This window comes from Streptomyces tagetis, from assembly GCF_018069565.1.
GTDB lineage: Bacteria > Actinomycetota > Actinomycetes > Streptomycetales > Streptomycetaceae > Streptomyces > Streptomyces tagetis.
Genome location: NZ_JAGPNL010000003.1, coordinates 740,047 through 781,243 on the forward strand (window position 1 = coordinate 740,047; position 41,197 = coordinate 781,243).

Below are 41,197 nucleotides of genomic sequence, written 5' to 3' on the forward strand. Positions count from 1 at the left end.
CGACCGGCTGCTGGGCCCCGACCGCATCCGCAAGGGTGACGCGGTCATCGCCATGGCCGCCTCCGGCCTTCACTCCAACGGGTACTCGCTCGTCCGCCACGTGCTGCTGAACGAGGGCGGGCTCTCCCTGGAGGCCCACCTCGACGGACTCGGCCGCACCCTCGGCGAGGAACTGCTGGAGCCCACCAAGATCTACTCGCTGGACTGCCTGGCGCTGCTGCGCACCACCGAGGTGCACGCCTTCAGCCACGTGACCGGCGGCGGACTCGCCGCCAACCTCGCCCGCGTCGTCCCCGAGGGACTGCACGCGGTCGTGGACCGCTCCACCTGGACCCCGGGCGCTGTCTTCGACCTGGTCAGGACGACCGGCCGGGTCGAGCGCCTGGAGCTGGAGAAGACCCTCAACATGGGCGTCGGCATGATCGCCGTGGTGCCCGAGGAGTCCACGGACGTGGCGCTGGCGACCCTCGCCGACCGCGGCGTGGATGCCTGGGTGGCCGGCGAGATCACCGACCGCGGCGACCACGCCACGGGTGCGGCGCTGGTCGGCGACCACGCCCCCTGAGGCGATGGTGATGCGGAGAGCACAGAACCCGGTCGGTGACGGGGGTCACCGACCGGGTGGGTGTTCTGTGCAAGGTCAAGCGCCGCGACGTTGCTTCGGGGACTGGCCGTCCTCGTCCGCGTCGTCGTCCTCATAGAGGTCGGCGTACCGTGCGTATACGTCCTCATGCTCATCGTCCTCGAACCGCTCGCCGTTCGGCGGTTGCGCATTCGACGTCGATGCGCCCAGCTCCTCGGCCAGGCGTGAGAGGTCAGTCCCACCGCTGTTGTACTTCAGCTGGCGGGCGACCTTCGTCTGCTTGGCCTTGGCCCGGCCGCGCCCCATGGCTCGACCCCCTCAACGACGGGGCTCGACGGCCCCAGAGTCTTGACACGCGTTCATGGTCCGGAACGGACTCTCCGTAGAGAGACCGGTCCGTAGGGCTTCCACGGTACCTGAGCCCACGCACATACGGTACGTCGCCCACAGGACGTGGCCACGCCCAAGACCGGCGAGGCGTGCTGTCCTCGCTGGTCAAGGGCGATTTTAACCACCTTTCGGCGGTCGACCCGCCGGAAGAAGTGAGAGTTCTCTCTAACTGCCCTCCGGCGGGTACCGCTCAAACCTTCGACGGTCGTCGCCGTGTGCGCCGGGGGTCAGCCCCGCGCACGCGCCTCCGCCATCCGCTGCTCGGCGATCCGGTCGGCCGCCGCGGCCGGCGGAATACCATCGCTCTTCGCACGTGCGAAGATTGCAAGCGTGGTGTCGAAGATCTTCGCCGCCTGCGCCTTGCACCGTTCGAAGTCGAAGCCGCGCAGCTCGTCGGCGACCTGGATCACGCCGCCGGCGTTCACCACGTAGTCGGGCGCGTAGAGGATGCCGCGGTCCGCGAGGTCCTTCTCGACGCCGGGGTGGGCGAGCTGGTTGTTGGCGGCGCCGCAGACCACCTTGGCCGTGAGCACCGGCACGGTGTCGTCGTTCAGCGCGCCGCCGAGCGCGCACGGCGCGTACACGTCCAGGCCCTCGGTGCGGATCAGCGTGTCGGTGTCCGCGACCGCGCGCACCGACGGGTGGCGCTCGGTGACGCGCCGGACCGCGTCCTCGCGCACGTCCGTGACGATGACGTTCGCGCCCTCGGCGAGCAGGTGCTCGACCAGGTGGTGGCCGACCTTGCCGACGCCCGCGACGCCGACGGTGCGGTCGCGCAGGGTCGGGTCGCCCCACTGGTGCTGGGCAGAGGCCCGGATGCCCTGGTAGACGCCGAAGGAGGTGAGCACGGAGGAGTCGCCCGCGCCGCCGTTCTCCGGGGAGCGGCCGGTGGTCCAGCGGCACTCGCGGGCCACGACGTCCATGTCGGCGACGAAGGTGCCGACGTCGCAGGCGGTGACGTACCGGCCGCCGAGCGAGGCGACGAAGCGGCCGTAGGCGAGCAGCAGCTCCTCGCTCTTGATCTGCTCCGGGTCGCCGATGATCACGGCCTTGCCGCCGCCGTGCTCCAGACCGGCCATGGCGTTCTTGTACGACATCCCGCGGGCGAGGTTCAGCGCGTCGGCGACGGCCTCCGCCTCGCTCGCGTACGGGTAGAAGCGCGTCCCGCCGAGGGCGGGGCCCAGGGCGGTGGAGTGGAGGGCGATGACGGCCTTCAGGCCGCTGGCGCGGTCCTGGCAGAGCACGACCTGCTCATGTCCGCCCTGGTCCGAGTGGAACAGGGTGTGCAGCACATCAGCGGGTGCGCCGGTTACGTCGGTCACGGTGGTGACTCCTGAGTAAAGAGCGGCGGGTGGAGACGGCCCCCATCCTGCCCCCACGCTTGTGGCAGCGGAGCGGGGCGGGAGCCTGGCATGAGGGTAGGCCCTGGTCCGGCCGGACCGCCCCACCGTGTGCGGGATCACCTCCGCACGGAGTACGGGCGCGCGAGGCGCGCGGCTCGGGGGCCGCGCGCCCGGCACGCCGGGCCCGCAGGTTTTCCCGCCGGTGCGCGGGGGAGGGAGCAGGGGTGCCCAAGGTGTCCTCGGTGATCGTCCCCTACGCGGCCTACCTGCGGGTCTACGAGCCGCTGGCCGCCTTCCGCGAGCCCGAGCGCGGCCACTGGACCCGCTACGCCCGCCGCGCCGACCTGCCCTCCTACCAGGACGAGCTGCGCCGCTCGCTGGCCGACCTGCTGCCCACCCCGCCGGTGCCGGTCCCGGTGCACGAGAGCGGAGACGCCTTCGTGACCGAGGTCGACGGGGTGGTCTGCGTCTGCCCCTGGCGCACCCGGCTGCGCGGCTGGCAGGCCCTGGGCGAGCTGGCCGAGGACTTCCCGGAGCCGGTCCTGGACGCCCTGCTGCCGCCGGTCGTCCGCCGCCAGAGCACGCAGGACTACGAGCGCTGGCGGGAGCGGAACCCGGACGCCCGGCCCTGGATTCGCACCGCCACCTGGCAGGTGCCGATCAACTGGTTCGTGCTCGTCTCGGACGAGGAGCGCGAGTACGACCGGGGCCGCGCCGGCCCCGGCGCGGCGCCCCCGCTGCTGCGCTACCGCACGCCGATGGTGCAGGCCAGGCGGCGGGTGGCCCGGGGGCTGCGGGCGCTGCGGCAGGCGATGGACGAGGGGCCGCTGATCGACGGCCTGGTGGACGTGGGGCGCTGGCTGGAGGAGTTCCACCCGCGCTCGCTGGTCGAGCTGGACTACGGGGGGCTGGTGCACACGCTGCCGGCCGGGGAACTGGAGGCGGACCACTCCGCGGCGGACGTGGCGGAGGGCATCGAGGCGCTGGGCCACGGGGACGGGGCCGCGGCGGGGGAGGCGTACGGCAGGCTGGTGGAGCGGTGGCGTTCGGTACGCGACCGGCGGTCGGCGAACTGACGTTTGCGGTGCCGCCCGATCCGGGGTTTCGTACGGGGCGTGGAGTGGACCACCGTCCGTGTTGACGCGGAGTCGACAAAGGACGTACGCCCCGTTCCGGGCGTATGTGTCAAGCGTGACGGATCGCACGTACACCACTCTTGCGCTGCTTCCCCCTCCTCATGCCAAAATAGGACAAGGAGCCCGGGGGAGGTTCTGTCCGTCCTGATGTGGTGCACTGTGGGCGGGTTCTCAGCTTTGCGTGCTTTGGGGGGTCTGGTGACTCCTGATCGCCATGTGACTGATCGTCACAGGGGCGTGACTGTCCGCTATGGCATGGTCCATCGGCTTCCGTCGGTGATGAACACCTGGGAGGGCAATTCCATCGGTTTGGCCGACGCGGCTGGACAGATGGTGTAGTTGTAGTGCCGAGGACAAGCCGTTCGTCCTATAACCGACTCGACTCGCGTCCGCCATTTCGGGCAACGCGGGTCAAGGTGCAGAATTTAGAGGAAAGAACCGAGAAGGTTCGGTTCTCCCGAGGAGGCCGCTCATGACCGCTCGCACCCCTGATGCCGAGCCGCTGCTGACCCCGGCTGAGGTCGCCACCATGTTCCGCGTCGACCCGAAGACGGTCACGCGCTGGGCGAAGGCCGGCAAGCTCACGTCGATCCGCACGCTCGGCGGGCATCGCCGCTACCGCGAAGCCGAGGTCCGCGCACTGCTCGCGGGCATTCCGCAGCAGCGCAGCGAAGCCTGAACAACCGAATAACCGGGCAAAACGGTGCGTCCCCCAACCTGCCGAGACGCCCGGAATCATAGCTCCAAGCGACGCGGGTCCTGCCCCAACAGGCCCCCCGCCCACATCGGCTGAACACGTCGGGTGACCGACAGGGTGCGTCGTCGATCGCGCTGGACCCCCACAGGGCCCGGCGCGATCTTTTTTGTGCCCGTCGGCGGCGTGCCCGATCGCGCGGGTGAGCGGCCTTGTCGGAGTCTGGGGAGGGGTGTCGGATCGGGTCGCCGGGGGCCGCTCCGGAGGGTCACGAAGTGCCCTGACGGGTGGTGCAATTGCACATATTAAATTGACCTCGCGCAAGCGGCCCGTGAGTCCCGGAGTTTGGAAAACTGCCCCCGTGACACCCGTCACACGATGTGGCGCTTGTTGACTCCGGCATATGTGCGCTATTGGCGGCCCAGGCCCTCAGCAGCCGTACGGCGCTGGGGTGTTGGGCGCGGGGAAGCTGACGTCACGCCAGGGACACGCCCCGTTCACCGGCGTCCGCCTGACGGGCCGTCGGCTTACCGCGCGGTGCGACGACCGCCAGGAGCGCGGGGGCGGCCGGGGCGGGCGAGTCCATCGCCAGCCGCAGTAACCGGTGGCAGACGGGGCAACGGCGCGTCACATGGCCGTACGACGACGCGGCCGACAGATGCGCGCGGAGCAGTGCCCGCGTCTCGTGCCTGACCGATGCCGCCATACGCCACCTCCGGGGGCCGCACGGGAACGGGCCCTGCCCATTGGAGTACCGAGCGAACATGACGCCGTCAAGGCCGCCAGAGGGGCCCTGAGGGGCGCTGGGGGCCGTGGTGGGGATGGGGAGGAAGGGCCACCGGACACGGGGACGTTGAGGCCGGTGAGGGGGCCGGCCCCCGCAGCCCGGTGCGGGTGGGCGCGCGGCGGGCCCGCGTGGAGAGGAGGCGCGTGACGGCGCGGAGTGAGGGCATACGAAAAGGCCCGCACCTCGTGGTGCGGGCCTTCTCCGATGCGGTCCTGACGGGATTTGAACCCGCGGCCTCCACCTTGACAGGGTGGCGAGCACTCCAAACTGCTCCACAGGACCAGATTTCGCGGCGCTTTTCGGCGTTGCGCTGCGAGAAGAGACTCTACAGGAGGGTGCGCCCCGGGGTCGAACTCACCCTCCGTACGGTCCTCGTCACGGTGCCAGCGCGTCGATCGCCTTCACGATCCGCTTGTCGGAGACCGGGTACGCCGTCCCCAGCGCGTGCGCGAAGTAGCTGACCCGCAGCTCCTCGATCATCCAGCGCACGTCCAGGACCTGCTGCGGGACCGGGCGCCCCGCCGGCATCTGCTCCAGCAGCCAGGCGTACTCGTCGCGCATCTCCCGGACCTTCTCCATCCGGGTCGAATCCCGCTGGACGTTGGCCGGCATCTGCTGGAGGCGGCGGTCGGCGGCGACCAGATAGCGCATCAGGTCCGGCAGCCGCCCGAGCCCCGCCTCCGTCACGAAGCCCGGCTTCACCAGCGCGTCGAGCTGGGCCCGTACGTCCTGGAGGTTGGGCAGGAGCGCGGGGCTGCGCACGGACTTGAGCCGGCGTTCGCACGCCTGCCAGGCGGCCAGCACCTGCTGGACCCGGTCCACCGCCTGCACGGTGGTGTCCACGATCTCCGCCCGGACCCGGTCGTACAGCTTCCGGTAGGACTCCTCGTCCCAGGCCGGACCGCCGAAGCCGGCGATCAGCCGGTCGGCCGCGGCCGTCGCGCAGTCCTCGAAGAGCGCCTGGATGGAACCGTGCGGATTGGCGGACAGCGCGAGCTTCTGCTGGTTGGTGAGCTTTTCGGATGCGAACTTCGCGGGGTTGACCGGAATGGTGCGCAGGATCAGCCGGCGCGTCCCCTTCCACATCGCCTGCGCCTGCTCGGCCTCCGTGTCGAAGAGGCGTACGGAGACGGTGTCGCCGTCGTCGACCAGCGCCGGGTAGGCCCGCACCGGCTGGCCGGCCCGGCGGGTCTCGAAGACGCGGCTCAGCGTGCCGATGGTCCAGTCGGTCAGCCCGGTGCGCTCCAGGGACTCCCCGCCCCGGCGTTCGGCCGTGGCCGCCGCGGCCTGGGAGATCGCCTTGCGGGCCTTCGGGCGGAGCCGGAGCCTGAGCGCCTCCAGGTCCTTGTCCTCGGCCAGCGTGCGGCGCCGCTCGTCGACGATCCGGAAGGTGATCTTGAGGTGGTCGGGGACCTTGGCCCAGTCGAAGTCGGTGGCCTCGAAGGGGACGCCCACCATGCGCCGCAGTTCGCGGGCCATGGTCGTCGTCAGCGGCTCCTGGAGCGGGACGGCCCGTTCCAGGAACGCCTTCGCGTGGTTCGGCGCCGGGACGTAGTGGCGGCGGACCGGCTTGGGCAGGGAGCGGATCAGCTCCGTGACGACCTCTTCGCGCAGGCCCGGGATCTGCCAGTCGAAGCCCTCGTCGGTGACCTGGTTGAGCACCTGGAGCGGGACGTGCACGGTGACGCCGTCGGCGTCCGCGCCCGGCTCGAACTGGTAGGTGACGCGGAACTTCAGCGGCCCCTGCCGCCAGGAGTCCGGGTAGTCGTCCTTGGTGACCGCGCCGGCCTTCTCGTTGACGAGCATCTCGCGCTCGAAGTCGAGGAAGTCGGGCCGCTCGTGGTGCTCGCGCTTCCACCAGGAGTCGAAGTGCGCGCCGGAGACGACGTGTTCGGGCACCCGCTGGTCGTAGAAGTCGAAGAGCGTCTCGTCGTCGACGACGATGTCCCGGCGCCGGGCGCGGTTCTCCAGCTCCGCCACCTCGCCGAGGAGCCGGCGGTTGTCGGCGAAGAACTTGTGGTGGGTGCGCCAGTCGCCCTCGACCAGGGCGTGCCGGATGAACAGGTCGCGGCTGACCTCGGCGTCGATCCGCCCGTAGTTCACCTTGCGCTGGGCGACGATCGGCACCCCGTACAGGGTGACCTTCTCGTACGCCATCACGGCCGCCTGGTCCTTCTCCCAGTGCGGTTCGCTGTAGGTGCGCTTGAGGAGGTGGCCGGCGAGCGGTTCGACCCACTCGGGCTCGATCTTGGCGTTGACCCGGGCCCAGAGGCGGGAGGTCTCGACGAGTTCGGCGGACATCACGAACCGCGGGGGCTTCTTGAAGAGCGCCGATCCGGGGAAGAGGGCGAACTTGGCGTTGCGGGCGCCCAGGTACTCGTTCTTGGCGCCGTCCTTCACGTCCTTCATGCCGACGTGGGAGAGGAGCCCGGCCAGCAGCGAGATGTGGACGCGGTCGCCGGGGGCGTCCTGGTCGTTGAGGTGGATGCCCATCTGCCGGGCGACCGTGCGCAGTTGCGTGTAGATGTCCTGCCACTCGCGGACCCGCAGGAAGTTGAGGTACTCCTGCTTGCACATCCGCCGGAAGGAGGAGGAGCCGCGCTCCTTCTGCTGTTCGCGCAGATAGCGCCAGAGGTTGAGGTAGGCGAGGAAGTCGCTGGTCTCGTCCTTGAAGCGGGCGTGCTGCTGGTCGGCCTGGGCCTGCTTCTCCGCCGGGCGCTCCCTCGGGTCCTGGATGGAGAGGGCCGCGGCTATGACCATGACCTCGCGGACGCAGCCGTTCTTGTCGGCCTCCAGCACCATGCGGGCCAGGCGCGGGTCGACGGGGAGCTGGGCGAGTTTGCGGCCGGTCTCCGTGAGCCGGTCGCGCGGGTCCTTCTGCGCCGGGTCGAGCGCGCCCAGCTCCTGGAGGAGCTGCACGCCGTCGCGGATGTTGCGGTGGTCCGGCGGGTCGATGAAGGGGAACTTCTCGATGTCGCCGAGGCCGGCTGCGGTCATCTGGAGGATGACGGAGGCCAGGTTGGTGCGGAGGATCTCCGCGTCGGTGAACTCGGGCCGGGCGAGGAAGTCGTCCTCGCTGTAGAGGCGGATGCAGATGCCGTCGCTGGTGCGTCCGCAGCGGCCCTTGCGCTGGTTGGCGCTGGCCTGCGAGACCGGCTCGATCGGCAGCCGCTGGACCTTGGTGCGGTGGCTGTAGCGGGAGATCCGCGCGAAGCCGGGGTCGATGACGTACTTGATGCCCGGCACGGTCAGCGAGGTCTCGGCGACGTTGGTGGCGAGCACGATCCGGCGCCCGGAGTGCCGCTGGAAGACGCGGTGCTGCTCGGCGTGGGAGAGCCGGGCGTACAGCGGGAGGATCTCGGTGCGCTGCCAGTCGGCGCCCGATCCGCGGGGCTGCTTCCGCTTCTCCAGGGCGTCGGCGGTGTCCCGGATCTCCCGCTCGCCGGAGAGGAAGACGAGGATGTCGCCCGGTCCCTCGCCCATCAGCTCGTCGACGGCCTCGGTGATCGCGGTGATCTGGTCCCGGTCCGCGTCCTCGCCGTCCTCCTCCAGCAGCGGGCGGTAGCGCACCTCCACGGGGTACGTCCGGCCGCTCACCTCGATGATCGGGGCGTCGCCGAAGTGCCGGGAGAAGCGCTCGGGGTCGATGGTGGCCGAGGTGATGACGACCTTGAGGTCGGGCCGCTTCGGCAGGAGCTGCGCGAGGTAGCCCAGCAGGAAGTCGATGTTGAGGGACCGCTCGTGCGCCTCGTCGATGATGATCGTGTCGTACGCGCGCAGCTCGCGGTCGGTCTGGATCTCGGCGAGCAGGATGCCGTCCGTCATCAGCTTGATGAAGGTGGCCTCGGGGTCGACCTGATCGGTGAACCGGACCTTCCAGCCGACGGTCTCGCCGAGCGGCGTGTCCAGCTCCTCGGCGACCCGCTCGGCGACGGTGCGCGCCGCGATCCGCCGCGGCTGGGTGTGGCCGATCATGCCGCGCAGCCCGCGGCCCAGCTCGACGCAGATCTTGGGGATCTGGGTGGTCTTCCCGGACCCGGTCTCACCGGCGACGATGACGACCTGGTGGTCGCGGATGGCCGCCGCGATGGCGTCCTTCCTCTGGCTGACGGGAAGCTGCTCGGGGTAGCTGACGGCGGGGATGCGGGCCCGTCGCTCGCCGATGCGCTGCTCGGCCTTGACGACCTGCGCCTCGATCTCGGCGAGGACGGAGGCGCGGGCCTCCGGCTTACGGATCTTCCGCGCACCTTCGAGCCGGCGGCCGAGCCGGTGCGCGTCGCGCAGGGACAGCTCGGTCAGCCGGGAGGCGAGGGCGCCGAGGGCGGGGGCGGGGTGCGTAGACATACGGAATCCAGGATCTCATCCCCCGGAAATTCCTGGCGAGCGCTTTTACCCCGGGCCGGGGGCCGGGGTACCGGGAGCGCGACCGACCCGGACCTGCGGCGGAACATGGGCAACGACAAGGCCCCGATCCGAGGATCGGGGCCTTTGCTGTGGCTGGGGCCGGGGTCGAACCGGCGACCTTCCGCTTTTCAGGCGGACGCTCGTACCAACTGAGCTACCCAGCCGCGAGGTTTCACGTGAAACCTCAGCGGTCCTGACGGGATTTGAACCCGCGGCCTCCACCTTGACAGGGTGGCGAGCACTCCAAACTGCTCCACAGGACCAAGTGGACGGGGTGCGAAGCTGCGACGCAAGTCTCGCACACCGTACTGCGTGCCCCCAACGGGATTCGAACCCGTGCTACCGCCTTGAAAGGGCGGCGTCCTAGGCCGCTAGACGATGAGGGCTATCGGCCCGCCTGGGCGCTTCTCAGCGCGTCGGGGACGTGAGAAGCATAGGGGATGGCGGGACCTATCGCCAAAACGGTTTACGGGGCATTCGGCGTCGGCGTGCCGGGCGTGGCGGAGCCTTCGCTCCCCGACGGGCTCGGCCCGGTCGGGGACGGTGTCGCGCCGGGCTGGTTCTCCTTCGGCAGATGCCGGCTGACCTCGGCCGTCGTCAGTCCCAGACCGCCGAGCTTGATCTCGTCCCACGCCTGGAGACGCCGGGTGTCCCGGTCGAAATAGAGGATCGACGCCTGGATCGGATCGGGGTGCTCGCCCTCCACCGCCCGCAGTCCGCTGCCGCCCGTGGAACCCTCGACGCGGAGCCGGGTGCCGAACTTCATGACCTCCATGCTCGGGCGGTGGAGATGGCCCGACAGCACCAGCGGAACATCGCCGTCCACCACCCGGGCCGCCGACGGCTCGTGCACCACGGCCACGTCCACCGGGGTGCCGGCGGTCTGCTGGTCGCGCAGGGCGGAGGCCAGCCGGGCGCCGGCCAGCTCCTGGGACGCCTCCGCGCCGGGCTTGGCCGCCCGGTCGGGGGTGAACTGGGGGTCGCCGATGCCGGCGAAGCGCAGCCCGGCGATGGTCAGGGCCCGGCCGTCGTCCAGGACGTGCGCGTTCCTCAGGCCCTTCAGGTACTCCTGGGTGACCATCGAGTCGTGGTTGCCGCGCACCCAGACATAGGGGGCGCCCAGATCCTTGACCGGGTCCAGGAAGCCGTTCTCCGCCGCCGTGCCGTGGTCCATCGTGTCGCCGGAGTCGACGATCACGTTCACGTCGTACTGCTCCACCAGCGAGGCGATGATCTTCCAGCTCGCCGGGTTGAGGTGGATGTCGGAGACGTGCAGCACCCGCAGCGTGCTCGGGTCGGGCCGGTAGGCGGGGAGCGTGGAGGTGACGTCGTAGAGCTTGGTCACGTTGGTCACCAGGCGGGCCAGCTCCTGCTGGTACACGTCGAACTCGGTCACGATGCTCCGCGCGTCGCCCACCAGGGAGGGCGCGGAGGAGAGCAGTCCGGAGAACTTCGGCTCCAGGACGGAGTCCGGGTTCCAGGTCGCGTACGCGGTGCCGCCGGAGGCCACCAGCAGCGTCAGCGCCAGACCGCCGGCGGCCAGGGCGCGGCGGGGCCGCCGGTAGACCACCAGGCCGAGCGCCGTGGCGCCGGTGACCACGGCGACGCAGGAGCGGACCGCCAGGTCGAGGGTGCCGCGCCCGACGTCCCGCGCCACCTCGTCCTGGAGCCCGGAGAACCGCTCGGGACGGTCCACCAGCGCCTGGGCGCGGGCCGGGTCGAGCTGGTCCACGTTGACGTCGAGGCGGACCGGGGCGACGTGGCTGTCCAACTGGAGGGCGCCCAGCGGCGACACGTTGATCTTCGTGCCGCCGGCCAGCGAGGGGCGCAGGGTCATCGTCGTGTTCATCGGGCCGACCGGGACGCGCACGTTGCCCACCACCAGCAGGCCCAGCCAGGCGCCGAGCAGGACGACGGTGATCATGCCGAGGGCACGGGTCAGCGGGCGGGAACGGGGCGTGAGGCCCACCGCCGTGGACGCCGGCCGGGTTCGGCGGCGGAGCGAGAGGGTGCGCGGGGCGCGGCGGATGCGGTTCATCACCTCGGCCATGACGTGCGGGAATGCGGCGGGGACGCGGGACATTGGGGCCGTATGCCCCTGCCCCGGGGCGGATATGCGAGGTCGGGTCGTGACGGCAGTGTCATACCGATGTGTCGTATCCGACAATGGGTCTGTGCTGGAGATGACGCGCGAGGAGTTCGAGGAACTGGTCGCCGAGGCGCTGGACCGGGTCCCCCCGGAGCTGACACGGCTCATGGACAACGTGGCGGTCTTCGTCGAGGACGAGCCGCCCGCCGACGACCCGGACCTGCTCGGACTCTACGAGGGGACACCGCTGACCGAACGCGGCGAGTGGTACGCGGGGGTGCTCCCGGACCGGATCACCATCTACCGGGGGCCGACGCTGCGCTTCTGCGAGACCCGCGAGGACGTCGTCGCGGAGACGGAGGTGACGGTGGTGCACGAGATCGCGCACCACTTCGGCATCGACGACGCGCGGCTGCACGACCTCGGGTACGGGTGACGCCGCCGGCCCTCCGGACGGCTCCGGGTGACGGTCTCCGCCCTGGGACGCGTGTCCTCTTGTGGGTGACGGGAGTTGGGCACGGCGACTCCTTGACCTCCGGAGGTGGCCGCCCGTGCGCCCCTTGTACGTACCCGCCCGTCTGACCGCCACCCTCCTGGCCGTCGCCGCTGCCGCCGGCTGCGTCAACGTCGGCGACGACGAGTCCGGCCGGAGCGCGCGGCCGTCGCAATCCGCCGGCGAGCGGGCCGGCGACGCGCCCGGCGCGGGCCCGGCGCTCCCGGGCGGTCCGGCCGGGTACGGCCAGGCCGGGGGCGGTGACGGGCACGGCCGCGGCAAGGACGCCGGGGGCGGCGACGGAAAGGCCGGCAAGGACGGGGACGGCAAGGACGGGGCCGAGGGCGCGGACCGCTCGGGCGCGCCGACCGCCGGCCCCTCCGGTTCGGCCCCGTCCAAGGGCGGCCCCGGCGAACCGGCCCCCACCCGTACGACGCTCCCGGAGCCCCCGCCCGAGCCGGAGCCGTCGGCCACGCCCGAACCGCCCGACCCGCCGGCGCCGGAGCCGACACCCGAGCCGTCCTCGTCCGCGCACGAACCGCCGGGCACCCAGCTCGCCCAGCGCGAGCCGGCACCGCGGGCGGGGGTGCCGGTGTAGGGCTGCCTACGCGGGGGCGGGGCCCTGGCGTAGGCGTGGGTCACTGGCGTGGGCGCGGGGCCTCGTCGTGGGCGCGGGGCCGTGGCGGAAACGGGCCGGACCACCCGCTCGGCCCATGTGACCACTCGGTTTGCCTAAGGGGGTGGTAGGTGCGTATGGTGGTAGATCGTTTGATCCCATTTGCCCGGCGCCACCACAGAGCGCGCCGTGTGGCGCGTACTCTCCCTTGCCGTGGCGGACCGCATCGAGGCGGTCGTATTGCGAATCGCGATTCACGGAGTTGACGGGCGCGTGCCGACGAGACTCCGGAAGGTTTCGCATTCGCATGTCCATCACCAGTACTGATCACGTCGTCGTGCCCGAGAACGCCGAGGGCGTTTCCGTGGCCACCGACGTCACCGACGTCACCGAGGCCGACCTCCCCGAGGCCGGCCTCACCGACGCCGCTCCCGAGGCCACCGAGGCCGACGCGGCCGACGAGGCCGCCGAGGACTCCGGCGAACCCGAGCTGACCTTCGCCGAGCTGGGCCTGCCCGAGGGCGTCGTGCGCAAGCTCGCGCAGAACGGCGTGACCACCCCCTTCCCGATCCAGGCCGCGACCATCCCGGACGCCCTGGTCGGCAAGGACATCCTCGGCCGTGGCCGCACCGGCTCCGGCAAGACCCTCTCCTTCGGTCTGCCGACCCTGGCCACGCTGGCCGGCGGCCGCACCGAGAAGCACAAGCCGCGCGCCGTCATCCTGACGCCCACCCGCGAGCTGGCCATGCAGGTCGCCGACGCGCTCCAGCCCTACGGCGACGTGGTCGGCCTGCGCATGAAGGTCGTCTGCGGCGGCACCTCCATGGGCAACCAGATCTACGCCCTGGAGAAGGGCGTCGACATCCTGGTCGCCACCCCGGGCCGCCTGCGCGACATCATCAACCGCGGCGCCTGCTCCCTGGAGAACGTGGAGATCGCGGTCCTCGACGAGGCCGACCAGATGTCCGACCTGGGCTTCCTGCCCGAGGTCACCGAACTGCTCGACCAGGTGCCGGCGGGCGGCCAGCGGATGCTGTTCTCCGCGACCATGGAGAACGAGATCAAGACCCTGGTCGACCGGTACCTCACCGACCCGGTCAGCCACGAGGTCGACGCGGCGCAGGGCGCGGTGACGACCATGTCGCACCACATCCTGGTCGTGAAGCCCAAGGACAAGGCGCCGGTCACCGCGGCCATCGCCTCCCGCAAGGGCCGCACCATCGTCTTCGTCCGCACCCAGCTCGGCGCCGACCGCGTGGCCGACCAGCTCCGCGAGGCCGGCGCGAAGGCCGAGGCGCTGCACGGCGGCATGACCCAGGGCGCCCGTACGCGCACGCTGGCCGACTTCAAGGACGGTTACGTCAACGTCCTGGTCGCCACCGACGTCGCCGCCCGCGGCATCCACGTCGACGGCATCGACCTGGTCCTCAACGTCGACCCGGCCGGCGACCACAAGGACTACCTGCACCGTGCCGGGCGCACGGCGCGCGCCGGCCGTACCGGCACCGTGGTGTCGCTCTCCCTGCCGCACCAGCGGCGCCAGATCTTCCGGCTGATGGAGGACGCGGGCGTCGACGCCACGCGCCACATCATCCAGGGCGGCGCGGCCTTCGACCCGGAGGTCGCCGAGATCACCGGCGCCCGGTCGATGACCGAGGTCCAGGCCGAGTCCGCGGGCAACGCGGCCCAGCAGGCCGAGCGGGAGGTCGCCCAGCTCACCAAGGAGCTGGAGCGGGCCCAGCGGCGTGCGACCGAGCTGCGCGAGGAGGCGGACCGGCTGGTGGCCCGCGTCGCGCGCGAGCGCGGCGAGGACGTGGAGACGGTGACCGCCGAGGTGGCGGCGGCCGTGGCCGAGCCGGAGATCACCCTGCCGGAACAGGCGGGCGAGCGGGACGAGTTCCGCCGTGACGACCGTGCCGACCGGGGTGACCGTGGCGGCCGTCCGTACGAGCGCCGTGACGACCGGGGTGGCTTCAACCGCGACCGTGACCGGGACCGTGGCGGCTTCCGCCGCGACGACCGTGGCGGCGACCGCGGTGGCCGTACCTTCGAGCGGCGTGACGACCGCGGCGGCTTCCGCCGTGACGACCGTGCCGACCGGGGTGACCGTGGCGGCCGTCCGTACGAGCGTCGTGACGACCGGGGTGGCTTCAACCGCGACCGTGACCGGGACCGTGGCGGTTTCCGCCGCGACGACCGTGGCGGCGAGCGCGGCGACCGTGGCGGCGACCGCGGTGGCCGTACCTTCGAGCGTCGTGACGACCGGCGCGACGACCGGCGTGACGACCGGCGTGACGACCGCGGCGGCTTCCGCCGTGACGACCGCACCGACCGTGGCGGCCACCGTGGCAGCGACCGCCCGTTCAACCGCGACCGCCAGGGCGACCGCCCCGGCTTCCGCAGCGGCGGCCACGACCGCCCGTACGGCCGTCGTGACGACCACCGTGGCTCCTCCCCCTCCTCCTCCTTCGGCCGCCGCGACGACAAGCCGCGCTGGAAGCGCAACGGCTGACGGCACCTGAACGACCGGCAAGGGCCCGCACGACCTCCTCGTGCGGGCCCTTCCGCGTCCCCCGCCTGTGACGCCCGTCACTTTTTCACCCGGCGCCACCCCGGCGTCAACGCCGCGAACCCCCTCCGCACCCCCCACCAGGAACGGCCCCGAACAGCACGAACGCCGACGTCCCGGACGCGCCGACCGCCCGGATACCCGATCGGAGACACGGCCTCGTCCAGCTATGCTCAGTGAGGCAACACCACGCACCACCCCTGGGCCCTTAGCTCAATTGGCAGAGCAGTGGACTTTTAATCCATTGGTTGTGGGTTCGAGTCCCACAGGGCCTACCTGCCGAACCCCAGCTCACACGACACGCGGGCTGGGGTTCTGTCGATTCTGTGGGTGCTGATGATCGGCTGCTCAACCGCTGCTCAACCGGGAGGTCGAGGCAGAAGCAGAAGGGCGGCCACCCTCGCGGGTGACCGCCCTTTCCCGGATTACCCTCCCGGGCAGTCGCAACGCCGTCTGCGGACTCTCCCCGGGCGAGTGCGGGACCACTCCTCACTGCTGCTGGACACCCTGATCCGCATCGCCGAGGCCATCGGCGTGGACCGTGGCTGCCGGATGGGTGACGGCCGCCTCTGACGGGGCGGCAGAGACGGCCGTCGGCTCCGCTCCCGGCGCGGCCAGTGGACGTACGCGCCGGGAGCGGGGTCAGAGGGGCCGGCGACGGACGTGTACGGGCGTGGTGTGGCGGGGCGGGTTCGTGCGGCAGGGCTCGGGGTGGATGGTCAGGTTGGGTGTGGCGCCTGACGGGGAGTCGATGATGATGACGTGGGGCTTGCCCTGGATCGGGGGTCCGCAGGTGTCGCAGTGGGTCATCGGAGGCTCTGGCGTACGAGGCGGTACAGGTGGCGGGCGGTGTCGCAGGGGGCGCTCTGGCCTCCCGGCCGGGGTGGCCTGGCAGTCGGCGCATTCCGGTGCGTGGGTGAAGAGGGCGCGGTGTGCGCGGGTGCCGGCGCAGGCCGGGCAGGCGCGGGGCCACCAGCGCCCCCTGGGGCTGTCCAACTCGCCGAGGTTGACGGCCGTGGCCAGCGTGAGCGGCCCCGAGCACCAGACGCACAGTGCGCCGCGGAGCTGGTCCTCCGCGAGGGCGACAGGGTCAGGCGGGACGATTCCGGCGCCGTCGAGGGCCCTGCGTAAGGATTCGACGGCCGTGAAGAGGTCGACATCGGTCGACGGGGTGTTGGCCATATCGGGACGTTAAGAGCCGGAACCGGCCAGGCACCATCGTTGTTGCGCGAGGTTGCGCGCTTGCCTCGTCAGGTTGCTCGAAGTTGCGCATCTGGAGATGGCGAAGCAAGGGCGCGGGGCGCCCGGCTCGTAGACGCTGGGGAGGACCACCACCACGGCGAAGGGGAGAGAGGCACTGGCCCGGCGACTACGGTTCAACGGCACTGGCAGCGGAGTCAACGGCTGCCCGTCCGTCGACGAGGATCTGGACACGGGCGAGGTCATCGTCCACGGACCACCGCTGACAGACCCGGACGACATCGCCAAGCTGTGCCGGCTCGGACCCGGCGAAGTACCGATCGTCGTCCCCCGAAACCTGCTCGTCGACTTCGGTCCGAAGGACACCGACCGCGCGCCCGACATCATCGGCCTGGACGAGTTCGACCGGCTGTTCACCGCGTTCGAGCACACGGCCTGGCGGCTGGAGACGCGCCGCCGGTACGCCTCCGAGGGGACAACGCCGACCTACGCGCAGTTCACCCGAGGCGTGCCGGTGAACTGGGACGGGGCGGACCCCGAGTGGTGCGCCGAGCGGCGTCGGCAGTCGGCGCTGGCGAAGAGGTTCGGCCGCGTCCGCGTCATCGACCAGCCGCCCACCACCGGCCGGCTCTACCTGCTGGAGAACGCCCGCCGCAACAGCGCCGTGGGCGAGACCATCTACAACCTCGACCGCGCCCGTGCTGAGCGGCTCGCCCTGCCCGAAGAGGATTTCTGGATCTTTGACTCCAGGCTTGTCGCACTGCTGGACTTCGACGACGCCGACGACCTCGTGAGCGTGGAGCTGATCAGGGAACCGGCCGCCGTCCTGCGGTACGCCGTGGCACGCGACGCGGCGACGCACTACGCCATCCCGTACCGCGAGTACGCGCGGCGACTGTCGGCAGGAGACTAGACAGGGGCATCGGTGAGTACGGACTACCAGCAGGCCCGAGAGGCCCTGGGGACACGGCTGCGGGAACTGCGGCTCTCGGCGCCCGGTGGCCGGCTCACCGGTGCTGAACTCGCCCAGCAGCACGGCTGGAACAAGTCGAAGGTCTCCCGCCTGGAGAACGGACGCCAGACGCCCACGCCCGACGACCTGCGCTGCTGGGCGGAGGCCACAGGGCAACCCGAAACGTACGACGAACTCCTCGCCCGGCTAGGCGGCTTCGAGTCGCACATCCGGTCGTGGCGGCGGCAACTGGCCTCCGGACACAAGCCCGTGCAGGACACGCACCTGAGCGCCCACGCTGACGCCAGCCTGTTCCGGGGCTGGGAGACATCCATGATCTTCGGAATTCTTCAGACCACGGACTACGCGCGGTCGATCTTCACTCGGTACGCGGAACTCCAGCGGACCCCGCGCGACACCGAGGACGCCGTGCGGTCGCGCATCCAGCGGCAAGAGGCGCTCTACGATCCCGCGAAGAGGTTCCACCTGCTGCTGTGGGAGCCTGCGCTGCATACTCTCGTATGCCCACCGGCGGTGCTGGCCGCGCAACTCGACCGGCTGGCCGGGACCGTCGGACTGGACACGGTGGAGCTGGGAGTCATCCCGTTGTCCGCGTCGGTCAAGATCCCCCCGGCGACTGCGTTCTGGGTGTACGACGATCGGCAGGTCATCGTCGAGAACTGGCACGCGGAACTCTGGATCGACGACCCGGTCAATGTCGGCACGTACCTGCGGACCTGGGAGACGCTGCGGGAGTCCGCGGTGTACGGGGCGGGCGCGCAGAACATCATCAACCGCGCACGCCGGGCGCTGAGCCCCCGCTGAATCAGACACGACGGAAGCGGGGCCGTGGTCATGAGGTGATGCCGTGCGGGTAGGGCCTGACCTCCTCGGGGACGGGCGGCTGACCGCGATGACGCTGTCCTCTCCATGACTGGGCAGGTTCAGAAGCGCTGGATCTCTTGGCCGTCTGGGATCTTGTAGCAGCCGGAGATGACGGACAGGCTCAGCATCGGAGGGTTTTCCTTGGCCATTTTGATGACCTTCACGCCGGCCTTCTTCTTTTCGTTGTCGGCAATCATTCTGATGTTTTTGTTCTTGCTGGCGTCCGGTCCGTATTCGACGATGTTCCATCCGTTTTTCGGCAATTCTTCTTTGAGTCGATCCATTGCCGAGTCGATGTCGCTCGCCGCAGCGGGGTAAAAACTCCAGGGGTGGAGAATCTGGAAATAGGTGTTTTCGTCCCTGCCTGGGCACTCGGTGACCGTCGAGTGACTGTCGGACGCCTCTCCTTTCACGCCGATGAGATCGTAGATCTCGCTGGACACCCTTTCCATCGCGTCGGCGGCATCAAGGGAAGTGCTCATGCCGGAGAACGGGACGCCATCGGAGTCTTTTTCAGTCATGTCGCATCCGGTGAGGATCGTGAGAAGCATGCATGCTGCGAGTGTCAGGGTGCTCGGCCGAGACTTCACGTCAGCTCCTACTTTACGTGTGCTTTCGGGGCGGGCGATGGCTGTAGTGGCACGTTGTCACCCTTTCCGACGACGATCAGCGCTTGATCTCCCAGGCTGTTTGTTCCCGGTTTCCAGTAATTGCTGTGACCTCTGGTGTCGGTGATCATCTGATTGGCGCCGAACTCCGGGTCGCTGGGGATGATGAAGCGGTCCCCGCCGTGACCCCACCGGCCGAGACTCGGGACGATGTCGCCGTCGGCATCCTGATTCCATACATGCCCCTTGGGGACGTCCAACTCATCGGCCCTGGAGACCTTGACGCCAGGACTGCCCGCGAAGATGATCTCATCGGCGTTGAGCTGCCCAGTCTGGGCTGCCGCGCCTACGAGAGTCGTTCCGTATGAATGGGCGATCACCGTGGTGTGAGAGGATGAATTCCCGGAATGTGATGCGTCCAGCCCGTCCAGGAAGTCCCGGAACGCCGGTGCGCCATCGTATGCGTAATGTTCGAAGGGGGCATCTTTCACGACGTCGTCCGGTGCGTCGTAACCGAGCCAGGTGATGGTGGAAACGGATTCGCCGCGAGATCTGCTGCTGGCTTCTTGCCAGACCTGGATCATCCGATTGATGTTCCCGCCGATGTTTTCCAGATCGGACTCCGTGCCTGGAACGTAGACCGCTGTGTGATCTGCGGTATCAGGGTTTCCGTTGGCGATGATGGCACGACCGTCCTTTTCGGGGTTGAACCCCAGCAAGTACGCTTCCGGGAGTCCTTTTGTGCCGGTCGAATCGAAACGGTCCTGAATGGCTTGCATACCTTTGAGGGAGCCGGTGAGATGGTCGTACCGGGCGCCGTAATTTTTATGCCATTCCATCCATTCGTCGGTGTACACCTTGGACGGGTACGGGCCGGATGTGATCCACGTCCACTTGTTGGACGGTGGTGGTGGGATCGAGTTCAGTTCCATCTGCATGGTGCCGCGTGTGGTTTCGAGCACCATGCGGTTGGCCTCGTCCCGGACGGTGGCGGGTAGCCCGTCGAGCCCGCCTACGGTTGCGGGGTGCAGGGACATCCAGGCGTCTCGCTCCTCCGCGCTGAGCTTCCTCCACCACTCCGCGTTGTCCTCGGGGCTTCCCTCCTTCGGAGGCTGAGGCAGGGAGTCGAGGAACTTCTTGCCCGCCTCGCGCACACCGTCCGTGTCCGAGGACGTGTCGGCCCAGTCCGTGGGGGAGACCGTGAGGTCGTCGTCTGCTTGCAGGGCTCGTAGTCTGGGGGCCCATGTGGTGTCGGTCTCCGTGGCCTCCTTGAGGGCGGTGGCGATCTGGTCGGCGTAGTCCTGGGCGAGGCGGTGGTGGGGGTTGGGGTCGAAGTGGGCTGCCTGGCGGGCGACGGCGGAGGCCGTGGCGTCGGTCAGGCCGTGCGCCGTGCCGCCCGCGGGGGTCCTGCCGTCCTCGTCCTTCTCCCCGCCCGGGGGGTAGGTGACCGAGCCGTCGGCGTTGACGGTGAGCTTCGCCGCCCTGGCGCCGTCGAGGGCCGCGTCGAGCTTTCTCCTGGCAGCCTCCATCTCGTACGAGAACGCCTCCAGGGCGGTGCCGACGAGGCCGCACTGCACCTGGACGTAGTGGAAGTTCTGGCTCAGTTCCCCCAACTGCTTGCCCGCCGCCGTGGCGGCCTGGCCCCTCAGGCGCTTCCTCATGGCCACCGCGATCTCGTTGTCGATGCGGTCCTTGGCCGCGCCGGCCATGGCGGAGGTGCGGCGGTAGCCGTCGGCCGCCTCGGAGTACTCGGCCGGCTTGAGGGCCTTGAGCGTGGCGAGGTCCATGACGTCCGGTCACCGGTCCCTGTCCTGGCCGCCGACGGCCGGTGTGTCGGCGTACTCCACCACGAGCCGGGCGATCTCGGCCTCGATCGACTCGTCCGTCCTGAGCTGGTCGTCGCCCGCCTTCACCAGCAGGCCGGAGAGCTTCCGGCAGCGTCCGCCGACGCTTTCGACGTAGGTCTCCCAGGAGTCGTGGACGGCCTTCCGGGCGGCGGCGGTCAGACAGCCGGTGTCGGCGCCCAGGCCCGTCCGGCCGTCCTTGAGCTGTGCCGTGGCCTTGCCGATGTCCTCGCACAGGGAACCGATGTCCGTGCCGGCCTTCGTCCAGGCGGGCTTGTTCGAGATGAGGTCGCCCGTGCCGCCGCTCCGCTCGGCCGGTACCTGGTCGAGCCGCGTCCGTGTGCCGGTGCGATCGGCCGCCGCGGCCTTCAGCCGCTCCCATTCGTCCCACGCCATGCGTGGCCCTCCTGCTCTGCGATCGGATCGATCCGCACAGTAGTGATCCGTCGCTGTGTGTCGCATCGGTAACGGCCGCCATCCCGTCTGAGTACGCGTACTCAGACGGGATGGCGGGGCCGATGAGGTGGCGAGGGGGCGATGAGGCGCCCGGTACGGTCCTTCGGGAGGCGGGGTGCGGTTGTCCGTGCCGTCGCCTGTCGTCCGCCCGTCCGTCCCGTCCAGCCGGAGTGCCGATGCCTCTCCCCTATGTCCTGCTCTCCGCCGCCGTCTCCCTCGACGGGTATCTCGACGACACCGGGCCCGAGCGGCTGTTGTTGTCGGGGCCGGCGGACTTCGACCGGGTCGACGAGGTACGGGCGTCCGTGGACGCGGTGTTGATCGGGGCCGGGACGATCCGGGCCGACAACCCGCGGCTGCTCGTCTACTCGGCCGAGCGGCGGGCCGCGCGGGTCGCCTCGGGGCGGCCGGAGTACCCGCTGAAGGTCACGGTGAGCGGGTCGGGGGAGCTGGACCCGGCCGCGCCCTTCTGGCACACCGGCGGCGCCAAGGCCCTGCTGACCACCGACGAGGGCGCCCGGCGGGCCCGCGCGCTCGGGATCGCCGCCGACATCGTGCCGCTCGGCGACCGGATCGACTGGCGGGCGGCGCTGGAACACCTCCACGACGCGCTCGGCGTCGAACGGCTCATGGTGGAGGGCGGCGGGACCGTCCACACCCAGTTGCTGCAACAGGGGCTCGCCGACGAACTCCAGCTCGTCCTGGCCCCGTTGCTCGTCGGGGACCCGCGGGCGCCCCGCATGTTCGGGCCCGGCGCCTACCAGGGCGGGCGGCTGCGGCTGGTGGAGACGCGGCGCATCGAGGACGTCGTCCTCACCCGCTACCTGCCCACCGCGCCCGGCACCGGCCGCACCGTCACCGCCGCCGACCGGCACTGGCTCGCGCTCGCTTGCGAACTGGCCGAGCTGTGCCCGCCGTCGCGCACCGCGTTCAGCGTGGGCGCGGTCGTCGTCGCCTCCGACGGCACCGAACTCGCCCGCGGCCACTCCCGGGAGGGCGACGACCCGGTCGCCCACGCCGAGGAGGCCGCCCTCGCCAAGACCGACCCCGCCGACCCCCGGCTCACCGGCGCCACCGTCTACAGCAGCCTGGAGCCGTGCGCCCGCCGCGCCTCCCGGCCCGCGCCCTGCGCCCGGCTCATCCTCGACGCCGGGGTGCGCCGGGTGGTCACCGCCTGGCGGGAGCCGGACACCTTCGTGGCGGACGCCGACGGGAGCGGGGTGCTCGCCGCCGCGGGCGCCACCGTCCTCGTCCTGCCCGAGTACGAGGAGCGGGCCACGGCGCCGAACCGGCATCTGACCGGCTGAGACGCGCCGAGACACCCGCCGGGGCGCCTGGGAAAACAGATGTGCGCCGGGCCCCCGGGATGACGTACACTGGAGTCACAACGACGCGGGGTGGAGCAGCTCGGTAGCTCGCTGGGCTCATAACCCAGAGGTCGCAGGTTCAAATCCTGTCCCCGCTACTGAAGGCCGGAGGCCGGAATCCTTGAGGATTCCGGCCTCCGGTGCGTTCTCCGGTGCGTTCTCCGGTGCGTTCTCCGGTGCGTTCTCCGGTGCGTTCTCCGGTGCGTTCTCCGGTGCGTTCTCCGGTGCGTTCTCCGGTGCGTTCTCCGGTGCGTTCTCCGGTCGCCTCTGGTCGTTCTGCGGTGTCCTCCGGTTGGTCTCCGGCCTTTTCCTGTGTTCTCTCGCGTGTGTTCTCGCGCGCCGCCGGCCACCGCCCACCCCGTCATCCGATCGGCCCCGTACCGCTCGCCGCCCGTCGCCGCCCCCGCGAACCTGGACGTCGGGACGGCAAGCGGCACGGCAGCGGGGCGGCAGGAGACGAGTGGTGCGGCCAGGTGACGTGGACGACGAGGGAGCGTACGCCAGGGCCGGCGGCAGGCTCCCCGGCGACCCCGTGCCCGACCCGGGCCTCGGCGACGTGACCGAGCCGCCCGCGCGTCCGCCCCGGCGCGAGGGGCGGGCACGGCGCCGGACCCTGGTGCGCGCGCTCCCCGTCCTGATCCTCGTCGTCGCCGTCCTCTACGACCTGCTCACCCCGCGCTCCTTCACCGCCGGGCCGCTCTACACGGCCGCCCCCCTGATCGCCGCGCCGATCTACTCGCGGCGCGGCACCGTGCTCACCAGCGCCGGCTCGGTCATCGCCGTCCTCACGCTCCAGGCGGGCAAGGGCGTCCTCCAGTACGTCGACTCCCTGACCGAGCTGGCCACCATCGCGACCGTCGCCGCCCTCGCCATCCTCTTCAACACCTTCGTCCGCCGCACCGACGAACGCCTCGCCTCCGCCCGCGAGATCGCCGAGGCCGCCCAGCGCGCGGTGCTGCCCGCCCCCGCCGAACGCATCGGCGGCTTCGAGATCGCCGCCCGCTACGAGGCCGCCCAGGCCGACGCCTTCATCGGCGGCGACCTCTACGCCGTCCAGGACAGCGCCCGGGGCGTCCGGCTCATCGTCGGGGACGTACGCGGCAAGGGCATGGGCGCGGTCGCGGCCGTCGCCGTCGTGATCGGCGCCTTCCGGGAGGCCGCCGAGCAGGAGGCCACGCTGGAGGCGGTCGCGCAGCGGCTGGAGCGGGCGCTCGCCCGCGAGGGCACCCGGCGCGAGGGACTGGACGCCTTCGAGGGGTTCACCACCGCCGTCCTCGCCGAACTCCCGCACGGCGACGGCACCGTCCGCATCGTCAACCGCGGCCATCCGCCACCCCTGTTGCTCTACGCCGACGGCACCCTCGGCCAGGTGCCCGTGCGCGAAGCGGCCCTGCCGCTCGGCATGGGCGACCTCGGCGTCTGGCCCGACCACGCCGAGGAGTCCGGCTTCCCCGGCGGCGCCACGCTGCTCCTCTACACCGACGGGCTGACCGAGGCCCGTGACGAACGGGGGGAGTTCTACGACCCGTACGCCTACCTCGCCGGCCGGGACTTCCGGCATCCGTCGGAGTTGCTGGACACCCTCGCGGAGGACGTGCGCCGGTACTCCGGGGGCGGTATGGCGGACGACATGGCCCTGCTCGCCGTACGCCGGCCCTGACCCGGCGGACCCCGGGGACCCCGCGTCCGGGGCCCGTTGTCACGACCTGTGACCGGGCGACCGCCCTGCGCATAACAACTGACACACCATCAGAAAGTCGTGGTGTGAGGCGCTCCACCGAGGACGGGTCAACTCGCCCGGTTTTCACCGGTCGTGGGGTCTAAGTCCGCGCCGGGATCGTTAATGATCAAGGGGAACGGCTTGGATTCCATGCCCGGTGTCTATTAACGTTCGATAACGCAGCGCGGTCGTCCCAGCCGTCACAGAAGGCGGCTCCGTGCGCACGCGCCGAATCCCGCGAGGGAACCGGGGAACCACCACATTGGGGTGAATCGTGTGTGTGCCGTCGTGGAGACACGGCCGGTATACGCGCGTAGGAGACCTTCCTGCTCCGAACCCGTCAGCTAACCCGGTAGGCGGAAGGAAGGAAAGGAGCGCGCCCACGTGGCGTCTAACCGGCCCGCCCCCGAGGCTCCGTCCGTGCCGAGCAGGTACGACGGCGACCCCTTCGTCTACGGCGGCCCCCGCCCCGACGACGGTCCCTTCGAGGAGTGGAACCCCACCGCCGACACCGTCCGGCCCGTCCGGGGCCGGCACCGCGTCGCCAAGCAGCGCGGCGGACTCGCCCGCAGTTCCACCGTCCTCGGCGTCGGTGTCATCGCGGCCGTCGGCGCGGGCGGCATGGCCACCGCGGCCCCCGGCAAGGCCCCCGTCTCGATCTCCATGCCCGACCTCCCCTCGGTCGGCTCGCTGATCTCCACCCCCGAGCCGGAGCCGGAGGGCTCCAGCACCCCGCTCAGCGGCATCGGCGTCTCCACCGACGACACCGCCGAGGGTGCCGGCGACGCCGGTGAGGCGCTGCGGGCGCGGATCATGGCCCAGGCCGAGCAGCAGCAGGACCAGGTGGCGAGCAAGGCCGCCGCCGAGGCCGCCGCCGCCGCCGAGAAGCAGGCCGCCGAGGCCGCCGCCAAGGCGGAGAAGGAGGCCAAGGCCGAGGCCGCCGCCGCCAAGGAGAAGGCGGAGGAGGAGGCCCGCAAGAAGGCCGAGGCCGAGCGCCTGGCCGAGCTGGCCCGGCAGTACGCGCTGCCGACCTCCGCCTACACGATCACCTCGACCTTCGGCCAGTCCGGCTCCATGTGGTCCTCCGGCTACCACACCGGCCTCGACTTCGCCGCCCCCACGGGCACCCTGATCAAGGCCGTCCACACCGGGACGATCACCGAGGCCGGCTGGGCGGGCTCCTACGGCTACCGCACGATCCTCACCCTGGAGGACGGCACCGAGCTGTGGTACGCCCACCAGTCGTCGATCAACGTCAGCGTGGGCCAGCAGGTCAACACGGGTGACGTCATCGGCCGCGTCGGCGCCACCGGCAACGTGACCGGTCCGCACCTGCACTTCGAGGTCCACATCGGCGGTGCCGACAGCGGTGTCGACCCGACGGCGTGGCTGCGGAGCAAGGGCCTCGGCATCTGAGGCGTCCGGCACCCCGGACCGGGCAGCCGACGCGGACCCCCGCGCCGGCCCTGCGGCGATCCCCGCGTCACCTCGACGCGACACACCCGCGGTCCCGCCCCGTGCGGCGACCGCGGCGGCCCTCCCGGAAGACCCCGGCGGTCCTGGCGGCCGACCCCCCGACGCCAGGGCCGCCGGTCTCCGGTGCGCGTGCCGGCCCGCGGTCCGCGGGGGCCCGCCGTGACGGCCCCGCCCACGGAACGGCGGCCCACCGGTGGAATGACCGCGTCCGGTGCGGGTGTTGTCGTACGACATGACTTCTCTGCGTACTCTCGGTTCCTCCGGTCTCCGGGTCTTCCCGCTCGCCCTCGGCGGCAACGTCTTCGGGTGGACCGCCGACCGTGACCGTTCCTTCGCCGTCCTCGACGCCTACGTGGCCGCCGGCGGCAACTTCCTCGACACGGCCGACTCCTACTCCGCCTGGGTGGAGGGCAACTCCGGCGGCGAGTCCGAGACCGTCATCGGCGAGTGGCTCGCCGCGCGCGGCAACCGCGCCGACCTCGTGATCGCCACGAAGGTGAGTCAGCACCCGGAGTACCCGGGGCTGTCCGCCGGCAACATCAAGGCCGCCGCCGACGCCTCGCTGCGCCGCCTCGGCACCGATCACATCGACCTCTACTACACCCACTTCGACCGGCCCGAGGTGCCGGTCGAGGAGATCATCGGGGCCCTCGACGAGCTGGTGACGGCCGGCAAGGTCCGCTACATCGCCGCCTCCAACATCTCCCCGGAGCGGCTCGCGCGGTCGCTGGAGTTCTCCGAGCGCGAGGGCCTCGCCCGGTACGTCGCCCTCCAGCCCCACTACAACCTGGTCTCCCGCGACACCTACGAGGGCCCGCTGCGCGACCTCGCCGAGCGGTCCGGGCTCGCCGCCGTCCCCTACTACGGCCTGGCGTCCGGCTTCCTCACCGGCAAGTACCGGCCGGGCGTGGAGGTGGACAGCGCGCGGGCCGGGCGGGCCGCCGGGTACCTGGAGAGCGAGCGCGGCCGACGCGTCCTCGCGGCCCTCGACGAGGTCGCCGAGGCGCACGACGCGCCCCTCGCCACGGTGGCCCTCGCCTGGCTCGCGGCCCAGCCGACGGTCGTCGCGCCGATCGCCTCCGCGCGGACCGTGGAGCAGCTTCCGGCGCTGCTCGGCGTGGCGGAGCCGGCCCTCACGCCGCAGGAGATCACGAAGCTGACGGACGCCTCCGCCTGAGCGCGGTACCGGCGCCCGGCCCTTACCCGGCGCCCGGCCCTTACCCGGCGCCCGGCCCTTACCCGGCGCCGGGCCGCGCGTCGGTCCGGCCGTCGTGCGGGACGCGGCGGAAGACCAGGTCGTTCACGACGTGGCCCTTGTCCAGGCCCTGCCCCTCGAAGCGGGTCAGCGGGCGGTGGGCGGGGCGGGGCGCGAAGCCGCCGTCGGCCCGGGTGTTCTCGAAGTCCGGGTGCGCGGTGAGCACCTCCAGCATGTGCTCGGCGTACGGCTCCCAGTCGGTGGCGCAGTGCAGCTCGGCCCCCGGGGCCATGCGGGAGGCGGCCAGCGTCAGGAACTCCGGCTGGATCAGGCGCCGCTTGTGGTGCCGCTTCTTCGGCCAGGGGTCGGGGAAGTAGACGCGCAGTCCGGCGAGGGAGTCCGGGGTGAGCATCTCGCGCAGCAGGATGATCGCGTCGCCGTTGGCGACCCGGATGTTGGTCAGCCCGCCGCGTTCGGCGAGGGCGAGCAGGTTGCCCTGGCCGGGGGTGTGCACGTCCACCGCGAGGATGTCGACCTCCGGTTCGGCGGCGGCCATCCGCGCGGTGGCCTCGCCCATGCCGAAGCCGATCTCCAGGACGACGGGGCGGTCGTTGCCGAACAGGGCGGCGAGGTCGAGGACCCGCTGTCCGTCGACGTCCAGACCCCAGGTCGCCCAGAGCCGCTGGAGGGCGTCCGCCTGTCCGGCGGTGACCCGGCTCCGGCGGGGCTGGAAGCTCCGGATGCGCCGCTCGAAGTGGGAGCCGGCGGGGTCGGCCTTCGGACCGTCCGGGAACCGTGGCTCCCCCTTCGCCCGGGTGTGGCGCAGGGGGGCGTCGGCGGGCGCGGTGGGGGCCGCGGAGGCCGGACGGTGGGCGGGGGTGCGGTGGGAATCAGACACAGTGCGTCGATTTTACGTGGGATGGCTGAGCGCCGGAGCGCGCGCCGGTGCGGGGTGCGGGGCTCCTCGGGCGCGCGGGGGGTCGGCGCACGCCGGTGACTCGGGGGACCGTCGCGGCTCGGGGGACGACGGCCGACGGTGGGCCGCCCTCCGTGAGCGGCGGCCCACCGGCCGGGGCCGGCCCGGGGCGGTGGGCCGGGGCCGGCCCGGGGTCAGGCCGGGGTCACCAGGAGCGGGCGGGCGCGCTCGCGCAGCTCGGCCACGCGCGGTTCGTCGCCGTAGGGCTCCAGCCGGTGCAGGAGGTCCTTGACGTACTCGGTGGTGCGGGCGGACGAGATGCGCCCGGCCACCTCGACCGCCCGTACGCCCTGCTCGCAGGCGGCGTCCAGGTTCCCCGACTCCAGTTCGGCGACGGCCGAGACGACGAGCCGGAGCCCGTGCGAGCGGACGAACTCCTCCGTCGGCTTCGACAGCGCCTGCTCGGTGAAGCGGCGGACCTGGCCGGGTGCCTTCAGATCGCGGTAGCACTCGGCCGCGTCGGCGGCGAAGCGGTCGTAGGAGTAGAAGCCGAGCCAGGTCGGGTCGCTGTCGCCGGGGCGGGACCGCTCCAGCCAGCTCTCCGCCGCCTTCAGCGCCGTACCGGCCGCGGCGGCGTCCCCGGCGCGGGCGTGGGCCCGCGCCTCGACCAGGCGGAAGAAGCTCATGGTGCGGGCGGTGGCCAGGCCCCGGTTGCGTTCGAGCGCGGCCTGCGCGAGGTCGACGCCCTCGTCGCCGAAGCCCCGGTAGGTCGCCTGGAGCGACATCGAGGCGAGCACGTACCCGCCGAGCGGCACGTCCGCCGCCGCGCGGGCCAGCCGCAGCGCCTGGATGTAGTACCGCTGGGCGGCTTCCTGCTGGCCGGTGTCGAAGGCCATCCAGCCGGCCAGGCGGGTCAGTTCGGCAGAGGCGCCGAACAGGGCGCGGCCGACCTCGTCGGAGTAGGCGCCGAGCAGCAGCGGAGCCGCCTCGACGCGTAAGCACTCGGGCACCATCGACGAACGCCAGTCGCCGCCGCCGTACTTGGAGTCCCAGCGGCGGGCGTCCTCGGCGGCCTCCCGGAGTTTGCGCACATCGCTGTGGCCGACCTTCAGCGGTGCGCCGGAGCCCTCGGCCGGGCTCACGTCGCGCGCCACCGAACTGTCGGCCGGGGTTATGAGCCAGCGTGAGGCGGGGGTCGCGTACGCGCTCACCGCGAACGAGCCCGCCAGGGACTGCCAGATGCCGCCCCCGCCGGCCCGGCGTCCGGCCAGGTCGAGCCGGTACAGCTCGGTCGCCGACCGCACCGCCTGCGCCACGTCCCTCGGGAAGGCGAGCCCGACCTCGGGGGCCGGGTCCGCGTCCGCGAGGCCGATCTCGTGCAACGGGACGGGGCGCCCGAGCTTCTGGCCGATCGCGGCGGCGATGAGGTGCGGGGCGGCGCCCTGCGGCACCATGCCCTTCGACACCCAGCGCGCCACCGACGTCTTGTCGTAGCGAAGCGTCAACCCGCGCTGGGCGCCGAGGTCGTTGACGCGGCGGGCGAGGCCCGCGTTGCTGATTCCCGCGAGGGCGAGAACGGCGCCGAGCTTTTCGTTCGGCCCGCGTTGCTCCCTGGACATGCGCCACCCCTCGACACAGACGGCTGCCGCGCTGGCATAACCCCGCGGCATTCGTAAACCCAGCGTAGTTCGCCGCATCCCAAGCGTTAAGGGGCATTCTTCCGGATGGCGGGATTGTGGTCCGTACGGAAGTGCGGCGTCTGTACGGACTGTGGCCGTGTGCTCCCGGTGTGTGGCCGTGCGCCTGTCCGTGCGCTCTTCTGTGGCCGGCTCCGGGAGCGGTTCCATGGCGGTGCGTGGGTCGGCCCGCTGTCCAGGACAGTGGGCTGGGGGACACCGCCGTCTACATCCCCGCGGGCGGCGGACCGGTCCGGGGGGCGCGTCCCGCCTCCCGGACTGCGCACCGCGGGGCACTGCGCAGAACCTGTACGGAGCGTGGCCAACGCCGGCAGAACATCAGGTAATTGGCCGAAAATCGACCCTATGATTTTCGGGCTCGCGGCGTTCCCACCACGGAAGTTGAGGGCGCTTTGGGTAGCCAAGGGGCGCATTATGGGGGCGCATTCGCGTCGTCCTCGTGCCGTCCCGACCGTGTCGCCGTGATCTGACCGGCAGGCGCGAACGGCAGGCCGACGCCCCCGCGCGGGTATCCGCGGGGGCGTGTTCGAGGGAGCGCGGACGGCTCCGCCGACGCTCCGTGGCACGCCCTTCATGGCAGCATGGGGACCCGGTTCTTACCGTGCCTGGTGGTTCCCGGCCTGTGGAGGCGTCGATGCGGTGGTTGGTGGGGTGGAGCAGCACCGCCGTGGGAGCCCCGGGCGCGGCCGGCGCCGGCCCCACGGGGAGCACCGGACACGACAGACACGACAGACACGACGGATACGCGGGATACGCGGGATACGACGGTGAGAGCGTGCGGCCCGTCGGCTCCCAGCCGATCTGGGGCGGCCCCGACCCCCTGTGGGCGGTCGGCGACTGGCGCCCCGACGAGGTGCGCGTCGTCACCGCCGACCCCCAGACCCGTATCGCCGTCCTCGGCCTGTGCGGCGCCGGCGACGAACAACTGCGCGTCGGACTCTTCGCCGCCCGCGGCGGCGCCCTGCGCCACCTGACCGCCTGGCCCGGCAGTTACACCGCCGTCGTCCAGGTCGGCCGCCGCATCACCGTCTGCGGCGACCTCGCCGGCGCACGGCCCGTCTTCCACACCCCCTGGGCCGGCGGCACCGCCTACGCCACCGCCGCCCTGCCGCTGGCCGACCTCGTCGAGGCCAACCTCGACTTCGGGCACCTCGCCGCGCTCCTGGCCGCCCCCGACGTGCCCGCCGCGCTCGACGACTCCACCCCGTACGACGGCGTGAAGCGCGTTCCGCCGGGGCACGCACTCATCCTGCGCGCCGGGGCGCGCGAGATCGCCGGATACGAACCGGTCGCCTCGCTCGCCGTCGCCGCCCCGCCCGCCGACCCCGACAGCGCCGTCGACGGCGTCCGGGACGCCCTGGTCGAGGCCGTGCGCACCCGGCTCGCCGCGCCCCGGCACGTCCCCGGCGACGGCATCGACCCCGGCCCCGTCCCCGGCATGGGCCCCGCGGAACGGCGGGCCGCCCGCGGCATGCCGGTCCCCGGCATCGGCGCCGACCTCTCGGGCGGACCCGCCTCCGGCACGCTCGCGCTGCTCGCCGCCGGGCTCCCCGGCATGCCGGGCACCGTCCTCGGACACGGCCCCGGCGCGGGGGAACGGCTGCTCGCCGTCACCTTCAACGACCTCGCCGTCGGCGGGCGCGAGTCCGAGCTGGAACGCGCGGGGGCGATCGCCGCCGGCCCGCGCCTGCACCATGTCGTGGTGACCGGCGGCGAGGAGGTCCTGCCCTTCGCCGTCCTCGACGGGCCGCTGACCGACGAACCGGCCGCCTGCCTCGTCTCCGCCGCCCGCCACCGCACCCGCCTCGCCGCCGGCAGCGCCGACCACTTCACCGGGTACGGCGCCCGGGAGGTGCTCGACGCCCACCCGGCCCGCCTCGCCGACCTGTTGATGGACCGCAAGCGGCGCCACCTCGTCCGGCCCGTCGCCGCCCTCGCCCGCGCCGACGGTTCCGTCCTCGTGCCCGCCCGCGTCTACGCCGCCGCCCGGCGCCTGTCCCGCATGCCCTACCGGTCCGGCCTCGACGACCTCGCCGAACAGCTCATGCGGCGCCGCTTCGACCCGCCGGGCGACGGGGCCGTCGACGCGTCCCTCGCCGTGCTCACCTGGGGCGGGCCGGGACCGGCGGCGCGGTGGCTGACCGGCGAGGCGCTGGCGGAAGTATCGGTTCGGCTCACGGCCGCGACCCAGCGGTCCGCCGTGGGGCCCGGACAGCGGCCCGGCGACTTCCGCGCGCGGGCCGCGCTGGCCCGGCGGGCGGCCGAGGTACGGGTGCTGGAGCAGGCCGCCGAGGTCCGCTTCCAGCGGCTGCACACCCCGTTCCTCGACAACCAGGTCGTCCGCGCCTGCCGCGCGCTGCCCGAGGCGCTGCGGGTGCGGCCGGGGGCGCGGGCGGCGATCCTCCGCTCGGTGCTGGAGGGGGCCGGGGTGAGCGACCTGCCCGTCGGCTGGGGCACGCCCACCCGAGCGCCGGAGGCCACGGCCACGCGGACCGGGCTGCGGGTCGCCGCCGACTCGCTGCTCATGCTCTTCGACACGCCGCTGCTCGCGCAGGCGGGGCTGGTGGAGGCGCGGGTCGTCCGCAAGGCGCTGCGGGCGGCGGCCGAGGGGGAGCCGCTGCCGCTGGAGGGGCTCGCCGGGCTGGTCTCCCTGGAGCTGTGGCTCGGGCGGCTGCTCGCGCGGCGCGGGACCTGCTGGACGGGGACGCCGGCCCGGCAGCGGGCGGTGCCCGCGGGGATCGTGCCGCAGCGGGGCGCGCTGGGCGGGGCGGGGGCCGTGGTGCGGCGGGTCTGAGCGGCCCCCGCGGGGGTGCGCTCGGTGGGGGCGGGCTCGGTCGGGGTGTGGGGGTGAGGCCGCGGCCGTACGCGGGTGCCCTGTGCCCTCACGTACAGGTGAAGCGCGACTGCGCCCAGTCCGCCAGCGTGGCCGTGTCGAAGGGCCCGTGGGGTGCGACCACCAGGCGTACGGTCTTGCGTCCCGTGAGGTTCACGTGGACGGGGATCGCCTGGTCGCCGCCCTTCACCGTGCCGGAGTTCCACAGCCGGACGCCGTCCGCGTGGACCGAGAAGCGCACCTTGCCGAGCCTCGTCATGTCGTCCACGCCCACCAGCGCGTCGTAGGACGAGCAGGCGCGGTTGAGGTCGATCGTGACGGAGGAGCTGCCGTGCACCGTGACGCCGTGCGCGTGCCGCTGACCGCCGATCCACAGTCCCGTGCGCTGCCAGGCCCAACCGCTGCCGCCCAGACGCATCTCCGGACCGGTGCCGTCGCCCGTGAGGTCGTACGACAGCTCGTTCCACTGGAAGACCTCCGGAGCGGGAGGCGGGGGCGGAGGGGGCGTCGGCGTCGGCGTCGGTGTGGGGGTGGGTGTGGGAGTGGGTGTGGGGGTCGGCTTCGGGGTGGGGGTCGGTGCGGGCTTCGGCGGGGGAGTGGGAGTGGGCGTGGGCGTCGGTGTGGGTGTGGGTGTGGGCGTCGGTGTGGGGGCGGGGGCCGGCGGGGGCGGGGGGTCGGCCGGTTCCGGCGCGGGCGGTTCCGGGGTGGGGTGGGCCGCGGGCGCCGAGGGGGGCGGGGCCGCCTCGGGGGGCTGCCCGGCGGGGGTGTCGTTGCCGGCGAGGGCGAGGACCAGGGCCGCCGCCACGCCCACCGCGACCACGCCGGCCGCGATGCCGGCCTTCAGCGGAGCCCCGATGCCCTCCGAGGCCGCCCCCGCGCCCGCCCCGCCCGACGCGCCGCCGTTGGCCGCGGCTGCCGCACCGGCGGCACCGGCCGCCCCGGCACCCGCGCCGCCGGCGATGAGCCCGGCCGCCTTCGCGTACCCGGCGGCACCGAACCAGCCGATGACCGCGAGCGGGACCACGGCCGGGATGCCGCTCGCCACTTCCTGGATCTGGCCGGCGGCGAGCCGGCACCGGGCGCACTCCTCCAGGTGCTTGCGCAGCCCCCGCTCGGCCCGGGTGCGCAGCCGTCCGCGCGCGTAGGTGCCCAACTGGTCGGCGTAGCGCGCGCACTGCGCGTCTCCCGCGAGGGCGTCGCTGACATGGGCCTGGAGGTACGCCTGCTTCAGCCCCTCCCGGGCGCGGCTGGCCAGCACGCGCGTGCCGTTGGCGTCCAGCCCGAAGAGGACGGCCACCTCGCTCGGCGACTCGTCCTCGACCTCGGTGTGCCACAGCACCGCCTGCCACCGCTCGGGCAGCGAACGGAAGGCCCGCATGGCCATCGACTGCTCGGCCTCGTGCATGGCCCGCACATCGGCGCCCAGTTCGAGCGTGTCGTCGTCCGGCACCGCGGCGCCGCGCGAGGACTGCGCCGCGAACACCGCGAAGTCGTCGACCAGTTGCTCCCGCTTCGCCGACCGCACCCAGCCCGCGGCGACCCGCCGGACCGAGGTCAGCAGGTAGGCGCGGACGGCGTGCTCGGGGCCGGAGCCGCGCCGCACCGCCTGGAGCATCCCGGCGAACACCTCGGCGGTCAGGTCGTCCGCCGTATGGGCGTCGCGGCAGCACGTGCGCGCGTACCGGCGCACGGCGTCGGCATGGCGCCGGTACAGCTCCTCGTACGCCGTGTCGTCGCCCGCGCGCATCAGGTCGATCAGCTCGGCGTCGGCGGCCGGCATCTCGCGCGGTGGGGGCAGCACCCCGTCGTCGTACCGCTCGCGCTGTGCGGGAACGCTTCCCTCCGCGGGTCCGGCGCCTCGCGGGAGGCCCGCCGGGCCGCCCTGGCCCGGCACCTGCGGCGGGTCACCGAGTCCGGCCTCGCCGTCACCGAGTGACTTGTCCCACCCGTCAACGCTCATCGCGGAACGCCCCCGCCACCTGCCCGACCAGTTCCGAACATCGGCCAGGGTGCCACATGACTTTTTGATGAGGGCGCCGAGGTGCCGACCATCACCCGTCCGTGGGGACTTACCCGCCCGGGACGATTGCGCTCATGTGTTCGGGGAATGAGGAACGTCCGTCCGGGCGCGGTGGGCCGGCCGCGCCCAGGACTTCCGCCCGCGCGTCAGGCGGGGCGCGACCGCAGGCCCTCCAGGAGGATGTCCAGCAGCCGTGCCGAGGCCGCCGCCTGCTGCGCCGCGTCCGGCAGCGAGGGCGCCGCCGTCGCTATCACCAGCAGGACGTCCGAGACCGACACGTCCGGCCGCAGCTCGCCCGCCGCACGCGCCCGCTCCACCAGCCGGCCCACGACCTCCAGCAGCGCCGCCGTCCCGTGGTCCGGCTCCGCGGCGGCCGGCTCCGCGCCCTCGGGCACCAGCCGCAGCTCGCCCGAGCCCGGCTGCGCCCGCTGCTGCGGCACCCGCGGCTCGCCCAGGGCGTCGCCCTCGCCCTCGTCGGCCACGCCGACCCGCAGCACCTGCGGCGGCAGCAGGCGCCCGGCACCGGACGCCACCGACGTGCGCAGGAAGCGCGCCAGCGCCGACCACGGCTCGTCCTCCTGGCCGAGGGCGGCGCGGGCCTGGTCGGTCAGCCGGGCCGTCTCCTCCTCGGCGATCCGGCGCACCAGCACGTCCTTGCTCGGGAACCGCCGGTACACCGTGCCGACGCCGACCCGCGCGCGCCGCGCCACGTCCTCCATCGGCGCCCCGTACCCCAGCTCGCCGAAGACCTCGCGCGCCGCGCGCAGCACGTGCTCCAGATTGCGCTGGGCGTCCACGCGCAGCGGCGCCGTCCGGGCGCCCCCGCGTCCGCCGCCCGCCCCCGGAGCCACCGCGGCACCCGGCGCGAGGGCCGGAGCGGACGGCCAATGAGACCCCTGAACATGCATAGACATTCCCCCGGTCATGACGTCTCCCCCCGGAGACACTCCCCGCCATCGACAGCATGAAGCGCGCGGAACGGACCCGGATCGGCCGTCCGTCTGACGCGGACCCGATGGAGCCACATCCCCCCACACCCCGTGGGGACGAACATAGTTGAGTGGCCGTCAATTCAGAAGGGGCAGGTTCCGCACAGAGCGCCCCCCGATCGGAGCAGGGATCGTATACGCCCCGAATACGCCCCCTTGCGCCCCCACGCCCACCCCGCTGACCTGGGCGAGCGGTCCCTGCGTGCGGTTTCGGCCATTCCCGTCGCGCCGGAGAACGCGGTCACACGATCTGTCGGGCCTGTGGACAAACGCGAGCGTCGGGTGCGTCATGGGAGGGTGAAGGAACGTGCGCGCATTCTCGTTGTCGGCGGCGGCTACGTCGGGATGTACACGGCCCTGCGACTACAGCGGCGGCTCAAGGCCGAAATCCGCCGGGGCGAGGCCGAGGTCACGGTCGTCAGCCCCGACCCGTACATGACGTACCAGCCGTTCCTCCCCGAGGCCGCCGCGGGCTCCATCTCCCCGCGGCACGTCGTCGTCCCGCTCCGCCGCGTCCTGGACCGCTGCCGGATCGTCGTCGGCGAGGTGCGCTCCCTCGACCACGCCGCCCGCACCGCCACCCTCACCACCCTCGCCACCGACGAGGAGGGCGGCGACCCCCGCCGGGTGGAGTACGACGAACTCGTCCTCGCCCCCGGATCGGTCGCCCGCACCCTGCCCGTCCCCGGCCTCGCCGACCACGGCATCGGCTTCAAGACCGTCGAGGAGGCCATCGGCCTGCGCAACCACGTCCTCGAACAGATGGACATCGCCTCCTCCACCCGCGACCCCGCCGTCCGCGCCGCCGCCCTCACCTTCGTCTTCGTCGGCGGCGGCTACGCGGGCGTCGAGGCCCTCGGCGAACTGGAGGACATGGCCCGCTACGCCACGCGCTACTACCACAACCTGACCCCCGAGGACATGAGATGGGTCCTCGTCGAGGCCACCGGCCGCATCCTCCCCGAGGTCGGCGAGGACATGGGCCGCTACACCGTCACCGAACTGCGCCGCCGCAACATCGACGTCCGCCTGGAGACCCGCCTGGACTCCTGCGCCGACCGCGTCGCCCGGCTCAGCGACGGCTCCCGCTTCCCCACCCGCACCCTCGTGTGGACGGCCGGCGTCAAACCCCACCCCCTGCTCGCCGGCACCGGCCTCCCCCTCGACGCCCGGGGCCGCCTCCTGTGCACCCCCGAACTGGCCGTCGACGGTGCCCCGCACGCCTGGGCCGCCGGCGACGCCGCCGCCGTCCCCGACGTCACCGCCCCCGCCCCCGGCGACGGACCCCGCCCGCTCTGCGCACCCAACGCCCAGCACGCCGTACGCCAGGCCGCCGTCCTCGGCGACAACATCGCCCACAGCCTGCGCGGCGAACCCCTCGACACCTACGCCCACCACCACGCCGGCTCCGTCGCCTCCCTCGGCCTCCACCAGGGCGTCGCCCACGTCTACGGACGCAAGCTCAAGGGCTACCCCGCCTGGTTCATGCACCGCGCCTACCACCTCAGCCGGCTCCCCACCGTCAACCGCAAGGCCCGCGTCCTCGCCGAATGGGTGCTCGGCGGACTCTTCACCCGCGAGATCGTCTCCCTCGGCTCCCTCGAACACCCGCGCGCCGAGTTCGAACTCGCGGCCGGGCGAAAACCACCCCGTGACCCCGAGGACGACCCGAAGGGGTCGTCCTGACCGGACGCGGGAACTCCCCGGCCGGGACCGGCGTCTGACGGATGTCGGTCCGGACGGCCCCCTGCAAGACTGGTCCACCATCGCGGGCGGGCCTCCGCTCATCCCGCGCGGCTCCCGGGCCCGGCCGGTTCCGGTGCCGGCCGCCGACGACTACACGAGGCAAGGAATCGTGAACTTCACGCGCTGGAGCGCCCGCATCCCCGGAACACAGCGCCGCGCCGCGGCACGCGCCGACACGGCCGTCGCCACGGACCGGCGGACCGACGGCTCCGTGCCCGCCGCCCGCGCCGAGCAGCTCACCGACGCGGCGCCACCCGTCCCCGCCGTCGACGACCTGCCCGTCAGGGACGTCCTCGACCGCGTCCCCGCCCTCGTCGCCCTCGTCCACGGCCCCGACCACCGCATCGCCTACCTCAACGACGCCTACATCGCGGCCTTCGGCCCCCGCCGCACCGGCGCGCGCGCCCGCGACGTCCTGCCCGAGCTGGACGAACTCGGCCTCTTCCCGCTCCTCGACCAGGTCCAGCGCAGCGGCCGGCCCCGCACCCTCAAATCCCGCAAGGCCACCGACGGCCGCTCCTACACCTTCACCTGCGCCCCGGTCACCGAGGCCGGCAGCGACGGCGTCCTCGTCTTCGCCACCGACGTCACCGACCACGCCGAGGCCGCCGGACGCCTGCGCGCGAGCGAGGCCCGCCAGCGCGAGACCGCCGTCACCCTCCAGCGCTCCCTGCTCCCGCAGGAACTGGAGGAGCCCGACGACCTCCGGGTCGCCGCCACCTACCACCCCGGCGGCACCGAGGCCGCCGTCGGCGGCGACTGGTACGACGTGATCACCCTCGGCGGCGGACGCACCGCCCTCGTCATCGGCGACGTCATGGGGCGCGGGGTGCGCGCCGCCGCCGTCATGGGCCAGCTCCGCACCGCGGTCCGCGCCTACGCCCGCCTGGACCTGCCCCCGCACGAGGTGCTCCAGCTCCTCGACGGCCTCGCCACCGAGATCGACGCCAGCCAGATCGCCACCTGCGTCTACGCCATCCACGACCCGACCGAGGGCGAGCTGGTCTATGCCTCCGCCGGCCACCTGCCGATCCTCGTCCGCGACGAGCACGGCACCGTGCGCCGCGCCGACGAACCCACCGGCCCGCCCCTCGGCACCGGCGGCTGGGTCCACACCTCCGGCTCGGTGCCGCTGGGCCCCGGCTCGACCGCCGTCCTCTACACCGACGGCCTCGTGGAGCGCCGCAACGAGGACCTGGACGAGGGCATCGCCGCCCTGGAGAACGCCCTGTCCGGCGCGACCGGCAGCCCCCAAGTGGTCTGCGACCGGCTGGTGCGCTCCGCGGGCGTCACCCCGGACCACGACGACGACGTGGCCGTCCTCGTCCTCCAGCACCCCGCCCGCCGCGGCCCCGAATCGGAACTCTTCCGCAACGCCACCCTGGAACTGCTCGGCGGCGTGGAGGCGGCACCCCGCGCGCGTGCCTTCGCCTCCGGGGTCCTCGCGAGCTGGCGCTTCCCCGCCGACCTGCACGACCAGGGCGTCCTGGCCGCCAGCGAACTCGTCGCCAACGCCCTGCGGCACGGCACCCCGCCCATGCGGCTGCGGCTGCGCCGCACCGACCGGCGCCTGATCATCGAGGTCGCCGACGGCGACGACCACCTGCCCCTGCGCCGGCGCGCGGAGCCGGTGGACGAGTCCGGCCGGGGCATCGCCATCGTGGCGACGATCGCCACCCACTGGGGCGCCCGGCGCACGCCCGGCGGCGGCAAGGTCGTCTGGTGCGAGTTCGAACTGCCCCGCCCGTGACCGGCGCCGCCCGCCGGGACCCGCGGCTCCGGCTCACGCCTCGGCGGTCGCCACCTGCCCGGCCGGTGCCCCGCCCTGCGTGACCACCCGGCTCCGCACCAGCGAGGGCTGGTTCTGCACCTCCGTGAGCCGGTGCCCCAACCGCACCGCCAGCACCGTGATCCCCAGCGAGAACAGCAGGAAGGTCACGATGTACGGCGCGTGCAGCGAGGCCCCCATCGGCCCGCCCACCGCCGGCCCGATCGCCAGCGCGAGCTGCTTCACCAGGGCGAAGGCGGAGTTGTACTGGCCGGCCAGCCCGGCCGGCGCCAGGTCCGCCACCAGCGGGGCCACCGTCGGCGACAGCATCGCCTCACCCAGCCCGAACAGGGCGTACGTCGAGATGAAGGCGGCCGTCGCCATCGTCTGGCTGCCGTCGCCCAGCCCCGCGTACCCGGCCACGGCCCACGCCACGGCCCAGATCAGCCCCACCGCGGCGATCACCCGCGAGCGCTTGCGCCGCTCGACGAACTTCAGCACCGCGAACTGCGCCACCACGATCACCAGCGTGTTCGCGGCGAGCGCCGTGCCGAGCGCGGAGGTCGAGATGCCCGCCGCCTCGACGCCGTACGCGGCCAGCCCGGACTCGAACTGCCCGTAGCAGGCGAAGAAGAGGACGAAGCCCAGCACGCAGAGCTGCACCATCGCGCGGTTGCCCAGGAGCTGCTTCCACCCGCTGCCCGCCGGCTCGCCCGGCACCCCCGCCACGCGCGGCGCCCGCGGCATCCGCACCGTCGCCATCACCGCGACCAGCACGAGGAACATCGCCGCCTCGATGGCGAAGAGCAGGGTGAACGAGGCCGGCCGCGACGCGTCGACGAGATGGCCGCCGATGAGCCCGCCGACCCCCAGGCCCAGGTTCTGCAGGAAGAACTGGAGCGCGAAGGCCCGCGACCGGGTCTCCGCCGAGGAGCAGTCCACGATCATCGTCGCCAGCGCCGGCTGCATCACGGCCTGGCCCGCCCCCAGCAGGGCGGCGGAGAGCAGGACGGTGGAGGCGTACGTGGACAGACCCAGGCTGAGCGCGCCGAGGGAGGCGGTGACCAGGGCCGTCATCAGCACCGGCAGCGGGCCCCGCCGGACGATGGCCCGCCCGGCGAACGGCAGCACGATCAGCGCGGCCACGGCGAAGACGGCGAGGACGAGCCCCGCCGTCATGGAACCCAGACCCCGTACCTGCGCCACATAGACGTACAGGTAGGGAATGGTGAAGCCGAGTCCGAACGCGCTGAGTGCGTTGCCCACGTGAATCCGGCGCATCGCCGCGCCCATCGCCCTGGTCACGTTCACCCTCTCTCGTATCTCCGCTCCAGCCTTAGGGCTGAAGACTTAGAAGCTAAAGTTCAACGCTAAAGGCTACACAGCGAAGGACTTCAACGCAAAGGAGACCCGTGCCATACTGCGCCCATGGGCGAGACCTCCGGCGCCGGCGAGCCGACACTCGAAGAGCAGATCGCCGCCTACCAGCGTGAGTTCCAGGACCTCGACCCCCAGGTCGAGCAGATCGTCTCCGCGCTCTCCCGGCTCAACCGCCGGATGAACGTGGCGTACGGCAGGCAGACCGCCGAGCTCGGCATCACCAACGCCGACTGGGAGGTCCTCAAGGCCCTCGTCCTGTCCGGCGCCCCCTACCGGATGGGCCCGAGCGACCTCGCCAAGCGCCTCGGCCTCACCCCGGCCGCGATGACCCACCGCATCGACCGCCTGGTGGCGGAGGGCCTGGTCACCCGGGAGCGCGACGAGTCCAACCGGGTCCGCGTCATCATCGAGCTGACCGGTGACGGACGCGAGAAGTGGATGGAGGCCATGCGCCTGGCCACCGTCTTCGAGGCGGACCTGCTCCAGGACCTCTCCCCGCAGGAGCGCACCGCGCTCGGCGAGGTCCTCACCCGCCTGCTCATCAGGGTCGAGGACGCCCAGCCCGACGCCGGCGGCCGGCTCAGCGACCTCGACGACACCGTATGACCCGGGGTACTTGACACACCCCCGCGCGATCCGTAAAGTTCTCCGGGTTGCCACCGAGCCGTCACGGTTCTCCGGCAGCACCTCCCGCCGCAGCAGCGGCACCCCACACCAGTACGACCTTCCCGCGGGAAAGACTTCGGCATGCCGAATTCCTTTCCGTGGGTACCGTGCGGCCCGATCGGGACTGAAGGACCGATTGGGAATCGCCGGGAAAGTCGGCTAAGGTCTGGGACACCAGAACGGCCCAACAGCCGCGATGGCAACCCCTCCTGACGGGGGATCAGCACCGAAAGGGTCTGATAGAGTCGGGTCCGCCGGAAAGGGAAACGCGAAAGCGGGAACCTGGAAAGCACCGAGGAAATCGGGTCGGGAAGATCTGATAGAGTCGGAAACGCAAGACCGAAGGGAAAGCGCCCGGAGGAAAGCCGGAGACAG

At 72.3% G+C, this 41,197-nt stretch carries 30 protein-coding genes, 6 tRNA genes and 1 riboswitch (1 of these 37 cut by a window edge); of the genes, 18 read left to right on the top strand and 18 right to left on the bottom strand.

What is annotated here, in order from left to right; translation table 11 throughout:
- Window positions 1-565, top strand: the 3' portion of a protein-coding gene (gene purM, locus J5Y05_RS15535) for a phosphoribosylformylglycinamidine cyclo-ligase (RefSeq protein WP_210872658.1). The gene continues 518 nt to the left of window position 1, outside the view; 565 of the gene's 1,083 nt are visible here — the last part of the coding sequence; its start codon lies off the left edge, out of view; its stop codon occupies window positions 563-565.
- 75 nt (window positions 566-640) lie between these two features.
- On the opposite strand, the gene J5Y05_RS15540 is transcribed toward purM, so the two are convergent.
- Together J5Y05_RS15540 and J5Y05_RS15545 are read right to left on the bottom strand one after the other, a co-directional pair.
- A complete protein-coding gene (locus tag J5Y05_RS15540) occupies window positions 641-889 on the bottom strand; it encodes a DUF3073 domain-containing protein (protein ID WP_030422808.1) in 249 nt (82 codons plus the stop codon).
- A gap of 311 nt (window positions 890-1,200) precedes the next feature.
- The gene (locus J5Y05_RS15545; RefSeq protein WP_210872661.1) at window positions 1,201-2,295 is read right to left on the bottom strand and encodes a Leu/Phe/Val dehydrogenase; all 1,095 of its coding nucleotides are present in this window, start codon (window positions 2,293-2,295) and stop codon (window positions 1,201-1,203) included.
- A 245-nt stretch (window positions 2,296-2,540) separates the two neighbouring features.
- Here J5Y05_RS15545 and J5Y05_RS15550 point away from each other — a divergent pair, with 245 nt between their 5' ends.
- Window positions 2,541-3,392, top strand: coding sequence for a DUF8083 family protein (locus tag J5Y05_RS15550; protein WP_210872662.1), 852 nt, complete (start codon window positions 2,541-2,543; stop codon window positions 3,390-3,392).
- 532 nt (window positions 3,393-3,924) lie between these two features.
- Entirely contained in the window at window positions 3,925-4,131 is a 207-nt protein-coding gene (gene bldC / locus J5Y05_RS15555) for a developmental transcriptional regulator BldC (RefSeq protein ID WP_003949541.1), read from the top strand.
- Window positions 4,132-4,621: 490 nt separating this feature from the next.
- Here bldC and J5Y05_RS31870 read toward each other — a convergent pair whose 3' ends face one another.
- From J5Y05_RS31870 to J5Y05_RS15585, 7 genes are all read right to left on the bottom strand, one after another.
- Complete coding sequence (locus J5Y05_RS31870; protein ID WP_247614646.1) at window positions 4,622-4,852, bottom strand: DUF6274 family protein; 231 nt, start codon at window positions 4,850-4,852, stop codon at window positions 4,622-4,624.
- A gap of 288 nt (window positions 4,853-5,140) precedes the next feature.
- Window positions 5,141-5,215 (bottom strand) — tRNA-Asp (locus J5Y05_RS15560).
- 93 nt (window positions 5,216-5,308) lie between these two features.
- Complete coding sequence (hrpA, locus tag J5Y05_RS15565; protein ID WP_210872665.1) at window positions 5,309-9,277, bottom strand: ATP-dependent RNA helicase HrpA; 3,969 nt, start codon at window positions 9,275-9,277, stop codon at window positions 5,309-5,311.
- A 150-nt stretch (window positions 9,278-9,427) separates the two neighbouring features.
- Window positions 9,428-9,501, bottom strand: a tRNA-Phe gene (locus tag J5Y05_RS15570).
- Window positions 9,502-9,525: 24 nt separating this feature from the next.
- A tRNA-Asp gene (locus J5Y05_RS15575) sits at window positions 9,526-9,600 on the bottom strand.
- A gap of 50 nt (window positions 9,601-9,650) precedes the next feature.
- Window positions 9,651-9,723, bottom strand: a tRNA-Glu gene (locus tag J5Y05_RS15580).
- Between the two features lie 80 nt (window positions 9,724-9,803).
- Window positions 9,804-11,420: a metallophosphoesterase family protein gene (locus J5Y05_RS15585; protein WP_210872667.1), complete on the bottom strand. Its 1,617-nt coding sequence runs from the start codon at window positions 11,418-11,420 to the stop codon at window positions 9,804-9,806.
- 91 nt (window positions 11,421-11,511) lie between these two features.
- Between J5Y05_RS15585 and J5Y05_RS15590 the strand changes: the two genes are divergently transcribed.
- The 4 genes from J5Y05_RS15590 (at window position 11,512) to J5Y05_RS15605 (ending at window position 15,379) form a co-directional block, all read left to right on the top strand.
- Window positions 11,512-11,862: a metallopeptidase family protein gene (locus J5Y05_RS15590; RefSeq protein ID WP_210872669.1), complete on the top strand. Its 351-nt coding sequence runs from the start codon at window positions 11,512-11,514 to the stop codon at window positions 11,860-11,862.
- Window positions 11,863-11,977: 115 nt separating this feature from the next.
- Entirely contained in the window at window positions 11,978-12,517 is a 540-nt protein-coding gene (locus tag J5Y05_RS15595; RefSeq protein ID WP_210872671.1) for a hypothetical protein, read from the top strand.
- A gap of 325 nt (window positions 12,518-12,842) precedes the next feature.
- Complete coding sequence (locus tag J5Y05_RS15600; RefSeq protein ID WP_210872673.1) at window positions 12,843-15,047, top strand: DEAD/DEAH box helicase; 2,205 nt, start codon at window positions 12,843-12,845, stop codon at window positions 15,045-15,047.
- A gap of 259 nt (window positions 15,048-15,306) precedes the next feature.
- A tRNA-Lys gene (locus J5Y05_RS15605) sits at window positions 15,307-15,379 on the top strand.
- Between the two features lie 367 nt (window positions 15,380-15,746).
- Here the strand turns inward: J5Y05_RS15605 and J5Y05_RS15610 are convergent.
- Entirely contained in the window at window positions 15,747-16,286 is a 540-nt protein-coding gene (locus tag J5Y05_RS15610; RefSeq protein ID WP_210872823.1) for a hypothetical protein, read from the bottom strand.
- Window positions 16,287-16,461: 175 nt separating this feature from the next.
- Here J5Y05_RS15610 and J5Y05_RS15615 point away from each other — a divergent pair, with 175 nt between their 5' ends.
- Window positions 16,462-17,217, top strand: a complete 756-nt coding sequence (locus J5Y05_RS15615) for a DUF6879 family protein (protein ID WP_210872809.1) — start codon at window positions 16,462-16,464, stop codon at window positions 17,215-17,217.
- A gap of 12 nt (window positions 17,218-17,229) precedes the next feature.
- On the top strand, window positions 17,230-18,081 hold the full coding sequence (locus J5Y05_RS15620) for a helix-turn-helix domain-containing protein (protein ID WP_210872675.1): 852 nt from the start codon (window positions 17,230-17,232) through the stop codon (window positions 18,079-18,081).
- A 119-nt stretch (window positions 18,082-18,200) separates the two neighbouring features.
- On the opposite strand, the gene J5Y05_RS15625 is transcribed toward J5Y05_RS15620, so the two are convergent.
- Genes J5Y05_RS15625 through J5Y05_RS15635 form a run of 3 tightly spaced genes read right to left on the bottom strand, consistent with a single transcriptional unit; the run spans window position 18,201 to window position 20,989 of the window.
- Window positions 18,201-18,692 (bottom strand): hypothetical protein, encoded by a 492-nt coding sequence (locus J5Y05_RS15625; RefSeq protein ID WP_210872677.1) that lies wholly within the window; start codon window positions 18,690-18,692, stop codon window positions 18,201-18,203.
- Between the two features lie 47 nt (window positions 18,693-18,739).
- The gene (locus J5Y05_RS15630) at window positions 18,740-20,536 is read right to left on the bottom strand and encodes an alpha/beta hydrolase (RefSeq protein ID WP_210872679.1); all 1,797 of its coding nucleotides are present in this window, start codon (window positions 20,534-20,536) and stop codon (window positions 18,740-18,742) included.
- Between the two features lie 9 nt (window positions 20,537-20,545).
- Complete coding sequence (locus J5Y05_RS15635) at window positions 20,546-20,989, bottom strand: hypothetical protein (RefSeq protein WP_210872681.1); 444 nt, start codon at window positions 20,987-20,989, stop codon at window positions 20,546-20,548.
- Between the two features lie 236 nt (window positions 20,990-21,225).
- On the opposite strand from J5Y05_RS15635, the gene J5Y05_RS15640 reads away from it, so the two are divergent.
- From J5Y05_RS15640 to J5Y05_RS15660, 5 genes are all read left to right on the top strand, one after another.
- Window positions 21,226-22,356, top strand: coding sequence for a dihydrofolate reductase family protein (locus J5Y05_RS15640; RefSeq protein WP_210872683.1), 1,131 nt, complete (start codon window positions 21,226-21,228; stop codon window positions 22,354-22,356).
- A gap of 84 nt (window positions 22,357-22,440) precedes the next feature.
- A tRNA-Met gene (locus J5Y05_RS15645) sits at window positions 22,441-22,514 on the top strand.
- A gap of 380 nt (window positions 22,515-22,894) precedes the next feature.
- Window positions 22,895-24,076: a PP2C family protein-serine/threonine phosphatase gene (locus J5Y05_RS32475; protein WP_210872685.1), complete on the top strand. Its 1,182-nt coding sequence runs from the start codon at window positions 22,895-22,897 to the stop codon at window positions 24,074-24,076.
- A gap of 276 nt (window positions 24,077-24,352) precedes the next feature.
- A riboswitch (cyclic di-AMP (ydaO/yuaA leader) is annotated at window positions 24,353-24,510 on the top strand.
- Window positions 24,511-24,520: 10 nt separating this feature from the next.
- Complete coding sequence (locus tag J5Y05_RS15655) at window positions 24,521-25,552, top strand: M23 family metallopeptidase (protein ID WP_210872687.1); 1,032 nt, start codon at window positions 24,521-24,523, stop codon at window positions 25,550-25,552.
- Window positions 25,553-25,844: 292 nt separating this feature from the next.
- Entirely contained in the window at window positions 25,845-26,789 is a 945-nt protein-coding gene (locus J5Y05_RS15660; protein ID WP_210872689.1) for an aldo/keto reductase, read from the top strand.
- Window positions 26,790-26,847: 58 nt separating this feature from the next.
- Here J5Y05_RS15660 and trmB read toward each other — a convergent pair whose 3' ends face one another.
- Together trmB and J5Y05_RS15670 are read right to left on the bottom strand one after the other, a co-directional pair.
- On the bottom strand, window positions 26,848-27,705 hold the full coding sequence (gene trmB, locus J5Y05_RS15665; RefSeq protein WP_210872692.1) for a tRNA (guanosine(46)-N7)-methyltransferase TrmB: 858 nt from the start codon (window positions 27,703-27,705) through the stop codon (window positions 26,848-26,850).
- A 212-nt stretch (window positions 27,706-27,917) separates the two neighbouring features.
- On the bottom strand, window positions 27,918-29,342 hold the full coding sequence (locus tag J5Y05_RS15670) for an NsdA family TPR-like regulatory protein (RefSeq protein ID WP_210872694.1): 1,425 nt from the start codon (window positions 29,340-29,342) through the stop codon (window positions 27,918-27,920).
- Window positions 29,343-30,054: 712 nt separating this feature from the next.
- On the opposite strand from J5Y05_RS15670, the gene J5Y05_RS15675 reads away from it, so the two are divergent.
- Window positions 30,055-32,214, top strand: coding sequence for an asparagine synthase-related protein (locus J5Y05_RS15675; RefSeq protein ID WP_210872696.1), 2,160 nt, complete (start codon window positions 30,055-30,057; stop codon window positions 32,212-32,214).
- 88 nt (window positions 32,215-32,302) lie between these two features.
- Here the strand turns inward: J5Y05_RS15675 and J5Y05_RS15680 are convergent, their stop codons facing one another.
- Window positions 32,303-34,213: a sigma-70 family RNA polymerase sigma factor gene (locus J5Y05_RS15680; protein ID WP_210872698.1), complete on the bottom strand. Its 1,911-nt coding sequence runs from the start codon at window positions 34,211-34,213 to the stop codon at window positions 32,303-32,305.
- Between the two features lie 206 nt (window positions 34,214-34,419).
- Window positions 34,420-35,181, bottom strand: coding sequence for a TetR/AcrR family transcriptional regulator (locus J5Y05_RS15685; RefSeq protein ID WP_210872811.1), 762 nt, complete (start codon window positions 35,179-35,181; stop codon window positions 34,420-34,422).
- A 378-nt stretch (window positions 35,182-35,559) separates the two neighbouring features.
- Here J5Y05_RS15685 and J5Y05_RS15690 point away from each other — a divergent pair, with 378 nt between their 5' ends.
- Together J5Y05_RS15690 and J5Y05_RS15695 are read left to right on the top strand one after the other, a co-directional pair.
- Window positions 35,560-36,948 carry an NAD(P)/FAD-dependent oxidoreductase gene (locus J5Y05_RS15690; RefSeq protein WP_210872700.1) on the top strand — a complete coding sequence of 463 codons (1,389 nt, stop codon included), beginning with the start codon at window positions 35,560-35,562 and terminating at the stop codon, window positions 36,946-36,948.
- A gap of 169 nt (window positions 36,949-37,117) precedes the next feature.
- Window positions 37,118-38,758, top strand: coding sequence for an ATP-binding SpoIIE family protein phosphatase (locus J5Y05_RS15695; protein ID WP_210872702.1), 1,641 nt, complete (start codon window positions 37,118-37,120; stop codon window positions 38,756-38,758).
- A 33-nt stretch (window positions 38,759-38,791) separates the two neighbouring features.
- On the opposite strand, the gene J5Y05_RS15700 is transcribed toward J5Y05_RS15695, so the two are convergent.
- Window positions 38,792-40,069, bottom strand: coding sequence for an MFS transporter (locus tag J5Y05_RS15700; protein WP_210872813.1), 1,278 nt, complete (start codon window positions 40,067-40,069; stop codon window positions 38,792-38,794).
- Window positions 40,070-40,204: 135 nt separating this feature from the next.
- Between J5Y05_RS15700 and J5Y05_RS15705 the strand changes: the two genes are divergently transcribed.
- Window positions 40,205-40,762: a MarR family winged helix-turn-helix transcriptional regulator gene (locus J5Y05_RS15705; RefSeq protein WP_210872705.1), complete on the top strand. Its 558-nt coding sequence runs from the start codon at window positions 40,205-40,207 to the stop codon at window positions 40,760-40,762.
- The last annotated feature ends 435 nt before the right edge of the window (window positions 40,763-41,197 follow it).

Excerpts from the sequence above, each read along its gene's own strand:
- J5Y05_RS15635 (WP_210872681.1), bottom strand. The coding sequence starts at position 20,989 with ATGGCGTGGGACGAATGGGAGCGGCTGAAGGCCGCGGCGGCCGATCGC.
- J5Y05_RS15670 (WP_210872694.1), bottom strand. The coding sequence starts at position 29,342 with ATGTCCAGGGAGCAACGCGGGCCGAACGAAAAGCTCGGCGCCGTTCTC.
- J5Y05_RS15600 (WP_210872673.1), top strand. The coding sequence starts at position 12,843 with ATGTCCATCACCAGTACTGATCACGTCGTCGTGCCCGAGAACGCCGAG.
- hrpA (WP_210872665.1), bottom strand. The coding sequence starts at position 9,277 with ATGTCTACGCACCCCGCCCCCGCCCTCGGCGCCCTCGCCTCCCGGCTG.
- J5Y05_RS31870 (WP_247614646.1), bottom strand. The coding sequence starts at position 4,852 with ATGGCGGCATCGGTCAGGCACGAGACGCGGGCACTGCTCCGCGCGCAT.
- J5Y05_RS15680 (WP_210872698.1), bottom strand. The coding sequence starts at position 34,213 with ATGAGCGTTGACGGGTGGGACAAGTCACTCGGTGACGGCGAGGCCGGA.
- J5Y05_RS15685 (WP_210872811.1), bottom strand. The coding sequence starts at position 35,181 with ATGCATGTTCAGGGGTCTCATTGGCCGTCCGCTCCGGCCCTCGCGCCG.
- J5Y05_RS15585 (WP_210872667.1), bottom strand. The coding sequence starts at position 11,420 with ATGTCCCGCGTCCCCGCCGCATTCCCGCACGTCATGGCCGAGGTGATG.
- J5Y05_RS15705 (WP_210872705.1), top strand. The coding sequence starts at position 40,205 with ATGGGCGAGACCTCCGGCGCCGGCGAGCCGACACTCGAAGAGCAGATC.
- J5Y05_RS15630 (WP_210872679.1), bottom strand. The coding sequence starts at position 20,536 with ATGGACCTCGCCACGCTCAAGGCCCTCAAGCCGGCCGAGTACTCCGAG.
- bldC (WP_003949541.1), top strand. The coding sequence starts at position 3,925 with ATGACCGCTCGCACCCCTGATGCCGAGCCGCTGCTGACCCCGGCTGAG.
- J5Y05_RS15610 (WP_210872823.1), bottom strand. The coding sequence starts at position 16,286 with ATGGCCAACACCCCGTCGACCGATGTCGACCTCTTCACGGCCGTCGAA.
- J5Y05_RS15675 (WP_210872696.1), top strand. The coding sequence starts at position 30,055 with ATGCGGTGGTTGGTGGGGTGGAGCAGCACCGCCGTGGGAGCCCCGGGC.
- J5Y05_RS15640 (WP_210872683.1), top strand. The coding sequence starts at position 21,226 with ATGCCTCTCCCCTATGTCCTGCTCTCCGCCGCCGTCTCCCTCGACGGG.
- J5Y05_RS15700 (WP_210872813.1), bottom strand. The coding sequence starts at position 40,069 with ATGGGCGCGGCGATGCGCCGGATTCACGTGGGCAACGCACTCAGCGCG.
- J5Y05_RS15660 (WP_210872689.1), top strand. The coding sequence starts at position 25,845 with ATGACTTCTCTGCGTACTCTCGGTTCCTCCGGTCTCCGGGTCTTCCCG.
- J5Y05_RS15625 (WP_210872677.1), bottom strand. The coding sequence starts at position 18,692 with ATGCTTCTCACGATCCTCACCGGATGCGACATGACTGAAAAAGACTCC.
- J5Y05_RS15540 (WP_030422808.1), bottom strand. The coding sequence starts at position 889 with ATGGGGCGCGGCCGGGCCAAGGCCAAGCAGACGAAGGTCGCCCGCCAG.